Source organism: Paenibacillus polysaccharolyticus, from assembly GCF_023714295.1.
GTDB lineage: Bacteria > Bacillota > Bacilli > Paenibacillales > Paenibacillaceae > Paenibacillus > Paenibacillus polysaccharolyticus_A.
Window position 1 is genome coordinate 922,745 of sequence record NZ_JAMAUN010000001.1, and the last position, 57,671, is coordinate 980,415.

The 57,671-nt window shown below is 46.3% G+C and carries 55 protein-coding genes and 1 other annotated feature (2 of these 56 running past the window's edge); of the genes, 49 read left to right on the top strand and 6 right to left on the bottom strand.

What is annotated here, in order from left to right; genetic code table 11:
• The 41 genes from M3629_RS04490 to M3629_RS04690 all read left to right on the top strand — a co-directional run.
• A protein-coding gene (locus M3629_RS04490; protein WP_435368173.1) for a bifunctional riboflavin kinase/FAD synthetase crosses the window boundary here: on the top strand, nt 1–928 show its 3' portion. 11 nt of this gene lie to the left of the window's left edge; only the last 928 of its 939 coding nucleotides appear in the window; the start codon falls outside the window, past its left edge; the stop codon is at nt 926–928.
• Between the two features lie 158 nt (nt 929–1,086).
• Nucleotides 1,087–1,356 carry a 30S ribosomal protein S15 gene (gene rpsO / locus M3629_RS04495; RefSeq protein WP_056700672.1) on the top strand — a complete coding sequence of 90 codons (270 nt, stop codon included), beginning with the start codon at nt 1,087–1,089 and terminating at the stop codon, nt 1,354–1,356.
• Between the two features lie 259 nt (nt 1,357–1,615).
• Nucleotides 1,616–3,718, top strand: coding sequence for a polyribonucleotide nucleotidyltransferase (gene pnp / locus M3629_RS04500; RefSeq protein WP_251503057.1), 2,103 nt, complete (start codon nt 1,616–1,618; stop codon nt 3,716–3,718).
• A 179-nt stretch (nt 3,719–3,897) separates the two neighbouring features.
• A complete protein-coding gene (locus M3629_RS04505; RefSeq protein ID WP_251503058.1) occupies nt 3,898–4,893 on the top strand; it encodes a polysaccharide deacetylase family protein in 996 nt (331 codons plus the stop codon).
• A 102-nt stretch (nt 4,894–4,995) separates the two neighbouring features.
• Nucleotides 4,996–6,276, top strand: coding sequence for a M16 family metallopeptidase (locus tag M3629_RS04510; protein WP_251503059.1), 1,281 nt, complete (start codon nt 4,996–4,998; stop codon nt 6,274–6,276).
• On the top strand, nt 6,233–6,685 hold the full coding sequence (gene dut / locus M3629_RS04515; protein WP_251503060.1) for a dUTP diphosphatase: 453 nt from the start codon (nt 6,233–6,235) through the stop codon (nt 6,683–6,685). Before M3629_RS04510 ends, dut begins: the two co-directional genes overlap by 44 nt.
• 190 nt (nt 6,686–6,875) lie before the next feature.
• On the top strand, nt 6,876–7,775 hold the full coding sequence (gene dpsA / locus M3629_RS04520; RefSeq protein WP_251503061.1) for a dipicolinate synthase subunit DpsA: 900 nt from the start codon (nt 6,876–6,878) through the stop codon (nt 7,773–7,775).
• Nucleotides 7,772–8,368: a dipicolinate synthase subunit B gene (locus tag M3629_RS04525; protein ID WP_251503062.1), complete on the top strand. Its 597-nt coding sequence runs from the start codon at nt 7,772–7,774 to the stop codon at nt 8,366–8,368. Before dpsA ends, M3629_RS04525 begins: the two co-directional genes overlap by 4 nt.
• A 304-nt stretch (nt 8,369–8,672) precedes the next feature.
• Complete coding sequence (dapG, locus tag M3629_RS04530) at nt 8,673–9,890, top strand: aspartate kinase (RefSeq protein WP_090923822.1); 1,218 nt, start codon at nt 8,673–8,675, stop codon at nt 9,888–9,890.
• A gap of 47 nt (nt 9,891–9,937) precedes the next feature.
• Nucleotides 9,938–10,816, top strand: a complete 879-nt coding sequence (gene dapA / locus M3629_RS04535; RefSeq protein WP_090923821.1) for a 4-hydroxy-tetrahydrodipicolinate synthase — start codon at nt 9,938–9,940, stop codon at nt 10,814–10,816.
• 478 nt (nt 10,817–11,294) lie between these two features.
• Entirely contained in the window at nt 11,295–12,980 is a 1,686-nt protein-coding gene (locus tag M3629_RS04540) for a ribonuclease J (RefSeq protein WP_251503063.1), read from the top strand.
• A gap of 256 nt (nt 12,981–13,236) precedes the next feature.
• Nucleotides 13,237–14,001, top strand: coding sequence for a ClpP family protease (locus M3629_RS04545; RefSeq protein WP_285888395.1), 765 nt, complete (start codon nt 13,237–13,239; stop codon nt 13,999–14,001).
• The gene (locus M3629_RS04550; protein WP_251503064.1) at nt 13,998–14,231 is read left to right on the top strand and encodes a YlzJ-like family protein; all 234 of its coding nucleotides are present in this window, start codon (nt 13,998–14,000) and stop codon (nt 14,229–14,231) included. The genes M3629_RS04545 and M3629_RS04550 overlap by 4 nt, the downstream gene beginning before the upstream one ends.
• A gap of 90 nt (nt 14,232–14,321) precedes the next feature.
• On the top strand, nt 14,322–17,087 hold the full coding sequence (locus tag M3629_RS04555) for an FtsK/SpoIIIE family DNA translocase (RefSeq protein ID WP_251503065.1): 2,766 nt from the start codon (nt 14,322–14,324) through the stop codon (nt 17,085–17,087).
• A gap of 179 nt (nt 17,088–17,266) precedes the next feature.
• A complete protein-coding gene (gene sleB, locus M3629_RS04560) occupies nt 17,267–18,100 on the top strand; it encodes a spore cortex-lytic enzyme (RefSeq protein ID WP_251503066.1) in 834 nt (277 codons plus the stop codon).
• Nucleotides 18,101–18,226: 126 nt separating this feature from the next.
• Nucleotides 18,227–19,510 carry an EF-P 5-aminopentanol modification-associated protein YfmF gene (gene yfmF, locus M3629_RS04565; protein WP_251503067.1) on the top strand — a complete coding sequence of 428 codons (1,284 nt, stop codon included), beginning with the start codon at nt 18,227–18,229 and terminating at the stop codon, nt 19,508–19,510.
• Nucleotides 19,511–19,512: 2 nt separating this feature from the next.
• Nucleotides 19,513–20,793: an EF-P 5-aminopentanol modification-associated protein YfmH gene (gene yfmH / locus M3629_RS04570; RefSeq protein ID WP_251503068.1), complete on the top strand. Its 1,281-nt coding sequence runs from the start codon at nt 19,513–19,515 to the stop codon at nt 20,791–20,793.
• 56 nt (nt 20,794–20,849) lie between these two features.
• Nucleotides 20,850–21,614 carry an elongation factor P 5-aminopentanone reductase gene (gene ymfI, locus M3629_RS04575; RefSeq protein ID WP_251504552.1) on the top strand — a complete coding sequence of 255 codons (765 nt, stop codon included), beginning with the start codon at nt 20,850–20,852 and terminating at the stop codon, nt 21,612–21,614.
• Nucleotides 21,615–21,791: 177 nt separating this feature from the next.
• Nucleotides 21,792–22,055: a DUF3243 domain-containing protein gene (locus tag M3629_RS04580; RefSeq protein WP_145329845.1), complete on the top strand. Its 264-nt coding sequence runs from the start codon at nt 21,792–21,794 to the stop codon at nt 22,053–22,055.
• Between the two features lie 197 nt (nt 22,056–22,252).
• Nucleotides 22,253–23,020, top strand: coding sequence for a DUF3388 domain-containing protein (locus tag M3629_RS04585; RefSeq protein WP_090923944.1), 768 nt, complete (start codon nt 22,253–22,255; stop codon nt 23,018–23,020).
• Between the two features lie 66 nt (nt 23,021–23,086).
• Entirely contained in the window at nt 23,087–24,169 is a 1,083-nt protein-coding gene (locus M3629_RS04590) for a helix-turn-helix domain-containing protein (protein WP_251503069.1), read from the top strand.
• A 73-nt stretch (nt 24,170–24,242) separates the two neighbouring features.
• Nucleotides 24,243–24,407, top strand: coding sequence for a hypothetical protein (locus tag M3629_RS04595; protein ID WP_251503070.1), 165 nt, complete (start codon nt 24,243–24,245; stop codon nt 24,405–24,407).
• 149 nt (nt 24,408–24,556) lie between these two features.
• Nucleotides 24,557–25,048: a YajQ family cyclic di-GMP-binding protein gene (locus M3629_RS04600; protein ID WP_251503071.1), complete on the top strand. Its 492-nt coding sequence runs from the start codon at nt 24,557–24,559 to the stop codon at nt 25,046–25,048.
• A 316-nt stretch (nt 25,049–25,364) separates the two neighbouring features.
• Entirely contained in the window at nt 25,365–25,952 is a 588-nt protein-coding gene (pgsA, locus tag M3629_RS04605; protein ID WP_251503072.1) for a CDP-diacylglycerol--glycerol-3-phosphate 3-phosphatidyltransferase, read from the top strand.
• Nucleotides 25,953–26,061: 109 nt separating this feature from the next.
• On the top strand, nt 26,062–27,318 hold the full coding sequence (locus M3629_RS04610) for a competence/damage-inducible protein A (RefSeq protein WP_251503073.1): 1,257 nt from the start codon (nt 26,062–26,064) through the stop codon (nt 27,316–27,318).
• Nucleotides 27,319–27,559: 241 nt separating this feature from the next.
• Nucleotides 27,560–28,624, top strand: a complete 1,065-nt coding sequence (gene recA, locus M3629_RS04615) for a recombinase RecA (RefSeq protein WP_285888165.1) — start codon at nt 27,560–27,562, stop codon at nt 28,622–28,624.
• Between the two features lie 202 nt (nt 28,625–28,826).
• Nucleotides 28,827–29,627, top strand: coding sequence for a regulatory protein RecX (locus M3629_RS04620; RefSeq protein ID WP_251503074.1), 801 nt, complete (start codon nt 28,827–28,829; stop codon nt 29,625–29,627).
• A 311-nt stretch (nt 29,628–29,938) separates the two neighbouring features.
• Nucleotides 29,939–31,480 (top strand): ribonuclease Y, encoded by a 1,542-nt coding sequence (gene rny / locus M3629_RS04625; RefSeq protein WP_145329856.1) that lies wholly within the window; start codon nt 29,939–29,941, stop codon nt 31,478–31,480.
• Nucleotides 31,481–31,560: 80 nt separating this feature from the next.
• Nucleotides 31,561–32,355: a TIGR00282 family metallophosphoesterase gene (locus M3629_RS04630; RefSeq protein WP_251503075.1), complete on the top strand. Its 795-nt coding sequence runs from the start codon at nt 31,561–31,563 to the stop codon at nt 32,353–32,355.
• A gap of 117 nt (nt 32,356–32,472) precedes the next feature.
• Nucleotides 32,473–32,733, top strand: coding sequence for a stage V sporulation protein S (locus tag M3629_RS04635; protein ID WP_007430104.1), 261 nt, complete (start codon nt 32,473–32,475; stop codon nt 32,731–32,733).
• A 119-nt stretch (nt 32,734–32,852) separates the two neighbouring features.
• Complete coding sequence (locus M3629_RS04640) at nt 32,853–33,854, top strand: dipeptidase (RefSeq protein ID WP_251503076.1); 1,002 nt, start codon at nt 32,853–32,855, stop codon at nt 33,852–33,854.
• 227 nt (nt 33,855–34,081) lie between these two features.
• Entirely contained in the window at nt 34,082–34,654 is a 573-nt protein-coding gene (gene pduL, locus M3629_RS04645; RefSeq protein WP_251503077.1) for a phosphate propanoyltransferase, read from the top strand.
• 308 nt (nt 34,655–34,962) lie between these two features.
• A complete protein-coding gene (miaB, locus tag M3629_RS04650) occupies nt 34,963–36,519 on the top strand; it encodes a tRNA (N6-isopentenyl adenosine(37)-C2)-methylthiotransferase MiaB (RefSeq protein WP_251503078.1) in 1,557 nt (518 codons plus the stop codon).
• Between the two features lie 459 nt (nt 36,520–36,978).
• Nucleotides 36,979–37,392 carry a RicAFT regulatory complex protein RicA family protein gene (locus M3629_RS04655; protein ID WP_251504558.1) on the top strand — a complete coding sequence of 138 codons (414 nt, stop codon included), beginning with the start codon at nt 36,979–36,981 and terminating at the stop codon, nt 37,390–37,392.
• Nucleotides 37,393–37,523: 131 nt separating this feature from the next.
• Nucleotides 37,524–37,928, top strand: a complete 405-nt coding sequence (locus tag M3629_RS04660; protein WP_251503079.1) for a PaaI family thioesterase — start codon at nt 37,524–37,526, stop codon at nt 37,926–37,928.
• Between the two features lie 84 nt (nt 37,929–38,012).
• Nucleotides 38,013–38,822, top strand: coding sequence for an NUDIX hydrolase (locus M3629_RS04665; RefSeq protein WP_251503080.1), 810 nt, complete (start codon nt 38,013–38,015; stop codon nt 38,820–38,822).
• Between the two features lie 47 nt (nt 38,823–38,869).
• Nucleotides 38,870–39,427, top strand: a complete 558-nt coding sequence (locus M3629_RS04670; RefSeq protein ID WP_251503081.1) for a cysteine hydrolase family protein — start codon at nt 38,870–38,872, stop codon at nt 39,425–39,427.
• A gap of 92 nt (nt 39,428–39,519) precedes the next feature.
• Nucleotides 39,520–40,974, top strand: a complete 1,455-nt coding sequence (locus M3629_RS04675; RefSeq protein WP_251503082.1) for a nicotinate phosphoribosyltransferase — start codon at nt 39,520–39,522, stop codon at nt 40,972–40,974.
• Between the two features lie 399 nt (nt 40,975–41,373).
• On the top strand, nt 41,374–42,018 hold the full coding sequence (locus M3629_RS04680) for a hypothetical protein (protein ID WP_251503083.1): 645 nt from the start codon (nt 41,374–41,376) through the stop codon (nt 42,016–42,018).
• Between the two features lie 13 nt (nt 42,019–42,031).
• Nucleotides 42,032–43,039, top strand: a complete 1,008-nt coding sequence (locus M3629_RS04685; RefSeq protein WP_251503084.1) for an oxidoreductase — start codon at nt 42,032–42,034, stop codon at nt 43,037–43,039.
• Between the two features lie 92 nt (nt 43,040–43,131).
• Entirely contained in the window at nt 43,132–43,695 is a 564-nt protein-coding gene (locus M3629_RS04690) for a hypothetical protein (RefSeq protein ID WP_251503085.1), read from the top strand.
• A gap of 43 nt (nt 43,696–43,738) precedes the next feature.
• On the opposite strand, the gene M3629_RS04695 is transcribed toward M3629_RS04690, so the two are convergent.
• Nucleotides 43,739–44,257 carry a MogA/MoaB family molybdenum cofactor biosynthesis protein gene (locus M3629_RS04695; RefSeq protein ID WP_285888169.1) on the bottom strand — a complete coding sequence of 173 codons (519 nt, stop codon included), beginning with the start codon at nt 44,255–44,257 and terminating at the stop codon, nt 43,739–43,741.
• Between the two features lie 170 nt (nt 44,258–44,427).
• On the opposite strand from M3629_RS04695, the gene M3629_RS04700 reads away from it, so the two are divergent.
• The 5 genes from M3629_RS04700 to M3629_RS04720 all read left to right on the top strand — a co-directional run bounded on the left by M3629_RS04700 (nt 44,428) and on the right by M3629_RS04720 (nt 49,402).
• Nucleotides 44,428–45,525, top strand: coding sequence for a CobW family GTP-binding protein (locus M3629_RS04700; RefSeq protein ID WP_435368175.1), 1,098 nt, complete (start codon nt 44,428–44,430; stop codon nt 45,523–45,525).
• A 72-nt stretch (nt 45,526–45,597) separates the two neighbouring features.
• Nucleotides 45,598–45,933, top strand: coding sequence for a four-helix bundle copper-binding protein (locus tag M3629_RS04705; RefSeq protein ID WP_251503086.1), 336 nt, complete (start codon nt 45,598–45,600; stop codon nt 45,931–45,933).
• A gap of 81 nt (nt 45,934–46,014) precedes the next feature.
• Nucleotides 46,015–46,305: a binding site (T-box leader), on the top strand.
• A 67-nt stretch (nt 46,306–46,372) separates the two neighbouring features.
• Nucleotides 46,373–48,085 carry an arginine--tRNA ligase gene (gene argS, locus M3629_RS04710; protein WP_251503087.1) on the top strand — a complete coding sequence of 571 codons (1,713 nt, stop codon included), beginning with the start codon at nt 46,373–46,375 and terminating at the stop codon, nt 48,083–48,085.
• A gap of 141 nt (nt 48,086–48,226) precedes the next feature.
• Nucleotides 48,227–48,772 carry a hypothetical protein gene (locus M3629_RS04715; RefSeq protein ID WP_154958924.1) on the top strand — a complete coding sequence of 182 codons (546 nt, stop codon included), beginning with the start codon at nt 48,227–48,229 and terminating at the stop codon, nt 48,770–48,772.
• A gap of 57 nt (nt 48,773–48,829) precedes the next feature.
• Entirely contained in the window at nt 48,830–49,402 is a 573-nt protein-coding gene (locus M3629_RS04720; RefSeq protein ID WP_251503088.1) for a YdcF family protein, read from the top strand.
• Between the two features lie 194 nt (nt 49,403–49,596).
• Here M3629_RS04720 and M3629_RS04725 read toward each other — a convergent pair whose 3' ends face one another.
• Both M3629_RS04725 and M3629_RS04730 read right to left on the bottom strand, forming a co-directional pair.
• Nucleotides 49,597–51,690: an ABC transporter ATP-binding protein gene (locus M3629_RS04725; RefSeq protein ID WP_251503089.1), complete on the bottom strand. Its 2,094-nt coding sequence runs from the start codon at nt 51,688–51,690 to the stop codon at nt 49,597–49,599.
• A 12-nt stretch (nt 51,691–51,702) separates the two neighbouring features.
• Nucleotides 51,703–53,448 (bottom strand): ABC transporter ATP-binding protein, encoded by a 1,746-nt coding sequence (locus tag M3629_RS04730; protein WP_090921082.1) that lies wholly within the window; start codon nt 53,446–53,448, stop codon nt 51,703–51,705.
• Between the two features lie 526 nt (nt 53,449–53,974).
• On the opposite strand from M3629_RS04730, the gene M3629_RS04735 reads away from it, so the two are divergent.
• On the top strand, nt 53,975–54,274 hold the full coding sequence (locus M3629_RS04735) for a HesB/YadR/YfhF family protein (RefSeq protein ID WP_123067104.1): 300 nt from the start codon (nt 53,975–53,977) through the stop codon (nt 54,272–54,274).
• 56 nt (nt 54,275–54,330) lie between these two features.
• On the top strand, nt 54,331–54,780 hold the full coding sequence (locus M3629_RS04740) for an NUDIX domain-containing protein (RefSeq protein WP_251503090.1): 450 nt from the start codon (nt 54,331–54,333) through the stop codon (nt 54,778–54,780).
• Between the two features lie 184 nt (nt 54,781–54,964).
• Here the strand turns inward: M3629_RS04740 and M3629_RS04745 are convergent, their stop codons facing one another.
• The 3 genes from M3629_RS04745 to M3629_RS04755 form a co-directional block, all read right to left on the bottom strand.
• Nucleotides 54,965–55,477, bottom strand: a complete 513-nt coding sequence (locus M3629_RS04745; RefSeq protein ID WP_145329891.1) for an ADP-heptose synthase — start codon at nt 55,475–55,477, stop codon at nt 54,965–54,967.
• A 189-nt stretch (nt 55,478–55,666) separates the two neighbouring features.
• Nucleotides 55,667–56,110: a DUF441 domain-containing protein gene (locus M3629_RS04750; RefSeq protein ID WP_251503091.1), complete on the bottom strand. Its 444-nt coding sequence runs from the start codon at nt 56,108–56,110 to the stop codon at nt 55,667–55,669.
• A gap of 5 nt (nt 56,111–56,115) precedes the next feature.
• The gene (locus M3629_RS04755; protein WP_251503092.1) at nt 56,116–57,135 is read right to left on the bottom strand and encodes a YpdA family putative bacillithiol disulfide reductase; all 1,020 of its coding nucleotides are present in this window, start codon (nt 57,133–57,135) and stop codon (nt 56,116–56,118) included.
• Between the two features lie 179 nt (nt 57,136–57,314).
• Here M3629_RS04755 and M3629_RS04760 point away from each other — a divergent pair, with 179 nt between their 5' ends.
• Nucleotides 57,315–57,671, top strand: partial view of a metalloregulator ArsR/SmtB family transcription factor gene (locus M3629_RS04760; RefSeq protein WP_251503093.1) — the 5' portion only. It continues 237 nt past the right edge of the window; only the first 357 of its 594 coding nucleotides appear in the window; the start codon lies at nt 57,315–57,317; its stop codon lies off the right edge, out of view.

Sequence of the window (57,671 nt, forward strand, 5' to 3'; positions counted from 1 at the left end):
AATGCTAACCTATCCGCAAACATTGCAATCGGCGGAACTGAGTACACATCCCCAAGTGCTGGCTATCGGTCAATTTGACGGGCTGCATCTCGGACATGCAAGCGTTATTCTATCCGCTGTTCGCATCGCTAGGGAATCGGATATGAAGGCGGCCGTCATGACCTTCCACCCACACCCGAAGGAAGTTATGCGCAAAGGGGATTACGAGGGTTATCTGACGCCTCTTAGAGACAAAGAAGAAATTTTGGCTGGCATGGGCGTAGACATACTCTATGTTGTCGAGTTCAATGAATCATTTTCCCAGCTCTCGCCAGGGCAATTCGTTCACGAACTGTTACTCCCCCTCCAAACGCGTGCAGCTGTTGTTGGATTTGATTTCCGGTTCGGGCACAAGGGTGCAGGGGATGAGCAAATGCTTCGTACGCTCGGGGATGGAGAAATGACAGTAGAGACCGTGCCTCCGTTCTTGCTTGGCGGAGAGAAAGTAAGTAGCTCGCTGATCCGTGCTTTGTTGAAGCGTGGTGAGATGGATGAGGCAAGCCAGTGGCTTGGACGGCCTTATAGTGTCAGAGGCACTGTGATTCACGGAGAGAAAAGAGGACGGACTATCGGTTTTCCTACCGCTAATCTTGAACTTACCGATCACTATGTTACACCAGCCAAAGGTGTATATGCTGTACGAGTGAATGTTGGTGAGCAAGAATTGACAGGTGTGATGAACCTGGGCGTCAAACCTACCTTTCATGAAAATGGAATGAGACCGACGTACGAAGTGCATCTGCTTGATTTTGACGGCCAAATCTATGACCAGGAACTGAAAGTGGAACTGGTGCACTACATTCGAAATGAACGAAAATTCGATTCCATTGATGCTCTGATTGCTCAGATCCGTGAAGATGCACGGACCGCTGCTCGCTTACTGTCCTAAAAACTTTATTAAAATGGATGTTTACATTTACTTTGTCCGGGCAAGTATGGTATAATGTACTACGTTGTCGAATGAGACAATATTAACCTTAGCTTGGTTACACGCTCTCACCGGCGGTGACGAGGCTAATGGCGATTATAATGAAGGAGGTGAATAGGATGGCATTGACTCAAGAACGTAAACAACAACTGATCGACGAGCACAAAACTCATGAGTCCGATACTGGATCACCTGAGGTGCAAGTTGCTATCCTTACGGAAAACATCAGAAGTTTGACAGACCACTTGCGTACGCACAAGAAAGACCACCACTCACGTCGTGGACTTTTGAAAATGGTAGGTCAACGTCGTAAGCTTTTGGCTTACGTGAAAAACAAAGATGTTAAACGTTACAGCGCACTGATCGAAAAACTCGGATTGCGTCGTTAATTATCGTACATGTTTTCAAAATCAACCTGGCTGTTATCCGCTTTTCTTTTGTCTAAAAGGACAAGCGGAGCTTACAGCCGGGTTGTTTTGTAGATGAACATGTTGCCATATATTTGTAGCTGAGGGCTCCGCAAGGAGCTTTTGTTTTGCAAGTCAGCCTGCACTTTGTCCAACCATAGCTAATGAACGCGGGACAAGCAGGAAATACTGTGAATATGCAGAATCCATTGTGATAGGAACGAATTAAAGGAGGGATTTCATGGAACAGCGTGTTGAAATGCAGCTTGGTGGAAGAAAGCTTACGCTTGAAACCGGGCGTTTGGCCAAGCAGGCAAATGCTGCCGTAAAGGTAACGTACGGGGATACCGTCGTATTGTGTACCGTGACAGCATCCAGTGAGCCGAAAGATTTGGACTTTTTCCCATTAACGGTGAACTATGAGGAACGATTGTACGCTGTAGGTAAAATCCCAGGTGGATTTATCAAGCGTGAAGGCAGACCATCCGAGAAAGCAATTCTGGCAAGTCGTCTGACAGACCGTCCGATTCGCCCATTGTTCCCGGAAGGTTTCCGTAATGACGTACAGGTTCTGAACATTGTAATGAGTGTGGATCAGGATTGTGAACCGCAAATCGCAGCAATGATTGGTACTTCAGCAGCACTGAGCATTTCCGATGTACCTTTCAGTGGCCCGATTGGCGGTGTGAAGGTGGGGCGTATTGATGGAGAGTTCATCATTAACCCAACGATTGCACAGCTTGAAGTCAGCGAACTTGAACTCGTGGTTGCAGGAACTCGAGATGCGATCATGATGGTTGAAGCTGAAGCGAATGAGTTATCAGAAGAAGTGATGCTTGAAGCAATCATGTTTGGACATGACGAGATCAAAAACATCGTAACGGTGATTGAGCAACTTGTACAAGTTGCTGGTAAAGAAAAAATGGAAGTGAAACTGCATGCTGTGAATGCAGAAGTGAACAACAGCGTTCGTGAATTTGCAAGCGCACGTCTAGTGGAAGCTGTTAAAATTGCAGAGAAACATGCACGTCAGGATGCCATCGATGCTGTGAACGACGAAACCGTTGCTCACTTCGAAGAGAAGTATCTCGAAACACCTGAATTGCTCAAAGATGTGAAAGAAGTGCTGCACGATATCGTCAAAGAAGAAGTGCGCCGTCTGATCACTCACGATAAAGTTCGTCCAGATGGACGTGGCCTCGCCGAGATTCGTGCAATTGAATGTGATACTTCCCTGCTTCCGCGTACACATGGTTCAGGTCTGTTCACACGTGGACAAACGCAAGCGCTGAGCATCTGTACACTAGGTGCACTGGGTGATGTTCAAATTCTGGATGGCATCAGTTTGGAAGAAACGAAACGTTTCATGCATCATTATAACTTCCCGCCGTTCAGCGTAGGTGAAGCTCGTCCGCTTCGCGCGCCAGGACGTCGCGAAATCGGACATGGTGCCCTTGGTGAGCGTGCATTGTCTAAGGTTATTCCTTCTGAAACGGACTTCCCATACACGATTCGTTTGGTATCTGAAGTATTGGAATCCAACGGTTCTACGTCCCAAGCAAGTATCTGTGCAAGTACACTTGCCATGATGGACGCAGGTGTACCGATCAAAGCACCGGTAGCTGGTGTGGCCATGGGTCTGATCAAAGACGGAGACCATGTATCGATCCTGAGTGATATTCAAGGTATGGAAGATCATCTGGGCGACATGGACTTCAAAGTTGCAGGAACACCTGAAGGCGTAACAGCGATTCAAATGGATATCAAAATTGATGGAATCGATCGTCAAATCTTGTCCGAAGCGCTTGCTCAAGCCAAAGAGGGACGTATGCACATTTTGGGTAAAATGACCGAAGTGATGAAAACACCTCGTGAGCAATTATCCCAATATGCGCCTAAAATTACGACTATGCATATTAATCCGGACAAAATCCGTGATGTCATCGGCGCTGGTGGTAAAATCATCAATAAAATCATCGAAGAAACCGGTGTTAAAATTGATATCGAGCAGGATGGACGTGTCTTTATCGCTTCTTCCAATCAGGAGATGAATGATAAAGCCAAAGCGATCATCGAAGGCATTGTACGCGAAGTCTTGGTTGGCGAGATCTACGTCGGCAAAGTAAAACGCGTTGAGAAATTCGGTGCATTCGTTGAAGTGTTGCCAAACAAAGAAGGTCTGGTTCACATTTCCCAACTGTCCACCGAGCGTGTAGCCAAAGTGGAAGACGTTGTGGCCATCGGTGATTCTATTACTGTAAAAGTAACCGAGATTGACCCGCAAGGTCGAATCAACTTGTCCCGTAAAGCAGTACTAACAGCAGAAGTTCCTGCGCAATCCTAAGTTGCTGACGTTGGTTTGAATAACATATGCATGATTGAATGAAGAGACAGAATGTGAATTTCTGGCTCTTTTTTTAACGTTTGGATGAAAATGCGTCTATTCATCAGATTGCAGTTTTTATTCATATTCTTGCCCTTGTCCTCATATGATGGGGACAAAGACGGCGGGAGGATGGAGCTGTGAGAAACCAATCCAAAAAACTGGCGGTTGTTCTCGCGGGCGTGGCATCGGTCATGCTAATCGGACAAGTCGACAGTGTACGTACATACATTACGGAGATCCGTGATGGTCCGGGAACTCAGAATGCCTTTGATATGTTCAAGGAAGCGACCGGAGAAGAATCATTGTTATCTGCGATCAAGGATAAGGCAGCTGAAACTCGGATTGAACCGGTGAATGCGAGAGTGGATCGGGTATGGAAAGCAATCCCGGGTTATAACGGCCTGGAGATCGACGTAGAAGCTACGTATCGCAAAGCGCTGGGCGGCACGCTGAATACCAAAATTCCATATGTCTATCGTCAAGTGGAGCCGGAAATTCAGTTAAAAGACCTGGGGGCACATCCGATTTATCGAGGCAATGAGAGTAAACCCATGGTTTCTTTTATGATTAATGTGGCTTGGGGCAATGAATTCCTTGTTCCAATGCTGGACACGCTTGACGCGGAGAAGGTGAAGGCTACATTTTTTCTGGATGGAAGTTGGCTGAGCAAAAATGCAGAACTCGCCAAGGAAATTCAGAAGCGTGGACATGAGCTTTCCAACCATGCATATTCACATCCCGACATGAGTCGTTTGAGTGCAGAGCGAGCCCGATTAGAAATTAGCAAAACCCAGGAGTTGTTGCAGCAAACGCTTGGTGTGAAAAATCACTGGTTCGCCCCGCCATCGGGTGATTTTAATCAAAAAACGGTGGATATCGCGGCATCTATGGGGCTAAAAACGGTCCTGTGGACGGTAGATACGGTGGATTGGCGCAAACCCAGCCCAGACTCTGTCATAGCCAAAATTGCCAATAAAACCGAGGCCGGATCGTTAATTCTCATGCATCCAACCGCATCCTCCGCAGGAGCACTAAAAGGCATGATCGATTCCATCCACGCCAAAGGACTGTCGTTAGGAACTGTAAGTGAAACGTTGTCTTCTGAACGCGTGCAAGGCCATACGGTTGAGTGAACGCCGTTTTTTTGTTAATATCAAAAAGTTGGAACCAAATGTCGATTTCAATTTCATCATTATTGAAATCAGGGCAATTATAGAGATGTAGGAGGGCCAACCGTGAAAAAAATTCAGCTGGGCAATGGCCTCAGAGTTGTAATGGAACAAATCCCGACCTGTCGTTCCGTGTCATTTGGAATCTGGGTCAAAACAGGTTCGCGTAATGAGCGAACAGAAAATAACGGGGTATCCCATTTTATTGAACATATGCTTTTTAAGGGGACGGATCGGTTTGATGCGAAGGCGATTGCGGAGCAGTTTGATGCAATCGGTGGTAACGTAAATGCATTTACCTCCAAGGAATATACCTGCTATTACGCAAAAGTATTGGATGAGCATCTTCCCATTGCGGTTGATGTGTTGTCCGATATGTTCTTTCGCTCCAAAATGGACGACGGTGAACTCGTCAAAGAGAAAAATGTGATTTTGGAAGAAATCTCAATGTACGAGGATACGCCTGACGACATGGTTCATGATTTGATGGCGCTCGCTGCATATGGAGAGCATCCGCTGGCATATCCAATTTTGGGAACCGAAGAACGTCTTAAAGCGATGGATTCCAGTCATTTACGTGCATATATGAAGGAGCATTACACCATCGAGAACACCGTGATCAGTATTGCGGGTAACATTGACGATAGTGTGATTGACTTGATGGAAAAGCATTTTGGTGCGTTTGATGTCAAAGGTGTAACCGAGGAAGTGAATGCGCCAGCTTTTCAAAGCGGTCAGCTCTTCCATAAAAAGAAAACGGAGCAGAATCACATCTGTATCTCGTTTCCCGGCTGCAAAATCGGAGACCCGCTGCAATTTGCCATGGTTGTTCTTAACAATGCGATTGGCGGAGGTATGAGCTCAAGATTGTTCCAGGAAATCCGTGAAAAGCGCGGGCTCGCTTACTCCGTCTATTCTTATCATAGCTCTCATGCGGACAGCGGATTGTTCACGATCTATGCGGGTACAGCACCGAAACAGACCAAAGAAGTGCTGGATCTGACTAAAGAAGTATTAAGTGATCTGGCTGTAAATGGATTATCCGACGATGAACTGCGTAAAGGCAAGGAGCAGCTGAAAGGCAGTCTGATCCTGAGTCTGGAGAGCACGGGCAGCCGTATGAACCGACTGGGGAAAAACGAATTGATGCTTGGCAGACATTATACGCTGGACGAAATGATTGCCAAAATTGAGCAAGTTACGATGAAAGACATCGACGCCGTGCTTGATCTGATGTTTGCAGAGCCGTTTGCACTCGCGATGGTAGGTGCTTCAGACAAGACGATTGCTGGACTTAGAAGGGATGATTTGGTTGCATTACGTTCAAATAAAGAAGTTACCGGGTAACGAAGATATTAAACTGCCGCAAAAGATGTCCGAGCTGGCTGCTGGCTTTGATGTGGTGGCAGCATTGGAAGAAGAGGTTGTGCTAGAGCCGGGGGAGCGTACTTTGATCCCGACTGGTCTTGCCATGGCGATGCCAGCTGGGCTGGAAGCTCAGATTCGTCCACGCAGCGGCCTCGCGTTCAAACACGGGATTACCTGCCTGAACACACCGGGAACCATTGATGCGGATTATCGTGGTGAAGTGAAGGTGTTGCTCGTTAATTTGGGTCAGGAACCGTTTACGATTGTGCGCGGTGAACGGATTGCTCAAATTGTGTTTCAGACGGTGCCTGCCATCGAATTGACGGAAGTGGCTGAACTTTCGGAGACCGTGCGGGGCGAAGGTGGATTCGGACACACAGGTAAATAACAATAACGTATGTTATTTTCTTTTTTTCAAGTATATAAGTTGAATAGCATACTAACATTTTGTATCCCAGCCGTCCTGTTCAGGACGGTTTTTTCTGTTGAACATGGGCTCTATTTCCTGATTGTTTTCACCCCCCTGTAGGCCACTGCATACGATAAGGCATACATGTGGTGAAAGGAGTGACGTCCCGATGCTGACCGGAGTCCGGATAGTCGTTCTTGGCGGAGATGCAAGGCAGCTTGAAGTCATTCAAAAATGCGCCGAGCTCGATGCGACGGTAAGTGTAGTAGGCTTCGATCAACTGGAGCAAGTGATTCCGGGCATTGAGCACCGCGAACTTCAGGATGAAGTGTTTGCTTCAGCAGATGTACTGGTACTGCCTGTTGTGAGCTGTGATGATCAAGGAAAAGTGAGCTCTTCGTTTAGTAGTGAACCGATTGTTCTGAAAAAGGAACATATGGCCGCCCTGCCGGAGCACTGCACCGTATTCACTGGCATGGCAAAGCCGTTTTTGCGTGAGCTTTGCGAGGAGAATGGCCTTCGGCTTGTGGAAGTGCTTGACCGTGATGATATTGCACTGTACAACTCTATTCCGACAGCGGAGGGAGCCATCGCCATTGCAATTAAAGAAACAGATTTTACGATTCATGGGTCTGAATGCATCGTGCTTGGCATCGGTCGAACAGGGTTTACGCTAGCCAAAACATTGCAAGGGCTTGGAGCAAATGTACGAGTGGGAATTCGGCGGAATGAGGATGTTGCCAGAGCAACAATCATGGGCTGGAAGCCTTTCATGACAACGGATTTGGCCGCTCAAACCGGGGAAGTTGACTTGCTTTTTAATACGATACCGACTATGATAATCACAGCACAAATCCTGTCCAGAATGCCTCAAAAAGCGGTTATTATTGACCTTGCATCCGCTCCTGGCGGCTGCGATTTTAGATATGCCGACAAACGTGGCATCAAGGCACTGCTCGCACCAGGCCTCCCCGGCATTGTTGCTCCCAAAACGGCTGGCGGCATTATTGCCGACGCGTTAATCCGTTTGCTTTTGGAAGAACAGAACGCACGGGAGGTTAAATCATGAACTGGCAGGGTAAAACGGTAGGTTACGCAATTACGGGGTCTCATTGTACGTTTGAAGAGGTTATGCCAGTCATTAGCCGCTTTGTATCCGAAGGGGCGAATGTCGTTCCGATTATTTCGAACTCGGTACTGACGACGGATACACGTTTCGGAACAGCGCAGAATTGGCAAAAACAATTGAAAGATATAACGGGGAATGAGATCATATCTACAATTGTTGAGGCGGAGCCTTTAGGGCCCTCTAAGCTGCTTGATGTGCTGGTCATCGCTCCATGCACAGGGAATACCACAAGCAAGCTGGCGAACGCGATGACGGATAGTCCGGTGCTTATGGCTGCAAAAGCGCAGATGCGTAATCAGCGTCCGCTTGTGCTGGCGATATCGACGAATGATGGACTTGGTTTGAATGCAGCAAATATAGCTAAATTATTAGTGGCCAAATATGTATATTTTGTACCGTTTGGTCAAGATGATCCAATGAAAAAACCAAATTCGTTAGTTGCCAAAATGGAGCTTATTCCGGAGGCTTGCTGGAGTGCACTTGAAGGAAAACAACTGCAACCAATGATTGTGGAACGCGCTCCACAGGCTTAGGGATGGCATTCGGGGCAATAACGGTTATGCGCTTGGAGAAGTGAAGAAGGGTACGAGAGACAAAGAAATTCATGGGGGACGATAGCTGGTCTATACAGCTACCTCTAACCACGTTCCTGTTCATAAGGGCATTCCTGCTTGCATATGATCTTCATGCAGCAAGCAGGAGAGATGTATTAGAAATACATGTCTTGCATGCCGTATACATTGCTGAGATTATCGCATCGGAACGCTCCCAAGGGTTATGCATTTGTTGATTTGACCCGTGTCCAGTCTTCTTGCGTACACAAATGGAGGAATAAAGATGCGTATTATGGTACAAAAATTCGGAGGTACATCGCTCTCTACTGTGCAAGCGAGAGAGCATGTGCTCCGGCACGTTAAACGTGAGCTCGAAGCGGGTTTTAACCTTGTTATTGTGGTGTCGGCCATGGGCCGCCGCGGTGAGCCTTATGCTACGGATACACTTCTGGACTGGGCTGCGCAGAACGGGAATGCTTTATCTGCTCGCGAAAAAGATTTACTGCTGTGCTGTGGTGAAATTATTTCTGCAACAACACTCAGCAGTTTGCTTGAACATGAAGGCATTCCAACTTCAGTGCTGACCGGCGCACAAGCGGGTTTTGTGACGGACGACAATTTCGGGAATGCCCGGATATTGGATGTCCGTCCTGTTCGTGTGCTGGAACAGCTTCAACTCGGTCGTGTTGTCATTGTAACTGGATTCCAGGGACAAACGGAAAAAGGCGATTTTACCACACTCGGACGCGGAGGCAGTGATACATCCGCTACAGCTCTGGGTGCAGCACTACGAGCTGAGATGGTGGACATCTACACGGACGTTAACGGGATATTAACGGCCGACCCTCGGATTGTTGAAGATGCTCGTCCACTAACCGTAGTAAGCTATGCAGAAATCTGTAACATGGCTCATCATGGGGCAAAGGTTATTCATCCGCGTGCCGTCGAGATTGCGATGCAATCGCAAATTCCCGTGCGGGTAAGATCTACTTTTGCCGATACAGAAGGTACGCTTGTTACCCATCCGGAAGGGTTTCAGGATGTGCAGACAGGCATTATTGACCGCTATGTAACCGGTATTGCTTATGTGAGCAATGTTACGCAGATTACGGTGGATGTTCCTGGTGGGACGGATCGACTGCAATTAAAAGTTTTCAAAACGATGGCTGAAAATTCAATTAGCGTTGATTTTATTAATGTTACCCCCTCGGGAGTCGTCTATACCGTGTTTGATAGTGATTCAGAGAAGGCTATACGCGTATTGCAGGAGATCGGTCTAAAGCCTCAAAGTCTGTCCGGCTGTGCCAAAGTATCTGTTATTGGCGGAGGAATTAACGGTGTGCCTGGAATTATGGCCCGCATTGTGGAGTCACTGACGCTCGCAGACATTCAGATTTTGCAATCAGCGGATTCCAACACGACGATCTGGGTGCTTGTCAAAAAAGAAGATATGGTTCAGGCCCTGAGGGCACTTCATACCTCATTCGAACTTCACTTGTAACTCACCCATGTTAGCGGAGCCAGACTTGTTTTGAGGGAGGAATCGATTTGGACTTTGGAAGATTGATTACAGCAATGGTCACTCCGTTCAATGCACAAGGAGAGATACATTGGGAGGAAACGGCACGTCTCATCGATTATCTGATCGTTGATCAAAAGTCGGAGACTCTCGTGATTTCTGGTACAACAGGGGAGTCGCCAACACTTAGTGATACAGAGAAAGTTCAATTATTCGAATTTGCAGTGAAACATGCGGCTGGAAGGTGCAAGATTATAGCCGGGACGGGCAGCTACAATACAGCGCATTCTATCCATCTGACAGAGGAAGCTGAACGTGTCGGGGTAGACGGGGTATTATTAGTTGTACCGTACTACAACAAGCCTAGCCAAGAAGGTATGTTTAGACATTTTGAAGCGATTGCTGCTGCAACGACATTGCCAGTGATGCTGTACAATGTACCTGGACGTACTGTCGCAAACCTGTCTGCCGCAACCACATTGCGACTGGCACAAATCCCGAATATTGTGGCGACGAAGGAATGTGCATCCATGGAGCAGGTGACTTTAATAGCAGCGGGTGCGCCTGACCATTTCAGAGTCTATACAGGGGATGACGCAGCAGGTCTGCCTGCTATTGCAGTCGGTGCTCACGGTATTGTTAGCGTGGCGAGTCATGTCGTAGGTGCGGAGATGAAAAATATGATCGATGCCTTTTATGGGGGCGACCCTCTACAGGCGAGACGCATTCATCAGAAGCTCTTCCCGCTCTTCAAAGGGCTGTTTGAGTGCCCACAGCCTTTGCCTAATCCGGTAGCGGTAAAATATGCATTAACTCTACGCGGACTGGACGTAGGTTCAGTACGTCTGCCTTTGATTCCGCCTACTACGGAGGAGCAGGATTACATTAAAAATCTGCTTCAATTGTAAATAAAAGTTGGATTCTTTAGACGTTTATTAATGATAAGCACGAACGCTTTGTTTGACGAAAGAACCGCATCTCTCAGGTAGAGGTAGCGGTTCTTTTTTTGACGTGCAATGTAAAGTTTCTTTTTTGCAGGAAGGGGAAACCTACAGGATAACGAGAGAGTGACTTGTTTTTTCTGTTTTTAATCATGTATAATGATGTCAAGTGACTGGGTGCGGTATTTTTTTGAAATTGAAAGCGACATCGTTTCGTTGGTGTGGCTTTGCGGTGAAAAAGGAAGGAACGGCTAAGAGGGGAAATTCGGATCCAATCTGTTGGTGATGGGGTGTAACTTCGAAGAACTTCTTCCAAATATCGTGAATAAAGGTGTTCTTTTGCATTCATCCTTAACTTATGGGGTGTAATGTATGAACTACTTTTCTTAACTTACAATAAATAATAAGGTACGACGTCCAACTACCATAGGAGGTTCAGATTCATTTGTCTAAGAAAAATAATAATAATAACGAGAAGTTGATGATTTTTGCATTGGGCGGCGTAGGCGAGATTGGTAAAAATATGTATGTTATCCAATACGCGAACGACATTGTTGTCGTTGACGCTGGTCTTAAATTCCCGGAAGAAGATATGCTTGGTATTGATATTGTCATCCCTGACATTTCGTATTTGACTGAGAATCGCGATAAAGTACGCGGCATTATTCTGACTCACGGACATGAGGATCACATTGGCGGTTTGCCGTATGTTCTTAAGCACTTAAATGTCCCTGTATACGGAACAAGGCTTACTCTTGGTCTCGTCGAGAACAAATTGAAAGAAGCGAATTTGCTGGGTGAAACGAAACGCATTCTGATCAATGCAGATTCAGAGATCGAGCTGGGTTCGACGCTGAAAGCATCGTTCTTCGCTACTAACCATAGTATTCCGGATTCTGTTGGGGTATGTGTGGAAACTCCAGAAGGAGCAGTTGTTCATACTGGTGACTTCAAATTTGATCATACACCAGTGAATGGTCAATATGCAGATCTTCAACGTATGGCACAAATCGGAACGAACGGCGTACTCGCGTTGTTGTCTGACAGTACCAATGCAGAGAAGCCTGGATTTACACCATCAGAGAAAAATGTGGGCATCGTGCTGGAGGATATTTTCCGCAAAGCGAGCCAGCGTGTCGTTGTTGCCACGTTTGCCTCCAACGTACACCGTATTCAACAAGTCATTAATGCAGCAGAAGTGACTGGACGCAAAGTTGCAGTGATCGGGCGCAGCATGGTGAACGTGGTTGGTATTGCTTCGGATCTGGGCTATCTGGAAATTCCGGACGGCATGATCATTGAACCTGAAGAAGTAGGCAAAATGGCTGCAGATCGTGTAGTTATTCTTTGCACAGGTAGCCAAGGCGAACCGATGTCTGCACTGACACGTATGGCGCGTTCTACGCATCGTAAAGTGGACATCCTTCCAGGAGATACCGTTATCATCGCAGCTACACCTGTACCAGGAAACGAGAAGTATGTGGGCCGTACAATTGACGAACTGTTCCGTCTGGGAGCACACGTACATTACAGCGGTGCCAACAGCGGCGTTCACGTATCCGGTCACGGTAGCCAGGAAGAATTGAAACTGATGCTGAACCTGATGAAACCGAAATACTTCCTGCCAATTCACGGTGAATTCCGTATGCAACGTCGTCACGCGGTTCTTGCTGAATCTGTTGGTATCGATCCGGACAACATTTTCATTACGGATATCGGTGAAGTTGTGGAGATTCAAGGTGGAGCTGCACGCAAAGCAGGTAAAGTAACTGCGGGTAACGTGTTGATCGATGGTCTGGGTGTAGGTGATGTTGGTAACATCGTACTGCGTGATCGCAAGTTGCTGTCTCAGGATGGAATTCTGGTTGTCGTAGTTACACTCAGCAAGCAGGATGGTAAAATCGTCTCTGGTCCGGATATTATCTCCCGCGGATTCGTGTATGTACGTGAATCAGAAGGACTGCTGGATGAGGCTAATCGTATCGTTAGCAGTACTTTGCAGAAGCTGATGAGTGAGAACGTGAACGAGTGGGCTTCACTTAAAACCAATGTTAAAGATGCTTTGGGACGTTTCCTGTATGAGCAAACGCGTCGTAGACCGATGATTTTGCCAATCATTATGGAAGTTTAAAATAGCTTTAATGAAAAACATATAATCAGGCACACAGTCGCCCCTTCTCTACGAGTAATATTGGACGGTTCCTCGTAGAGAAGGGGCTTTTTTTGTTTTTGAAAAGCAGTATGAAAGGTAATCAACAATTACAAAGGTTAATTCGTGGAAATGTTTGTTCAGAGAAAGTATAAGGTTGTTGACAGATTCCCCATACTAAGGAAAAGCATCAATTATATTTTTCAGGAGAAGGAGACAGCATTTCATGAATGAGCAGATGAATGACAACAAACGAATGCCAAAACCCAATCAGTCGGAGGCCGAGGCTCCAGAGATTCCGGTACAGGAGGAGAAGCAACTTTCTCCAGTCACAGAATCCATTCAGCAGTTTGGACAAACACAGTCACCAGCCAGCGAATCTAATATTTTCTGCATGACCATTATCGGTCAGGTAGAGGGGCATTTGATTTTACCTCCACAGAACAAAACAACGAAGTATGAGCATATTATCCCGCAACTGGTAGCGGCAGAACAAAATCCGAAGATAGAAGGCATTCTGATTATTCTTAATACGGTAGGTGGCGATGTGGAAGCTGGCCTTGCTATTGCTGAGATGATTGCCTCTTTGAGCAAACCAACGGTGACCGTTGTTATTGGAGGAGGGCATAGTATTGGTGTACCGATTGCCGTTGCTTCCACGTACTCGCTTATTGCCGGAAGTGCCACAATGACGATTCACCCGATACGTATGAACGGACTTGTCATAGGTGTACCCCAGACGTTTGAATATATGGAGAAGATGCAGGAGCGTGTCGTACGGTTTGTAACTTCTCACTCCAACATTTCCGAAGATATGTTCAAGGAATTGATGTTTAAGACAGGAGAGTTGAACCGGGATATTGGGACAGCTGTAGGAAGTGCAGACGCGGTGAAGTATGGTTTGATGGACGCTGTTGGTGGTATTGGTCAAGCCATTGCACAATTGAACAAACTGATGGGGGATAAGAGACAAACAATGCAGGCGGGAGGATACACGCAATGACAACCATGTATACTGTGATGCCTCCAGAGCAGCTATGGTCGGGCATGTGGGCAGAGGGCGGGGATACGAAAGAGATCCGAATGAATGGTTTGTTAATGCAGGTCAGACCGGTAAACGACACCGAGGCCGTTATTGTGCGTTTACTTGACTGCCCACTTGAAGCGTATCTGGACCCGTCCAATCTGCCGGGCGCAACCGTTCCGCTTTCGGGTAACACAAGTCCAACATAACGCGACGAATTCAGACAAATGGTGCAGAAAAAGAACATATGTACGGAATATATTTGTATGGTATAATATTCTTCTGGGGGTGACCTGATTTTGGCCAGAAGAAAAAAGAGGAAAAAAAAGGGTGCCGGGTTTAGTGGCGTCTTAAAATATGAAATTTATGGCATTGTGCTAATCACGCTGGCAGTTATAGCATTATCGGGTGAAGCCACGGTGGGACGATCGCTTTCCAAGATGTTTGGACTGATGCTTGGCAAGTTTTATTTTGTGATTCCGCTTGTGGGCATATATTACGGTTTGATGGTGATGATTCATCGGAAGTGGCCGAGTGGCTGGACTACACGCAAGACGGGTTTAGTACTCCTAGTCTTTGCGTTAACCCTGATGAGCACCATATCCGCAATGCATCAGAAGCTGCTTCCGGTTGACGCACTTGAACCAGGTGCGGTGCTGACCCAGGTACATAATGATATGCAAACGGAATTATTAACACCTGTTACCTCTGGAGAACGGGATTCCATGCTTGGTAAGGATATTAGCGGCGGATATCTTGGTGCAGGACAGTTTGCTTTATTTTTGTGGTTATTTGGCAGTCTTGGCGCAAGATTGATCATGATCGTGATGTTTGTGATTAGCTTTATGCTTGTTACGGGATTGTCCTATGTTGATTTGATACGCATATTCCGAACAAAGATTTGGGATGCTGGCAGCTCGATGTACAAAAAGCTGGAATCCAGACCAGCAAAACGTTCTGCCTCCAATGTGGCAGGGGCTAAGAAAGGCACCGCGCGTAAATTCGCACCCGTACCCGTTGATGATGAGGAAGAGGATGAAGATTATGATTCTTTAGATTCTCATGAAGGACAGCTGCCCAAACGTAAGGCCCCGATTTTCTTTCAGTTGTTCGGGAAATGGGGAGCGGATCGACAGCTGACGAAACAGGCTGAGGAATCATCAGAAACAGATGTGCTTGAATCGGAACAGGTCGTTTATCGTGCTGGGCAGGAGTTGCCAACCGAGGCATGGTCTGGGGAGCCTGAGTCACCTGTGATCAAAGGTTCTGGTGCAGCAGCGTTATCTACGCAGGTTAAGGCTGATTCGGCACCGATTATTCGTGACTTCTTTGAACATGTTAGATCAGATGGCTCTGACAAAGATGATGATCTGGATGATGCATATCCGTTCCCGGACGATCTGAATCATAAAGACAGTACTCTGGATCAGGTAGACAAAGCGGATATTAAATTTACAGATGAACTCGTAGAAGCAGAGTGGACTGATGCGCATGGCGCAACAGACATGTTTCAAGCGGATCTTGAGCAAGAGATAACGGATGGAGAAGACGCTCCGATTGAAACGTTGAACTCCGGCATGGAGCAGGATGGTGTGGCAGGAGAGAGTGCACAACCTGTCGTGCCGCCACCTCCTCCGCCGAAGCCATACAAGCTTCCTTCATTCCGTCTTTTGTCCAAGCCTAATAATAGCGGAAAAGGCGGCGACCAGAAGGATTATATGCAGACTGCCCGTAAGCTTGAAGCGACGCTAGAAAGTTTCGGAGTGCGGGCCAAAGTTCTGGAAGTTGTCCGAGGACCAGCGGTTACAAGGTATGAAATTCAGCCAGATATCGGGGTCAAGGTTAGCCGTATTGTCAGTCTTACCGATGATATCGCTCTAGCTCTGGCTGCGAAGGATATTCGGATGGAGGCACCCATTCCAGGGAAATCGGCAATTGGTATCGAAGTTCCGAATGGCGAGGTATCCGTTGTGACCATGCGTGAAGTGATGGAGACAGCCACGTTCCAAGATGCTGAATCCAAAGTAACGATTGCGTTTGGACGTGACATATCAGGTCAGACGATCATTGGCAATTTGGCTCGTATGCCCCACTTGTTAGTAGCTGGTGCTACCGGATCAGGAAAGTCAGTATGTATCAACGGCATTATTACCAGCATTCTGTATAAAGCAAAGCCAGATGAGGTCAAGTTTCTAATGGTCGACCCCAAAATGGTCGAGCTGAATGTCTATAACGGAATTCCGCATCTGATGGCACCGGTTGTGACCGATCCGAAAAGAGCATCGCTTGCGCTCAAAAAGATCGTGGTTGAGATGGAGAAACGGTATGAGTTGTTCTCCAAATCAGGTACACGTAACGTTGAGGGATATAACAATTTGATGAAAGATAACCCTGCGGCGGTACTGCCTTACATTGTGGTCATTGTGGACGAGCTTGCTGATTTGATGATGGTAGCTGCGGGTGATGTAGAGGATGCGATTGCACGTCTTGCGCAGATGGCTCGCGCAGCCGGCATTCACCTGATCATTGCGACGCAGCGTCCTTCTGTTGATGTTATTACAGGGGTAATCAAAGCCAATATTCCTTCACGGATTGCATTTGGCGTATCCTCACAAGTCGATTCACGTACAATACTGGATATGGGCGGAGCGGAGAAGTTGCTAGGTCGTGGTGATATGCTATTCATGCCAATGGGGGCTTCCAAGCCGATTCGTGTTCAGGGTGCGTTCATGAGTGATGAAGAGGTTGAAAATATCGTCAATTACGTTCGTGGTCAAGGTGAAGCGCAGTATGACGAATCCCTTGTCCCGGAGGTAGATGACTCCAATCAAGCAACGGAAGAAGTACAGGATGAACTATACGAACAGGCCGTACAGATCATTTTGGAAGCGAAACAGGCCTCGGTGTCACTCTTACAGCGTCGAATGCGGGTAGGTTATACGCGTGCAGCGCGTTTGATTGACTCCATGGAAGCCAGAGGTATAATTGGGCCATATGAAGGAAGCAAACCGCGCGAAGTCCTTGTTTCGCTGGAACAGTATCAACAAAACAAAATAAGCTCGTAGTGGAGCGTAAGAAAACCTTCAACCGTTAATGGTTGGAGGTTATTGTTGTTCCACAGTTTTTGAGGCTTTGCCATTTGATCCAGAGATCGGATGGTTTGGTGCATAGGAAACAAGACGGCTTGTCATAATAACGGTAGAGATTCTGTTAAATCCCACAAAAGAAAGGTAGAGCATAGTCGATGCGAAAAATGAACCTATGGCTTTTCACTGCTATTTTGCTGATAACCGCGCTTGGAATCCGTTATTTGCTTCCTGAGCATACAGCACCTCAAAGTGCTGCTCAAAACAACCTTCCAGTAGAGGAAAAAGCAATGCCGACCTTCAGTAGCAATACCGTGAAATATGGCAGTTACGGTCAGGATGTCTACGAGCTTCAGGGACGATTGAAGTATCTCGGTTTCTACAATGGCAAAATCGATAGCAATTTTGGCAGCAGCACGCTGAAATCAGTGAAATGGTTTCAATCTGAATTTGGCATGAAGGCAGATGGTGTGGTAGGCGCCAAAACCAAGTTAAAGCTATATAACGCCAGCACCAAATGGTCACCTACAGAGCCGCCTTTGCATAAAGGAGGGGCTACTGGCGGAGACACAGGCGGAGGTGGAGATACCTCAAGCAATGAGAAGGACAATATGGGTTCTGCCAATGCGCTGGGACTCTCCGAGAACGAGCTTAAAATTATGGCGAATGCCGTATATGGCGAAGCGCGAGGCGAACCGTTTGAAGGTCAGGTAGCCGTGGCTGCTGTTATTCTAAATCGCGTAAACTCATCCAGTTTCCCTTCTACTCCGTCTGGGGTTATCTTCCAACCGGGAGCCTTTACAGCCGTAGCGGATGGTCAGATTTATCTGGAGCCTAATGCACAGGCGAAAAAAGCTGTAGAGCAGGCGTTGAACGGATGGGATCCTTCCGGTGGATGTTTGTATTATTTTAACCCAAAGACAGCCACATCCAAGTGGATATGGACTCGTCCGCAAGTGAAAACGATCGGGCAGCATATATTCTGCATGTAATCGGGCGGGGAGCAACCAGAAGGCATGACTTCGGTTGCTTCTTGGCTTTTGGATAGTTTAAAATGGTGGTTACGTTTAAGATTGAGGACTGGTTATCTAAATGACGCCGTAAAGGGGTTTTGACATTTGAATACCGCAGTATTTGAACGGGGGAGCCGTAAACAGCTACGTATCCATGTGCTTCCAACCAAACGTTTCAAAACGTTTGCAATTTCACTGTATGCCGGAGTTCCGCTACGCGAGAACACCGTTACTCCTGTGGCACTGACCCCGTTTGTTTTGAGAAGAGGGACGGAGTCCTATCCGGAAACAACGCAGTTTCGAGAGCAATTGGAGCATTTGTATGGAGCGGGATTTGGTTTTGACGTCTATAAACGCGGTGATTATCAGATAGTGCAGTTTCGTTTGGACACCATTAATGATTCGTTTGTCGGAGGTGGGGAGCAGCAGCTTCTGGACCGTTCGTTTGCCTTTCTTGGCGAAGTGTTGACCAAGCCCGCAAGGGAAAATGGACATTTCAAAACGTCGTATGTACAGGCTGAGCGCGAGACGGTTCGTAAAAAGCTGGAGTCCATAGTGAACGATAAAATGCGTTATGCGGCTGAACGGTGTATCGAAGAAATGTGCAAGCATGAGCCTTACCGTCTTCATCCTCTGGGGGAACGAAAAGCACTGCCAGCCATCGAACCTCCTGAATTAACAGCTGCTTATGAAAACTGGCTAAGGGAAGCCAACATGGACTTGTATGTGGTGGGGGATACGACACTTGAAGAAGTAGAGGAACTGGTGCAGCGTCATTTTAACCTTGAACGCAAAAATTCCTCTGACTATCAAGCTCAGAAGGCGCTGCGCGGGGATGAAGAGCCAAATACGGTCATTGAACGGCTGAATATTGGGCAGGGCAAGCTGAACTTGGGGCTTCGCACTTCCATTACCTATGCAGATGATAAATACGCTTCGGCGCTAATGTATAATGGTATTCTGGGTGGATATCCGCATTCGAAACTGTTTGTCAATGTTCGTGAAAAAGAAAGCCTCGCCTACTATGCTTCTTCCAGATATGATGGGCACAAAGGCATTGCCACGATTCAATCCGGGATTGAGATTCCCAATTATGAAAAAGCAGTGACCATCATCAAGCAACAGCTTGAAGAAATGAAACTCGGACATATCACCGATCTGGAGATGTCTCAGACGAAAGCGATGATCCGTAATCTGTTAAAAGAAATGCAAGATGCTGCTTTCGAGATGATTGCTTACGATTTTAACCGTCAGTTGTCTGGTAAGGAAAGAACATCTGAAGAGCTACTTGCACAAATCGAGCAGATTACCAAGCAGGATGTTCGTGAGGCCGCAGAGCAGTTCCGTCTGGATACGATTTATTTCTTGCGGGACGAGAAGGAGGAATAGTCGTGGAGAGCATTCGGTATGAACATTTGCAGGAAACATTATATTACGAAGTAATGGCGAATGGACTGCATGTCTATGTTTTGCCTAAACCCGGTTTCCAGAAAACATATGCCACCTTCGCGACCAAATACGGGTCAGTGGACAATCACTTTCAAGTGGAAGGACAAGCCGAGGTAAAGGTGCCTGACGGTATTGCGCATTTTCTGGAACACAAAATGTTTGAGGAGCCGACGGGGGATATCTTTGCAACGTTTGCTTCTCATGGTGCTTCTGCGAACGCATTTACAAGTTTTGACCAGACCGTTTATTTGTTTTCGGCAACCGAAAATATCAACGAAAATATACAAACATTAGTTGATTTTGTGCAAAATCCGTACTTTACAGATCAAAACGTCAACAAAGAAAAAGGTATCATTGAACAAGAAATTAATATGTATGCGGATAATCCGGATTGGCGAGTTTATTTCGGATTGATTGAAGCAATGTATCAAAAACATCCAGTGCATATTGATATCGCGGGCACGGTTCAATCCATTCATACGATCACCAAAGAAACGTTGTATACGTGTTATAACACATTTTATCATCCAAGCAATATGCTCTTGTTTATTGTCGGCGGTGTTGATCCTGAGCAGGTCATTAGCATGGTTCGTTCCAATCAGGAGCAGAAAAATGTTGACCCGCAGGGACCGATTCACCGCTTCTTTGAACCTGAGCCAGAGCAAGTGGGGGAGGCCAGACGAGAGGTCAAATTATCCGTTTCCCTGCCGAAATGTTTGTTTGGATTCAAAGAAACGGATGTTGGACTTACAGGAGAGGAACTTTTGCGCCGGGACACGACCACGCAGCTGATGATGGATCTATTGTTCGGTTCCAGCACACATCTGTTTCAGAAGCTTTATGATGAAGACCTGATCTCGGACAGTTTTGGACATGACTATATTAGTTCACCGCAATATGCCTTTTCTGCGGTTGGTGGAGATACGAAAGACCCGGATCAATTGTTAAAACGGATACGCGAGGAAGTCGAAGTGATTATGCAAAAAGGATTCGATGCTTCCGATTTTGAACGAGCTCGCAAAAAGAAAATTGGCGGTTATTTGCGCATGCTCAATTCACCAGAAAACATTGCGAATGAATTCACACGTCAGCAATTCCGTGGCGGTGATTTTTTCAATATGCTTTCATTGTATGAAGCGATTACACTCCAAGATGTAAATCAAAGACTGAAAGAACATATTCGTTGGGATCAGCTGGCTGTATCACTCGTTGTTAGTCCTTAACCACGGAGAGGGAATAGGACGAAGTTTGAAGGTTCACTAGATTGAAAGTGAAAGTTATGGGGGGACACATTGTGAAAGCTATAGGGGAAATGACTGTTTTGGTTACCGGGGCAAGCGGTGGCATAGGAGCTGCAATTGCAGAGCGCTTTGCTAGTGTAGGTATGAACGTGGTGTTGCACTACATGAAATCGCATGAAGCAGCCAATGAAGCGGCAAGACGTTGCATGGAGCGGGGTAACGGACGCATTATGACAGTTTCGGCCGATCTTCGCAGCAAAGAACAGATTCAGCGCATGCGGGAAAAATTGGCTTCTCATGAGTTGTTGCCGGATATTCTTGTGAACAACGCAGGTATATCTCATTATGGTTTGCTTGCGGATGTGACAGAGGAAATCTGGGATGAAGTGATGGCGATTAATCTGAAAGGTACTTTTCTGTGCACACAAGAGATGATGCCTCATATGATCTCCCAAAGATACGGTCGAATCATTAATGTGTCTTCCATCTGGGGGTTATCTGGTGCATCTTGTGAAGTGCTGTATTCCACAACCAAAGGCGGGGTAAATGCTTTCACGAAGGCACTTGCGAAAGAGCTTGCCCCCTCCGGCGTTACGGTAAACGCCGTTGCTCCAGGGGCTGTTCAGACGACGATGTTAGACCACTTGGATCAGAGTGAGTTAAAGATGTTGGAAGATGAAATCCCGGCAGGGCGATTGGCGCAGCCGGACGAGATTTCGTCGCTGGTTTACTTTCTGGCACTACCTGAGTCGGGATATATCAATGGACAGATTATCAGCCCTAATGGAGGCTGGCTGACTTAAGCCAGTGTTCAGGTTATAAGATCAGTATATGCTGAGCTTAATATGGGATATAGGGGGTTGAGTTCTGACATACAGCTTAATTTTTTTAATTTCAAAAGCTCGTATATAAAATGTCCGGGAAGCACATATTACAACTGTTGATTTTAAATCTCATGCGTCAGCCAAGGAGGATTTATCATGTCAACAGAAAACACAGTAGTATCCAACTTTGACACTTGGAAGAAGTTCCTGGGTGATCGCGTACTGCAAGCCGAGAAGATGGGGATGAGTGAAGAAACCATCAACAAACTGGCGTACGAGATCGGTGACTTTCTGGATGAGAAAGTTGATCCGGCGAACCATTCCAACCGGGCATTGAAGGAACTATGGGATGTCGGCGATGCGGATGAGCGTCGTACGATTGCGTGCCTGATGGTCAAATTGGCCAAACAAAACGCATAAGGCAAGAGATGAAGAGCTCCCGCAAGGGGGCTTTTCTCTAATGATTACAAACGGATTACAGAGCTGTTCTTGTAATTCATTTTCATTTTATATATCATTAACGTGACCCATTTTTAGAAGATGACCCGAAATAGCGTCCAGTGGACACGTTCGGATGTTGTCGAATAATGTGGAATAATGCATTACGGGGTGTATACATGGAAACTAAACAATGGTATATGGAATATAAAATACATAAGAACAGACCTGGTCTTTTGGGGGATATCGCCTCTATGCTAGGGATGCTTGAAGTCAATATATTGACCATCAACGGTGTGGAAGGCAAAACACGCGGCATGCTGCTTGAGTCAGATGATGATGAAAAGATTCGTCTGCTTGGAGAGATGCTTGGTAAAGTTAACAGCATTACAGTATCGGCACTGCGTCAACCAAAATTAGTGGATATTCTGGCCGTGCGACATGGTAGGTATATTGACCGTGATTCAGATGATCGCAAAACATTTCGTTTCACTCGGGACGAACTTGGGTTACTCGTGGACTTTTTGGGTGAAGTATTTAAAAGAGAAGGAAATCAAGTGATCGGCTTGCGCGGTATGCCGCGAGTTGGTAAAACAGAGTCAATCATCGCGGGCAGTGTATGTGCCATGAAGCGTTGGACTTTTGTATCTTCTACTCTTCTTCGCCAAACGATTCGGAGCCAGATGTCCGAAGATGAGTTGAACCCGAATAATGTATTTATTATCGATGGGATTGTTAGCACGATTCGCTCCAGTGAGCGGCACTATAATCTGTTGCAGGATATTATGTCGATGCCAAGTACGAAAGTGATTGAGCATCCGGATATTTTTGTGCAGGAATCCGAATATGATTATAATGATTTTGATATTATTATTGAATTGCGTAATAATCCTAACGAAGAAATTATTTATGATACGTTCACGGCAAGCTACACAGACGAACTGTAACGCTCCGTGCCGAATCATGGAATAGATCAGCAACTACTGAAGAGATAAACATAAGGAGGAGATGGCATGTCTGAACTGGGTCAGCAGTTAAGAGAGGCCCGGCTGCAAAAAGGGATGAGTCTCGACGATGTACAGGAAATGACGAAAATTCGCAAGAGGTATTTGGAGGCTATAGAAGCAGGGGACTATAAAGTGTTACCAGGCAGCTTCTATGTGCGTGCATTTATAAAAACCTATGCGGAAACGGTGGGACTGAATGCCGATGAGCTGCTGGAAGGACATAAAAAGGACGTGCCTGCAGAAACTGCGGAAGCAACCATGGAACCGGTAATCCAGAAGCGGTCCAGTCGGCCTGCTGAGCGGAGCAACCGCTGGATGTCTGTTGCCCTAATGTGGACGTTTCCTATTCTCATTATCGTGCTTTTGTATGTGTATATGGCAAACAACAAGGGTGATGACACCAATCCCCAAGGGCTAGATGATACAAAAATTACGGATAGTCAAAAGCCTGCTAATGACCAACCTGATCCATCGCCCGATAACGGGCAAGCGGCGACTCCACCTGCTACCGATTCGGGATCGAATGACAACGATAAAGGTGATGCCGGCGGAAACGGCGGCGGTAGTGAAGCGAACGGTCAGACCGACGGAGAAAATAACGGTCAAACCGATGGGCAGACTGACGGACAAACGGATGGACAAACCGGTGAGAATCAAGAGGGAACACCGCCAACTACACCTGGTTCTGTTGCTGTTTCTGAAGACGGAAAATCTGGCAACATTACAAATTTCAAAGTTAGCGGAAGCGCGGGACAGCCTGTAACCGTTACGATCAAGGCAACAGGACATAGTTGGCTTGAAGTGTATAAAGGCGAGAATTCAAGTGGTGAGAAACTAGAGTATGGCAATACGGCCGATGGTGACACATTTACATTTACTTTGGACAGTGCCGGCATGTACATTAAATCCGGTTATGCGGCCGCAACAACCATTGATGTTGGCGGTCAAGTCGTAACGGACGGCAAAGCAACTAACCGTATTCGTCTTAAACTGGACACAGATAGTGCAGCTTCTTCCACGGGAACAGAAGGCATGACAGACACAACGACCAGTGGCTCTTCGGAAAGCGGAAGCTCCAGTAACGAATAACCTTGCTAACTGCAGGGGACAATAATTTTGTCTTCAATTGCAGTTAACTTATGGTGAAGTGAGGTGGAAGGCCGTGACAGTCAGCTGGATCGTAACCGGTTTAGGGATTATTGTCAGCCTCCTGGGTTATTACCTGACTCCAAATGCCTGGGGTTACGGAATATTGGGCTTTGGACTTGCGCATATCGTTCTCGGTGTGCTCGATATGTTCAGACATCCTAACCGTAGCCGGTATTAAGGCAGCTTAATCAGCAAGCATTTTTGGTGACCGAATGGTACTCCAAAAATGCTTTTTTCTATGAGAAAACATGACTAAGATTAGACTTTTGCTTAAAGTTTACACTATAATGTTACAGAACATATGATTAACTGAAAGGGTGACTCGGTTTGAGTTCAGAAAATTCATTCGATATTGTGTCCAAAATGGACTTGCAGGAATTGAACAATGCGGTTACACAAACGGAAAAAGAAATTGGTGCCCGTTATGATTTCAAAGGCAGTAAAAGTAGCTTGAAACTGGATAAGGATGCTCTTACAATTGTGTCTGATGATGAGACCAAATTAAAAGCGGTTATCGAAGTTTTACAATCCAAAATGGCAAAGCGTGGGCTACCGCTGAAAAATATGGATTACGGTAAAGTAGAGCCGGCTTCCTCCGGTACTGTTCGCCAGCGTTTGAATTTTAAACAGGGTATTGATCAGGATGTGGCTAAAAAAATTAATATTCTCATTCGTGATTCCAAACTGAAGGTGAAGAGTCAGATTCAGGGAGACCAGCTTCGGGTGACAGGTAAGAGCAAAAATGATCTGCAAGCCGTAATGCAACTTCTGAATGGAGCTAACTTGCCACTGGATCTGCAATATACCAATTTTAAATAAAGGTCCTTTACAGAAATGTCTTTTTGACACTGTATTGGTACGTATATTATACTGAATGTGCATTGCTGGCAGTCATACATCAAGCCCAGTCTTCATCGTAAGCTGACTTTGTGAAAAGCAGTACACTTCTGGAAGTCACCGGAGCGTTTAAAAGCAGTTTTGCGTTTGAGCGGTAGACTTTATTTTTTGCGTTTCTACATAGGCTTTTATGTAAATATAAGTCGACGTTTCAATCGTTCATTTCTTGCTTCAGATGATGAATACGGAATTAAGATGATTGTTTGAAGTAATGGAGGATACAAAGGGAGGGCGTCTTGTGAATTTACCCAACCGGATTACGCTTGCACGAATTTGCTTAATCCCTTTTTTGATGGTGTTCCTGCTTGTGGATTTTCCATTTTATCCAGAGCCGCTACATCTTGGGAGCCTTACGCTTCCGTATAATCAGTTAATTGCTGCTTTTATTTTTATCGTTGCTGCAAGCACGGATGGAATAGACGGCTATCTTGCAAGGAAAAACAATATGGTCACCAATCTGGGCAAACTGCTTGATCCTCTGGCAGACAAGCTTCTGGTCACCGCTGTATTGATTTCATTGGTTCAAATGGGCAAGCTGGATTCATGGATTGCAGTCGTTATTATCAGCCGTGAATTTGCCGTGACCGGCCTACGTCAGATCGCTTTGTTGGACGGTTCGGTTGTAGCGGCGAGTGCATGGGGCAAACTGAAAACAGTCGTGCAGATTGTAGCGATTGTGTTGTTGCTACTGAACAATTTCCCCTTCTCATACACGGGTATTCATGTCGATGAAATTGCGGTATGGGCAGCGGCCTTGATCACGATCTGGTCTGGAATCGACTACTTTATCAAAAACAAAAACTTGCTTCATTTATCAAAAGCGTAATGATTTATGCTGAAACGGGTAATGATGAAAGACTTATCGGGTCAAAGGGCAATAGGAACTCATCCTATTGCCCTTTGACTACTCCACATGTGTACAGGAGGAAGCCAAAATGAAGGCAGAGATTATTGCAGTTGGTACAGAATTACTGCTGGGACAAATCGTAAATACCAATGCCAGATACCTTTCCCGGGAACTTGCTGCCATGGGGATTGACGTATATTTTCAAACGGTGGTTGGAGATAATCAGAATCGGCTTAGTGAAGCGATACGTATCGCGCAAGGACGTGCAGACATTATTTTATTTTCCGGGGGCATCGGTCCAACACAGGATGATTTGACTAAAGACGCGCTGGCTGCAGTGTTGAATCGGAAATTGCATATTGACCGTATGGCCATGGATAAAATTGAAGGTTTCTTCCGCGATCGAAATGTGGAAATGACGGAAAATAATCGGCGTCAAGCCATTGTTCTCGAGGGTGGAACTCCTCTGGCGAATGAAACCGGACTTGCTGCAGGAAACGCGATTGCGGATAACGATAAATTTTATGTTGTTATGCCTGGGCCGCCTAAAGAATTGATTCCAATGTTCGAGCAGGAAGTCAAACCTTGGTTGCTCCAGCATGCTCTTACAGAAGAAATGCCGATTTATTCACGCATGTTGAAATTCGCAGGCATTGGAGAATCTGCTCTAGAGGATCGGTTGCTTGACTTGATCGACGGACAGACAGACCCTACGATCGCTCCCTACGCGAGTGAGGGAGAAGTGACCGTACGTGTGTCTACCAAGGCTCCGAGCGAAGGAGAAGCCAAGTTAAAGCTGGATGCGATGGAAGTGCAGATTCGCGAGCGTTTGTCTGAGCATCTCTACGCTAACGAGGATGTGCCTATAGAGTACACGATTGTTACAATGATGTCTGATATGGGGCTTACCCTGAGCGCGGCTGAAAGCTGCACAGGAGGGCTTGTGATGCAAAGCTTAACTTCAGTGCCTGGAAGTGCCTCGATGTTAAAAGGTGGCATTGTATGTTACTCTAATGAGATTAAAGAAAAGCTGTTAAATGTGCCTCACAGTTACTTAGAGGGTGAAGATGCACCGGGTGCTGTTAGCCCAGAGGTGGCAAAAGTGCTTGCCGAGCAGATCCGTATGATCGGGGATGCAGATTTTGGGTTGGCTATTACCGGAGTAGCCGGTCCGGGATATTCGGAACGTAAACCACCAGGTCTCGTATTTATCGCTTTGGCTGAGCGTGGGAAGGATACGGAGATTCATGAACTCCGGATTAACGGTAACCGGGAAACGGTTCGCATTCGCTCGGCAAAAGCGATTTTATATCGGTTATGGCAAAAGTTAGTGGCTATTGACTGACGATTACGCAGGCAGATTGCATTTGCATAATTGAGGAAGTATAATGATTAAAGACGGAAGAACCGTAAAATGTGGCTTAACAGCTTCATTTACGGTTCTTTTTCTGTTTTTTATTCAATTTCCATGAGGAAGAGGCGCCTCGGCCTGAACAAAAAAAACGAATGTATGTTCGAAAAAAAGCTTGGCAAACGAGTTAAAACAAGGTATCATTATATTATAAACAGTAAAGGGTGTGAGTTTATTGTCAGACCGTCGTGCCGCGCTTGATATGGCGCTCCGTCAAATAGAGAAGCAATTTGGTAAAGGTTCCATCATGAAATTGGGTGAGTCAACTCACATGAATGTGGAAATCATTCCCAGTGGATCATTGGCTTTGGATATTGCATTAGGAACAGGCGGCTTGCCGAAAGGCCGTATTGTTGAAATATATGGACCTGAATCTTCAGGTAAAACCACTGTGGCATTGCATGCCATTGCTGAAGTTCAACGTGTAGGTGGACAAGCTGCGTTTATCGATGCCGAGCACGCACTTGATCCGAATTATGCAAGCAAACTGGGTGTTAACATTGATGAATTGCTCTTGTCTCAACCGGATACAGGTGAGCAAGGATTGGAAATCGCCGAGGCTCTTGTACGCAGTGGTGCAGTAGACATCATTGTTATTGACTCGGTAGCAGCGCTTGTACCAAAAGCAGAGATTGAAGGAGAGATGGGAGATTCTCACGTTGGTTTGCAGGCTCGTTTGATGTCCCAGGCGCTTCGTAAATTGTCCGGTGCAATCAGTAAATCTAAAACGATTGCCATCTTCATCAATCAGCTTCGTGAGAAAGTTGGGGTTATGTTTGGTAACCCGGAAACGACACCTGGTGGCCGCGCATTAAAGTTCTATTCCACGGTTCGTCTAGATGTACGCCGTATTGAGAGTATCAAATCAGGCAATGACATTACGGGTAACCGTACCCGTATTAAAGTTGTTAAAAACAAAGTGGCACCTCCGTTCAAACAAGCGGAAGTTGACATTATGTATGGTGAAGGTATTTCCAAAGAGGGAAGTATCATCGATATCGGTACAGAGCTGGATATCGTTAACAAAAGCGGTGCTTGGTATTCATATGAAGGTGAACGTTTAGGTCAAGGCCGTGAGAACGCGAAGCAGTTTATGAAAGAACATAAAGAAATTGCTGATGTGATTGAGCAGAAAATTCGTGAAGCCAGCAATTTGACAACGGCTATTCCTGCTCCAACGAGTGAAGAGCAAGAAAAAGAAGCGGCTGAAGAACAGGAATTATTCGAAATTAATGAGTAGTTCTTCTATGAGGGAAGGCTTTGATCTTCTGTCACAGCCTGAACTTTGTATTGAGCGATTGCTAATGCTTATCTAGCTAAATAGGATTGGTTTTTCGCGATGCTAACAGCCTCTGTCCATTCCGGACAGAGGCTGTTAGCATCTATGCCATCCTTAACCTGAGCTGAATCTAGATCGTAAGAGCGACCGAAGAGAATTCATTTTGACCAGAAGTATAAATAAAGGGAGCGTGAAGATCGTAGTGAAACATCGCCAAAAGGAGCAAGAATATGATGATGACGAAGAATTGCAAGAAACAGCGGAATTTAATGGCATCTCTCAATTTCCAGATGATGAAGAACTTATCATTACTCGGGTAGAGCGCACCAAGAGCAGAGAGGCTCGCTACCGGATTTCATTTGGTAACTACTCACTTACGGTTCTAGAAGATGTGATGATTAAGTACAGGATGACACGCGGCAACATTTTTATGAAGAAAGATCTGGAGGAAATCATCATCGCGGATGAACGCCAGCGAACATATGTGCAATCCTTACGCTTTTTGGAGTTTAAGCAACGGACACGTCATGAATTAAAGGAGAAGTTAAAGCAAAAAGAGTTCGCTATGCCAATCATTGATGAGGTCTTGGATCGGCTTGTACAAGAGAAACTCGTTGATGATGATCTATTTGCTAAGGAATGGACAAGGCAGCGTATGGAGGGGCAGCGGAAGGGAAAACTGTGGATAAGACAAGAATTGCGTCAAAAAGGCATTGCAAATGAACTCATTGCTGAAGTACTAGATGACGTGAGCGAAGATGCGGAATACGACACCGCATTAATAGCGGGTCGCAAGAAGTGGAAACAGGTTCGTGGAGATGTGCAGGAGAAGAAACGTAAAACGTTCCCGTTCTTGATGCGACGCGGTTTTAGCACGGATCTGGTGCGCCGGGTCATGAATCGTTTATTGGAAGAGGATGAAGCAGAAGATGCCGAAGATGATGAAGCATTGTTATGGGACTAGACGAGAAGACTAACAATACTGCATTCTCTTGACAATTTCTTTCGTCAAATACTAAAATGGACATGAGTCTGTAAGAAGTAGACAACCCTTTTTCCTTCCAAAAAAGCGGTTTCGGTTTCTTCAGATTTACTCCATTCCTGATTATGGGTTCACTGGAAACAGTGGATAGTACATGTGGTCATGTACATGTGAAATGAAAATCGGCGGGGGATCGCCGTGAGTATTCGTTATTCCCAAACATATGTAAGACATGAAAACAGAAAAGTTGACCCAAGGAGTGCCTTGGAGGAACCAACGAGGAGGTGAACAGTATGAACATTGCTATCACGATCATTCTCGTTGTGGCTGCGCTCGTTATTGGGTTCGGAGTCGGATATTTTATTCGCAAATCTCTTGCAGAGGCTAAAATCTCTAGTGCGGAACAAGCTGCCGTACAAATCGTGGAGAACGCGAAAAAAGAGGCAGAGGCACTGAAGAAAGAAACGGTGCTGGAAGCGAAGGACGAGATTCATCGCATTCGCGCCGAAGCTGAAAAGGACACTCGTGAACGTCGGAACGAAATTCAACGACAAGAGAGACGATTGTTGCAAAAAGAAGAGTCGCTGGATAAAAAATTGGAATCACTCGAACGTAAAGAAGAGCAAGTGGCTAACAAAGAGAAACGTATCGATGAAACACAGCAGCAGATCGAAATGATCTACAAAAACCAGGTGACGGAGCTTGAACGAATCTCCAATCTCACAATGGAAGACGCACGCAGTATCATACTGTCCAACGTAGAACAGGAAGTTCGTCATGAGACGGCTCAAATGATCAAGGACATCGAACAGCAAGCGAAGGAAGAAGCGGACAAAAAGTCCCGCGAGATCATTACACTCGCTATCCAACGCTGTGCGGCTGACCATGTAGCGGAGACAACGGTATCCGTTGTAACGCTGCCTAATGAAGAAATGAAAGGCCGGATTATCGGTCGTGAAGGACGTAACATCCGTGCTCTTGAAACCCTTACTGGGATTGACCTCATTATCGATGATACGCCAGAAGCTGTTATTCTGTCGGGCTTTGACCCGATTCGCCGTGAGATTGCTCGGACGGCACTGGAGAAACTGGTGGCGGATGGACGAATTCACCCGGCGCGTATTGAAGAGATGGTGGAGAAGTCACGTAAAGAAGTGGATGAGCGCATCCGTGAATACGGTGAACAAGCTACCTTTGAAGTGGGCGTGCATGGTCTACACCCAGATCTCATCAAAATTCTGGGCCGCCTGAAGTTCCGTACAAGCTACGGTCAGAACGTCTTGAAACATTCGATGGAAGTTGCTTATTTGGCAGGACTAATGGCTGGAGAACTTGGAGAAGACGTAACTTTGGCAAGACGTGCAGGTTTGTTGCATGACATCGGTAAAGCGCTGGATCACGAAGTGGAAGGATCACACGTTGAAATTGGCGTGGAGCTAGCGAAGAAATACAAGGAACACCCAGTGGTTATCAACAGTATCGCTTCCCATCACGGGGACTGCGAAGCAACTTCGGTTATTGCGATGCTGGTGGGTGCAGCTGATGCGCTGTCCGCAGCTCGTCCGGGTGCACGCCGAGAAACATTGGAGACATACATCAAACGACTGGAGAAGCTGGAAGAAATTTCGGAATCGTTCGAAGGTGTCGAGAAATCGTACGCCATCCAAGCTGGACGTGAAGTTCGTGTCATGGTGCAGCCTGAGAAGATTGATGATGCTGAAGCTTTCCGCCTCGCACGTGACATCACGAAGATGATCGAGAATGAACTTGATTATCCAGGTCATATCAAAGTCACCGTGATCCGGGAAACTCGGGCGGTTGAATACGCAAAATAGAGCATTTTGGAAAAGTGGCCGCTTCAGTGGGCCACTTTTCCTGTTGATAAGCCATGCAGGAATTGAGGAGGCAACAAATCATGAGAGTTTTGTTTATTGGGGACATCGTAGGAAACGTGGGGCGTAAAGCCCTTAAAGACAACTTGCCCTATCTGAAATCGAAATATAAACCACATGTGATCATTGTAAATGGTGAGAATGCTGCAGCAGGACGCGGGATTACAGGCGCGATTGCCAATGAATTTTTTAATTGGGGTGTACATGGCATTACGCTTGGTAACCATACTTGGGACAATAAGGATATTTTTGATTTTATAGATGATGAACCGCGGATGATCAGACCGGCCAACTTTCCACCGGATACACCTGGACGTGGGTATACCGTAGTTCAGGGTGAGGGGAAAGAACTTGCGATCGTGAATCTGCAAGGCAGAACTTTCTTGCCTGCGATTGATTGTCCGTTTCGTGCAGCGGATGAGATTGTGGATGAGCTACGTAGGGAGTATAAGTGCATTCTTGTGGATATGCACGCGGAAGCAACGTCTGAAAAGATCGCTATGGGCTGGCATCTCGATGGGCGCGCATCGTTCGTTGTAGGTACGCATACCCACGTGCAGAGCAACGATGAACGTATTTTGCCTGGAGGTACGGCGTATTTGACCGATGCGGGTATGGTAGGACCGCGTGATGGCATTCTGGGCATGGAACGTGAAGCGGTACTGCGCAAATTTTATACCCAGCTTCCCGTAAGGTTTGTGGTTGACGACGGTAAATGGCATTTTCATGGCGTGGTCGTGGATATCGATGAAGCAACCGGTGCGGCTACCCGGATTGAGAAAGTTCGATTAATGGAAGACGAGTGGCGCATGGAATAGGGGGATTGACCCATTTTGTGGGGAAACCCTGCTAAAAAGAAGGAATTTTTTTTCCTCCCGCGAATAACATCTAGTAAGTGGAAACAAACTTTCAACATTCCCAGGGAGGTACTTACCATGGATGTATTAAAAGTTTCAGCAAAGTCCAATCCTAACTCTGTAGCCGGCGCTCTTGCAGGAGTTCTTCGTGAACGTGGAAATGCTGAACTGCAGGCAATTGGAGCGGGAGCACTGAACCAAGCCATTAAAGCGGTAGCGATTGCCCGGGGATTTGTAGCACCAAGCGGAGTTGACCTGATTTGTATTCCAGCTTTTACAGACATTGTGATTGACGGTGAGGACCGAACGGCCATTAAGCTGATTGTGGAGCCCAGATAATACATGAGTTGAACGTACGCATGAGCCTGTTTACGAATAAAGTAGACAGGTTTTTTTGCGTTATTTTACAAAAGAATCGAACGGAAATGGGTAATTATATGTGATGGGGAGGGCGGACTATGCCGAGAATGGGTGAGCGTATCGCTGATTTTCATTGTGATGCACTAAGCAAGTTGCTGATGAAACCTGAAATTTCTTTTGAGAAGACTTCCGAACTGGATGTTAATTTAGAGCGCATGCAAGAAGGTGGTGTTCATCTGCAGGCGTTTGCGATTTATCTGCCGGAAGTGCTGGGCCGGGGTAAGTTTGAACATGTGATGGGACAACTGGAGTTGTACCGTAAAAAGGTAGAGCATAGCGTACAGCGCCCTGGTGGGGTCAAGACACTGCTTTGGCGTGAACAGGTAGCACGCTTGCATAAGGAAGCGGAAATCGCTCCATGGGGCCTAATCACATTGGAGGGTGTTGAGGGGCTGGAAGGAAACCTGTTTTATCTGGAATTGTGTTTTCAGATGGGGGTACGCGTCATTGGTCTTACATGGAATCATGCGAACTGGGCTGCGGACGGTATTATGGAAAAGCGGGGGGCGGGTCTGACAGAGAGAGGCAAGGAACTGGTGCGTCTTTGCAATCAGAAGGGAATGCTCCTGGATGTGTCTCATTTATCGGAAAAAGGTTTCTGGGAGCTGGCGGATTTGAGCGAACGTCCCTTTATAGCCTCGCATTCCAATAGCTATAGCGTATGTTCGCATATACGTAATTTAAAGGATGACCAGATTCAGGCCATGGTTGCGAGAGATGGACGTATTGGCTTGACGTTTGTACCATGGTTTGTCAAAGACGCGGATGAGGTAGGAATAGAGGATTTGTTGCCACACATCGAACAGATCTGTTCGCTTGGAGGGGCTCATCATCTGATGATGGGATCAGATTTTGACGGGATCTCAACTAAAATTCAGGGTCTGGAGCATGCAGGATGTTATCCAAAGCTGACAGAAATATTGCTGAAGCATTATGACGAAGCATTGGTGCATGGCTGGTTATGGGGGAATGCAATGCGTTATCTCGGGGAACACTTGCCAGAGGGTGGACTAATGCATGTGAGTAAATTTAATTCATAAAGAGACGAAGAAAAATAAAAAAGCAAATAATGTAGTAAGAAAGAGGATGTAATAAATCTCACTTTTTCAAAATAAGTGTCCCGAAATGGAAATGAATTAGCGAAAATAAGTGTATTTCATGAATTTTCATCAGTTTGTTTTCATTTCACAGTAAAAAGGAGTATAATACCACTTGGATTGTTAAGAGCCTGTCTACAGGCCATAGATAAACAAGGAGTGAATTTACGATGAGTAAAACAGTACCTGTGGGCGTATCCGCCCGTCACATTCACGTATCCCAAGAGCACGTTGACATTTTGTTCGGCAAAGGTTATGAACTGACTGAATTTAAACCTCTGTCCCAGCCCGGACAATACGCTGCCAATGAAACCGTAGCGGTCATTGGTTCCAAAGGACAGTTTGATAAAGTACGTATCCTCGGACCTGTTCGTCCGGAAACACAATTGGAAATCTCTATGACGGATTCTTTTGCGATCGGTGTAAAAGCACCTGTGCGTGAATCTGGTAGCATCGAAGGTACACCAGGAATCACGATTAAAGGTCCAGCTGGCGAAGTAACGATTGACAAAGGTGTTATCGTTGCGGCTCGTCACATCCACTTCCACACGTCCGATGCAGCAAAATGGGGCATTGAAGACAAACAAATGTTGAAAGTTCGCATGGGTGGGGATCGTGGCCTAGTACTCGAAAATGTACTGGCTCGTGTATCCGATTCCTTTGCACTGGATATGCACATCGATACAGATGAAGCTAATGCAGCAGGTGCTCGCAATGGCGACACTGCTGAAATCATTGATTAATGAGTTTACACAGCCTTTAGCGTTGCAGTGCAGTATTAAAGGCTGAATATAAGTAAAAATGACCTGAGTACACTGGCAGAGGCGGTTCTTCTTGAACTGTGCGTCAATGTGCTCAGGTTTTTTTGTACAAGGTGGATTAGGGCGGTAAAACCGAGTCATCAGAGCCGTGTTTGCTTGTGGAACTACAGCCCAATTCATGTTATAATTTGCTGTAATGCTCTTTTGAAGCATGAGGAACCAAGTGGTTGTATTTCGTGATGAAAAGAACGCTTTTTATGAATAGAGGCTGTAAGGAGTGACCGAAGGAAATGGCTAAAGACTCAAAAAAGGATTACTCCCAATATTTTGATTTCTCCGATGCCAAAGTAATTTCGCAAGATGAATTCAGCAAAAAGATTAGAATTCGTGGCCGCGAGATTAATATCAAAGCGGAACCGAACCATCGCCAGGAGAAACAAAGGGGCAAAGAGGACATTCAGGTTCTGTATGAAACTGCTGTTCCCGATGAGCTGAAAACGATCGGAAAAGGCAAACATTATATCGTATATACCTACGGATGTCAGATGAATGAACACGACTCTGAGACGATCAAAGGTCTGCTGGAGACAATGGGATATCAAGCTACGGAAGATCGTAAAGTTGCGGATCTCATTTTGCTTAACACGTGTGCGATTCGTGAAAATGCGGAAGACAAAGTGTTTGGCGAACTGGGCCATCTGAAAACACTGAAGCTGGAAAACCCAGGTTTATTGCTTGGGGTATGCGGATGTATGTCTCAAGAAGAAGGTGTCGTTAACCGGATCATGCAGAAGCATGGTTTTGTCGACATGATCTTTGGTACCCACAATGTGCACCGTCTGCCGCACCTGATTCAGGAAGCACTCTTCAGTAAAGAGATGGTTGTTGAAGTATGGTCCAAGGAAGGCGACATCATTGAGAACCTGCCGAAGAAACGTGAAGGCATGCGCGGCTGGGTAAACATTATGTATGGTTGCGACAAGTTCTGTACATATTGCATCGTGCCGTTTACCCGGGGGAAAGAACGTAGCCGTCGTCCAGAGGACGTCATTGCAGAAGTAAGAGAACTGGCTAGACAGGGATTCAAGGAAATTACACTGCTGGGTCAGAATGTGAATGCGTATGGTAAGGATTTTACGGATCTGAAATACACCTTTGGTGACTTGATGGACGATATTCGTAAAATAGATATTCCACGTGTGCGTTTTACAACGAGCCATCCGCGTGACTTTGATGATCACTTGATCGAGGTGCTTGCCAAAGGTGGTAATCTGGTGGAGCACATCCACTTACCGGTGCAATCAGGCAGCACGGAAGTGCTCAAACGGATGAGTCGTAAATATACGCGGGAACACTATTTGAATCTGGCGGCGAAGATCAAAACGGCCATTCCAGACGTTGTTCTGACAACGGATTTCATTGTTGGATTCCCTGGTGAAACGGACGAGCAGTTTGAGGATACACTTTCTCTGGTTCGTGAAGTTGGTTATGATTTTGCCTATACGTACATCTACTCTCCACGCGAAGGTACACCTGCAGCAGTGATGGAAGATAATGTACCGATGGAAGTGAAAAAGGAACGGCTGAAACGCCTGAATGAAACGGTAAACGAGTACAGCCAGCGTAGCAACGAGCAGCAACGTGGCAAGATTGTTGAAGTGCTTGTCGAAGGCGAGAGCAAACGTAATTCAACTGTTCTTGCAGGACGTACACGTAGCAACAAGCTGGTACATTTTGAAGGCTCTAAGGAGCTGATTGGCACTTTTGTACAAGTTGAAATTACCGATCCAATGACATTTTATATTCGTGGCAACTTGCTTACGGAGCCGGTAGCTGCGAACCAGTAGCGGAGGGGTAGGAATCGATTCTGTAGAAGCGAAGCGTTCGCCTTTATCGCCGGATTTTCTCCTTGGAGAAGGGGATCGAAAAAAATCCGGAGATAACAGCGATCGAAAGAACGATCCGAACCCGAAGCGTCCACCCAAGCCTTACTATTACAAAAACTCAACAAGATGAGATTTTCAGGTTCAATATAAGATTTGGACATTGGCTTGAGGTAGCGGAGGGGAAGGAAACGATTCTGTAGAAGCGAAGCGTTCGCCTTTATCTCCGGATTTTCTCCTTGGAGAAGGGGATCGAAAAAATCCGGAGATAACAGCGATCGAAAGAACGATCCGAACCCGGAGCGTCCACCCAAGCCAATGTCCAAACACAATGTTTAACCGCAGTCTCATCCTATATCATCTCATACGAATGGAGCGATCACAGTGGCGCAGGAAGAAGAAGTGCAGTACAACCATTACGGAATGCCAACCTACGATACGCGCAATTTGATCATACGCGACGACATTATGGGAAAGGCCAAAGAACTGGCAGACATGCTCGGAACGAGCGAAGAAGTGAAACAGTTTCAACAGGCGGAAGCCAAAATCAGAGATCATGAGCGTATTCAGCAATTGATCGCAACGATTAAAAAGAAACAGAAAGAAATTGTTGCTTTCGAAAGTTTCAATAACAGTGCGATGGTTAGCAAAATTGAAGCGGAAATTGATGACTTGCAAAACGAACTGGACAGCATTCCGCTAGTAACCGAATTCCAACAGAGTCAAAGTGACATCAATTACCTGCTTCAACTGGTCATCTCGGTGATTCGGGATACAGTATCCGAGAAAGTCAATGTCGAAGCTGGAACGGATTCACCTCCAACCAGCTGCGGTTAAATGAACGGAAGGGTGCGGACGCGGTCCGCGCCTTTTTTGACATCATAGAGATCGCTAAACGCCGAATAGAGCAACGAAAAAGACATCTAGAGTTAGTTAAACAACGTGTAGAATAGAAGGAGAAATGAAACATGAGTATTTTGGACAAAATGGTGGAAGACGGCGATGGCCGATTCTGGGGATTTCTCGGGTGCCGCTATATCAAGGGCAACAAACAAGAAGTCCAAATTGCGCTGACAGCAGGAGAGAATCATACCAACTCCATGGGCATTATTCATGGTGGTGTGTTGACCTCATTGATGGATCAGGCGATGGGCATGGTGGCGACAGCTGCCATGGAGGTCGATAGTTGTGTCACTACAAACCTCAATGTACATTTTCTGGCTCCGATGAGTCAGGGCGAATTAATCGTAACGTCAACCGTGTTGCACCAAGCGGGGCGTAGCATCACGACCCAATCTGAGGTTCGCGATGCCGCAGGCACGCTGGGATGTATGGCTACAGCAACGTTCCGTGTGGCCAAATCGAGAGCCTGAAAAGGGAAAACGGAATCCACTGTTGACAAAAGTTATAATTATGTCATAATGAGATTATCAAAATGAATATAGTCGGTGGTGCCCATGAGCGAAAATAACAAACACGTGAACACTGAATCAGAAAACGATGAACTGGAAGCACGTAATTATAGTTCCAAAAAATATCGTACCCCGGACGGGGTTCCTGCAGATATCGTTATGTTCACCTTGACGAAGCGGGAGCGTAAAACGGTAACGAAAACCCTCCCGATTCGGGAGTTGAAGGTTATGTTAATTAAACGCAAGGGGTGGCCGTTTGCAGGAAGATGGGCATTACCTGGTGGATTTTGCCAAGAAAATGAATCCATTTACGGAGCGGCGAAGCGCGAACTGATGGAGGAGACCGGTGTAGACGGCGGACATCTCGAATATCTAAACGTTTATAGTCAGCCCGGACGTGATCCCAGAGGTTGGATTATCTCTCATGCCTTCTTTGCACTTGTAGAGGAATGGATGCTTGAACACAGGCAGGCAGCAGATGATGCCGAAGATGTAGGGTTGTTTACGATCCAGGAGGCACTGGAAGAACTGGAACTCGCCTTTGATCACAGAACGATCATCGAAGATGCATACAGACGAATTCAGCAACAGATGTTGGAGACCACGATTGCGAGACAGTTTCTGCCGCGCGATTTCACGTTAAGTGAATTATATCAGGTCATCCAGAGTGTTGTACCCGATTTCGAAGAGCCTAATTTTATTCGTAAAATAACATCTACACGCAGCCGTAAAGGGATTGTCGAGGAAGTGCGTGACGATGAGGGCAATCTGGTCAGCTCCAATCAGTACTCCCAGCGTCCGGCACAGCTGTATCGATTCACTGAACTAGTGCCGCGTTTATCGATCTATACGTAAAAAGCGTGTGATGCATTCAACCATATTCAAACAAGGGAGTGTGGACGATGAAAGCATTGATTGTTATCGATTTTACACGAGATTTTGTTACGGGAGCTTTGCCTGTGGGTCAGCCGGCCGTAGAGATTCAGGAAACGGTAGCTGCGATTACCGAGGCGTATCTCGATAATAAAGATGAAGTGATTATGGCAGTAGATTTACATGAAAAAAATGACCCTTATCATCCGGAAACCGTACTTTTCCCGCCTCATAACATCCGTGATACAGAGGGAAGACAGCTATATGGTCGTCTTGCCGAAGTAATGGAGAAGCATGCGAATGAAATTCGGTGGATGGATAAAACGAGATATAGCGCGTTCTGCGGAACAGACCTGGAGCTGAAGCTGCGCGAACGAGGCATAACGGATATTGCTTTAATCGGGGTATGTACAGATATATGTGTATTACATACCGCTGTGGACGCCTATAACAAAGGATTCCATATTACGATCTATGAGGACGCTGTAGCCAGTTTTAACCCTGCAGGGCATGAATGGGCACTTGGACACTTTCGTTCCAGCATGGGGGCGCAGGTGGTTAAGGCAAGTGAAACGATTTTGGCCTGATTCGCCACCGAACATTGCGGTGTAATCAGCTTTAAGCCCGTATTTTCAGGAATGATCTGAGAAACGAGCGGAAGTCAGAGAGGATGAGACAAATGCAGACAACAAGCCTGGCTTTACATACGGATAAATATCAGATCAACATGATGTATGCGCACTGGGTGAATGGTACACACAAACGGAAGGCGGTATTTGAAGCCTACTTCCGTAAGCTTCCTTTTGGCAACGGTTATGCCGTATTTGCCGGATTGGAACGTATTGTGAATTATATCAGCCAGCTTCGCTTCACGATGGAGGACATCAAGTTTTTATCCAAACAACCAGAGAACTATGACCCGGTCTTTCTGGAGGAATTGCTTCAGTTCTCTTTCCAGGGAACGATTCATTCCATGAAGGAGGGTGCAATTGTTTTTCCTGACGAACCGCTCATTCGGGTTGAAGGAACGATTATGGAAACGCAGTTGGTGGAAACAGCGATACTTAATTTCATGAATTATCAGACACTGATTGCAACGAAAGCATCTCGTATTAAGCAGGTGGCACAGCAAGATACATTGCTTGAGTTCGGAACACGCCGTGCACAAGAGGCGGATGCTGCGATTTGGGGGGCTCGTGCTTCATATGTTGCCGGTTTCCATGCGACATCCAATATGCTGGCTGGTGAACAGTTTGGCATTCCGACAGCAGGCACACACGCACATTCCTGGGTGCAGAGCTTTATGACGGAGCAGGAGGCGTTTGATGCGTATGCAAGAGTGCTACCGGATCAGGTGACGCTTCTCGTGGATACGTTTGATACGCTGAATAGCGGTGTACCTCATGCAATCAAAACAGCCAAGTGGCTGGAGAGCCAAGGCAAAAAGATGAATGCTATTCGTCTGGATAGCGGTGACCTTGCATATCTCTCGATTCAGGCCCGTCAGATGTTGGATGAAGCGGGACTGGACTATGTGAAAATCGTAGCTTCGAATGATCTCGATGAGAATACGATCTTTAACTTGAAAGCTCAAGGTGCACGGATTGACACATGGGGTGTCGGTACACAACTGATTACAGCATCGGATCAGCCTTCTTTGGGTGGAGTCTACAAGCTGGTAGAGCGTGAGGTTAACGGTGAAATGTTGCCAACGCTCAAAATATCGGCCAATCCCGAGAAGGTGTCTACACCGGGTAAAAAAGAAGTCTTCCGCATCATTGATCCGAAGCATGGCAAAGCGATTGCGGATTATATCTGCTATCCGGACGAGGAGCAGCCGCTTCAGGGAGGACCGCTCAAGCTGTTCAACCCGCTACATCCTTATCTGAAAAAAACGGTGACCCGTTATGAAGCAGTTAACATGCTGGAGCCGATTTTTGTGAATGGACGTAAAGTGTACGATCTGCCTACGCTGGATGAAATACGTGCGTATCATAAGGAACAGTTGAATCTTTTCTGGCCGGAGTACCAACGGAAGCTGAACCCGGAGATTTACCGCGTGAATATCAGCCCGGCCGCATGGAATATGAAGCAAAAGCTGATTGCCGAACATGTGAAATCAACGGAAGAGTAATATATCATAAGATGGACTTGAAAATCAGGAAGGCATAACCGGTAGGGATTACTGGCTTATGCCTTTTTGATATGATGATACGATGATGATTTTCAATGAATATGTGTGCAGCTTCATAGAAGTATGTTGGAGGAAGAGGTACACTTTTAATAAGCATATATGTGAAGCGACTTTTGCATAGCGTCCTATTGTCATCTATTGCATCACCTATTCCAAGCGTTTACCCAAATAAGATCAAATCAATTATTTCTCGGGAAAGCGCAGGAAACGCCAAATGCCGCCACATTCCGAAGGGACTTCGACAGGAAGGGGCACCTTAGAAAGAGGTGAACTGGAATGAAAATCAGCTCTGTTTCAAACTTGTGTCGGAAGGGGATGAAAGGTAGAGGAGGGTGACTAATGAGATACATGCTTGGACTACTATGGGTTGCATTTATAGCTTATGCGCTTTTTATGGCGCCGGGGAATTCTCCTGGGAATGATCCGATATTCAAGGAATTACTTACATTGCAGAGCAAGGAACCATGGCTATTGACGGTGTTCTCATGGTTGGGCATTTTTCCGGCTGTGTATGCATGTATTCTACTTCGAAAATCAGTGACAGCATCGAAGGGGCAGCGGATACCGGCATGGCCGTTTGTCCTGTTTTCTTTCGGGCTTGGAGCATTTGCGTTATTGCCCTATTTCGCACTGGTTGCACCATCCCGAATAGGCATTCATGAACCAGTACCAACTGTTAAACAGTCGAAGCGAGGTGTTCCGCGACTGGCATCGCATAAGTTGACTCATCTAATCTTGTTGTTACTAACATTAGGTTCAGCACTTTATGCGTTGACCGAAGGCAATCCCGATCGCTTCGTTGATGCATTTTATCAATCCTCGTTTGTACATATCATGACGATTGATTTCGCAGTACTGACGTTGCTGTCTATGTATGCGATCTTTCGGGATGCCAGAGCGAACGGGCGAACAACAAGCTGGGCGTGGGCAGGATTACTGCCGCTTGCTGGGCCATTATTATATCTGCTCACGGAACGAAAATAAGGAGATGAGACCGATGAAAGAGCAATTTCAGGCTTATGTGATCCGTAAGGAGGATCAGAAGGGAGTCACAGCTAATATCGAGCAGTTGAAAAAAGAGGACCTTCCTAACGGGGATGTGATCGTACAGGTACACTATTCCAGTGTAAATTATAAGGATGGATTAGCATCTCTGGAAGTAGGAGGTGTCATACGAAACTATCCGATGATACCTGGAATCGATATGGCCGGGACGGTAGATGAATCCGTGAGTGGACGTTTTGCGCCTGGGGATCGGGTCATTAGTACGGGGTTTGAACCTGGAGTCTCCCATTACGGGGGATATAGTGAATATGCACGTCTTCGAAGCGAGTGGTTAGTGCCTCTTCCGCAAGGGCTGAGTGAAAAAGAAGCGATGGCTATCGGAACGGCAGGTTTCACCGCCGGACTTTCGGTAGACGCTTTGTTACAAGCGGGGGTAACGCCAGCAATGGGCAAAGTGCTAGTTACTGGGGCTACGGGAGGCGTCGGTAGTATGGCGATAGCTATCCTTGCAAAGCTTGGTTTTGAAGTGACGGCAAGCACAGGTAAAAAGCAGCAAGAAGAGGAACTGCTTCGCAATTTGGGAGCTTCCGAAGTCATTTCACGTGAAGAAGCAGATGCCCCGATCAAGGGGGCCATGGGCAGACAGCAATGGGCAGGCATCGTTGATCCAACCGCGGGGCCAGCACTGGCGGAGCGATTGAAGCAAGTTCAGTATGGCGGAGCTATTGCCGTATCCGGTCTAACTGGAGGAAATCAATTTGAATCAACCGTGTTCCCATTTATTTTACGTGGCATCCAGTTAATTGGTATTGATTCAGTGTATTGTCCTATGGAACGTCGAGAACGAATCTGGAACAAGCTGGGCGGTGAATGGAAGCCAGACCGTGCACTTGCGCTAGGGGTTCAGGAGATAACACTAGAGCAATTGCCGCATACATTAGAGAACATACTACAGGGCGGGGCAGTTGGGCGCACCGTTGTGCGTGTCTCCTCTGAATAAAGCTTACTTGGAATAAAATGTGTATCTCTTAGACATGCTAATTCTACCTTAAAGAGTCACAGTACCGTGGCTCATGGAAAGGAAGGATTAGCATGTTGTCAAAGGAGAAAAGACCTTATCTTATAGCGCAAAATGTAAAACGGTATTTGATGTTAAGTAGCGTGGTACTTCTGAGTGCAGTATCTCTAGCGGCTTGCTCCTCTTCATCTATGGAGCAGGAACGGAAGCTTTATACAGGAGAAGCAACAACGGAAGGGAATTTCAGAGCCAAGCAACAAGGTCACGGCTTAAACGGTACGTTAGCGAGAGAAATGACAAACGGTTTTGCTGCCAAACATATTAAGCTGATGAACAATATGTTCGAGGATGATGCTGATGGTGGCATGTCATATATGTATTTATTAAATGGCAGTGCAAGACATATCGTGAAAGTACACATTTATCGTGACGCGAAAATCCGTGCAGCACGAATGGAAGAAATGTATGGAGAATCTAAAGAAAATGCGGTTCTGGAGAATGCACTGGGCAGAACGACAATCCGTAGCAAAGGGCATGTATCTCTTGTCTACACGGCTTCCGGTGGAGAAAAAGATATGTATGAAAAGGACGTTCTGCCAGTATTTGAACATGTGCTGCAACAAATAAAAGAGCAGTGACATACAAACTGTCCAAGTGAAAAAAACAAACCCGTCTGATAATTCAGACGGGTTTATATATTTCGCGCATCACATGGCGCAGTTCAGGCAAAATAATGCGTTCCATGGCAAGTTTAACGGCCCCGCGAGAGCCAGGCATTGAAAATACAGCTGTACGCCCGATGGTTCCGGCAACTGCCCGGCTGAGAATAGCTGCTGAACCAATATCTTCAGTATAACTTAAGTAACGGAATATTTCGCCAAAGCCTGGCAGTTCTTTGTCCAGAAGGGAAGATACAGCTTCATATGTAGTATCCCTTGGAGCAATACCGGTACCTCCACTTAACAGTACGGCTTCGATATCATCCCGGACAACGGCATCTTGCAAAATCGTCTGAATCCGTTCTGTCTCGTCAGGTGTGATGATATAATTGACAACCTGGTAGCCAGCTTGGTGTAACAACTCATGCATAAGTTGACCGCTTGTATCGGTTTCTTTGGTACGTGTGTCCGAAACGGTAACAACCATGCAGGCCACCGTTTGTGGAGCTTCCTGACGATGCTGTTCAACAGAATTGGTCATTGAAATCCTCCTCAAATAAACATGTCCTCATAGCATAGACCATTCAAATGAATCCGGCAATGAAGTTTTCGTCAACAGAACAGGTATATTGCACAACAATTGAAGGATAGTGTACACTCGCTTAATAGAGTCAGACTAAGGGTACAGATGGGCAGAGAGGTGTGTAAATAATGAGTATCATGAATGAACAAAAATCAAGTATTCCTGTATATATTTTGTCCGGTTTTTTGGGCAGCGGTAAAACGACATTGCTTGTAAAGCTCATTGAACACTGGAAACAGCAGCAGCTTCGTCCTGCTGTGGTGATGAATGAACTGGGTGAAGTGAATCTGGATGGCCAGATCGTAGATGAGGAAGTGCCCATGACAGAAATGTTGGGCGGATGCATCTGCTGTACTGTACGAGGAGATCTCGGGCTGCAACTGGCAGACCTCGTTCAAGAAGAGTCACCTGATGTTATTGTGATTGAGGCAACGGGCGCAGCGAATCCGATGGAAATTTTGGATGCGGTGACGGAAACTTCTCTATATATGCGTTTGGAGCTGAAAAGTTTGATCACCGTAGTGGATGCGGCTCATCTGTCGGGTCTGTATCAGGAGCAAAAAGGAAAAACCTTCAAATTGATGCAAGAACAGATTCGTTGTGCTTCGGTGTTGCTTTTGAATAAAACGGATCGGGTTCAAGAACAGCAACTGCAGGACTTGGAAGAGCTTCTGAACAAATGGAATGGCTTCGCCCCCGTAATTCCATCGGTCAAATGTGAGGTTTCCATGGAACAATTGCTTCATAGTGGTTCCGACGTTCACATTCACCCATCCAATATAGCAGGCGATGAATCGAAAAATGAAGGAAAGACTCATGTGCATACAGATGCTTGCCGTACTAATGGATGCAATCATGGACATGATCAAACGGATCAAAGTGACGGTAACCATTCAAGCGACCACCACGAGCATTCTGTCAAGCCACACACATCACATGATCATGTCATGGTATACACACATTATTTCAGTCAACCTGTGAATAGCGAAGCATTCGAACAGTTTGTGGCTAGCTTGCCGCGTGACGTATATCGGGCAAAAGGAATCCTTTCGTTTAGCGATACCGCAAGCAGGTTCTGGTTCCAATATGCTTATCGTGAGTCGGATTACATGAAGATCACACCTCAAGGAGACGTTCCGAATGTAGCTGTGTTTATCGGTGAGCATTTTGATCAAACGGCCATCCGTGAACAATTGCTGGAATTGGAAGCGGTCAACCAAGACTAGGTTAATGGTTCAAAGTTGCTCCCGGATGGGTATTAAGAAGCATAGCAAACTTTGCCTGGGAGGTAACTTTAAATGACACAACAAAAATACCAACAATGTATCGATGCTTGCCTGGAGTGTATGAATGCTTGCAACGTATGTTACATATCGAGTCTGAAAGAATATGATTTGGCAATGCTTCGTGACTGTATTCGTCTGAACCGGGAATGTGCTGATATCTGTGCATTTGCAGCGCAAGCCATGACACGCGGAAGTGATTTCATCGGTGAAATCTGTGAATTGTGTGTCAAAGCTTGTGAAGCCTGTGCGGCAGAATGTGGTAAACATGGACATGATCATTGTCAGGCCTGCGCTGAAGCTTGCCGTAGATGTGCTGAAGCTTGCCGTTTAATGTCTGCGGTTGCTTAAATTATCTATGTTATCACTTTAAAAGAACAGGGTTGCTAATCCATACCAGGATATGTATAATGATCTGAAATGATCGAAACAGCAATATCCGTGATCGGGAGAGTAGCCCAGAATCAACCATGACAGCGAGCCGGGACAGGTGTAAGCCGGTATGTGATGAACTGTGTGAAGCGCACCCGTGAGATGGTTACCCGAAGCCATGTAAAGGCTCCATTTGGAGTTCGTTGTATATGGATTTGAGGGTAATCCGGCATGCAACCGTTATTTGCACCGAGCGGATCGGTTACACCTTCTTGCAGCATGCTGTAATACAGGTTACCGTTCACTTAGAGTGGTACCGCGGGAACTGTAAACACAGCTCTCGTCTCTTATTTGAAGAGACGAGAGCTTTTTTGCGTTTATTTTAAGGCATATATCATGCAGAGAAGGAGTGTTAGATGTGTTATTGAAGCAGGCTGCAACTCAGATTGCCCCGTTAACCGGGCTCACACTAGAAGAAGTATTGAGATTATTGGAAGTCCCGCCGCAGGAGGAGATGGGAGATGCTGCATTTCCCTGTTTTACGTTAGCCAAGTCGTTAAGAAAGGCACCGGTCGTTATTGCTGGAGAAATTGCCGTTGCATTACAGACGGAGGGTATGGATGCTACAGCAGCAGGTCCTTATGTGAACATTCGTTTTGACCGGAATGTCTTGGCGCCCCAATTGCTCGAGGAAGTGGGTAGCGAGACATTTGGTAAACTGCATCTCGGGCAAGGAGCACGTGTTGTTATTGATATGTCCTCACCTAACATCGCGAAACCTTTTGGCATTGGACATTTGCGTTCCACTGTTATTGGTGCAGCGTTGTATCGTTTATATAACGAAGCGGGTTATACCTCGATAAGTGTGAATCACCTAGGGGACTGGGGGACGCAGTTTGGCAAGCAAATCACGGCATATAAGCGGTGGGGAAACGAAGAGATGTTACAAGCAGATCCGATTCGTAATTCTCTCGAACTATACGTTCGTTTTCATGATGAAGCAGAGAAAGATCCATCTCTCGAAACCGAAGCACGGGAATGGTTCCGTAAGCTGGAGCAGGGGGATGAAGAAGCGCAGCGTTTATGGACTTTCTTCGTAAAGGTGAGTATGCAGGAGTTTAACCGGATGTATGAACGCTTAAATGTGGATTTTGACCATACGCTGGGTGAGAGCTTTTATAATGACAAGATGGGTGCAGTTGTGGAGGAACTTCAGGTCAAGGAGTTGCTACAGGAAAGTGACGGTGCTCTCGTTGTACGGCTGGATGAAGAGAACATGCCGCCATGTCTGATTATTAAAAAAGATGGAACGACGATCTACCCAACCCGGGATTTGGCAACAGCAATCTATCGTCATGATGTGATGCAGGCAGATAAGTTGTTGTACGTCGTTGGTGGGGAGCAGAGCCTTCACTTCCGTCAAGTATTTACGGTATTGTCCAAGATGGAGTATGGCTGGGCAGACCATTGTGAGCATATTCCGTTTGGTCTAATGCGTTTCGAGGGGCGGAAGATGTCCACACGCCGGGGAAAGGTTGTTTTTTTACAGGAAGTACTGGATGAAGCCGTCGCTCGTGCCCTGCAAATTATTCAGGAAAAAAATCCGAATCTGGAGCAGGCTGAGCAGGTAGCCGAAGCCGTTGGTGTAGGGGCGATTATCTTTGGTGATCTGCGCAACAATCGCATGAATAACATTGATTTTTCGCTGGAGGATGCGGTAAGTTTTGAAGGGGAAACTGGCCCTTATGTGCAATATACCCATGCCCGAATTCAAAGTGTCCTTGCCAAAGCCGCTAATGTGTCACGTGATGAACAGGAAATGGATTTGGACACGGACCAGATGAATAACCCTCCAACGGCTATTGTGGGCGATACCTCTTGGGCGTTGCTGAAATTGCTGAGTGACTATCCGTCTTATCTGGAAAAAGCTGTGCTTCGCAACGAACCATCCGTGATTGCTAAATACACGATAGACGTTGCCCAAGCCTTCAACCGGTTTTATCATGCTGAACGAATTGCGGATGCACCGTCAGGTGTCAGAGCTTTTCGGGTGGAATTGGCCAAACATACCGCCAAACGGTTGGCGTACAACTTGTCTTTATTGGGCGTACGTGCTCCCGAGCAGATGTGATCTAAGTTCAGATTGCGAAAACAGGAGGGAATCCGAAGTTATGCGCTGGCTTTTACGGCAACTTGAATGTTGTTTGCAGTTTCGTTACGATAGAGACATAATAAACAGCCAAGGTGCACGGATAGAAAGGAGCGCTCGCATATGCATAACACGGATTTCCAGAATGATTTCATGCTGGACAGCGAACACTCCAAGGAATTGTTTGCCTATTACGGCTTGGCCGTATATTATGGACAGGCGCTGGAACAGCAACTGGTTAATCTTATTTTGTTAACTAAAATGTCACAAGGCAAGGTGGTAACTGAGGAGGAACTAGAGGAGCTGTACGAGCGGAAGATGAGTAGTTCACTGGGGCAACTTATTCATGAAGCACGGCATCATTTTACGTTTTCCGAAGAAGAAATAAGCAGTCTGAATGAATTATGGCAGCAACGAAATCGGATTGTGCATCATTATTTCAAAGAGCGCATTCATGAAACCTTCAGTCCGGAAGGTCGGACACGTATGATTAAGGAATTGCAAGATTTTAAAGAACGTGCACAGGAACTGGAGCTCGTACTCCAGCAATATATAGGTGCCTGGATGGCAGCATTGGGACTAAAGGATGAGTCTGCGGCAGCATGGGTTGCTCTGGAACGAATGCATGCGGCGAGATTTCAGGAACGTGGGCCAGATGAGGAATTATGAGTGACAAACATTCAATCAAAACGTAGCTGTAAAGGTATCACAAAACGGAGTGTAGTTATGGGGTTGGCATCGTTGCTCTTATTTATTCTCATCTGGGCAGTGGTCACAGCCGCAAGTATTCTCTCGTATATGCATGAAAGCTCACCAAGAACATCTGATGCAGCGATTGTGTTGGGTGCAGCGGTGCAAGGAGATATTCCCTCGCCGGTATTCCGTGAACGAATTGAACAAGCCATAAGGTTATATAGAGCAGGCACAGTTCGTAACCTCATTTTTACTGGGGGCTCCAGTCAAGAAGGTATTCCTGCTGAAGCTTTGGTCGGACGCCAGTATGCTCTTACGCAAGGCGTGAAACCGGAGCACATTCAGGTGGAGGACAAGTCGGTAATCACCCAAGAGAATCTTATATATGCGCTGGAAATAGGTAAGAGGGAAGGTTATCGTACCTACACTATTGTCAGCGACCCTCTGCATATGAAACGTTCCATGAAAATGGCAGCCGAACTTGGCATGGACGCCGTACCATCTCCTACACAAACGACCGCGTATCACAGCTGGAGTACGCAAATCCCGTTCCTTGTCCGAGAAATAATGATGTATATGGGATATACAGTTAGAGGCTGGACTTAGAGGGCGAACTTAAAAGTGAAGAGACGGTCTTTTATTATAAGGTGAAGATATTGTCGTAGAGCAATAATAAAACCCGTTCTGTCAGTAACCTGAAGGCTACTGTATAGAACGGGTTTTATGTGTTGTTTTAATGCTGGCCGGATGTCCTTGTTGACGAAATATGTTCTGCTAAATGATAGCGAAAGAGAAGAAAATTACACATTTCCTCCGGCGAGTGATGGCGAAGATGTACTAAAAGCATCAGCTGAACGAGTCGAGCCATCGGCCATGGCTTCGCCTTGAGCCCCTTGTTGCAATTGATACATCTGATAGTACCGGCCTTTCAGCTCCATCAACTCATCATGCGCACCTTGCTCTACAATTTTTCCGCGATGCAGCACGAGAATCTGATCTGCAGAGCGAATGGTTGACAGACGATGGGCGATGATGAAAGTAGTACGTCCTTTTTTGAGGACTTCCAGCGCGTTCTGGATCAAAGCTTCCGTCTCCGTATCAATGTTGGCGGTGGCTTCGTCCAGAATCAGGATCGCGGGATCGAAGGCGAGTGCGCGTGCAAAAGAAATCAACTGCCGCTGACCAGCAGACAGTGTGCTCCCTTTCTCAACTACCGGCTCGTCAAAACCTTGTGGCAGATGCGCCAAAATACGTTCTGCACCTACATCACGCAATGCCTGCTCAATGCGCTCCCGGGATATTTTTTCATCACCCAGACTGACATTGGAAGCAATCGTGCCTGTGAAGAGATAGGGGTCTTGCAGTACGATCCCCATGTGCTCACGAATCCACTGCTTCGGCAATTCCTTAACGTTCTGTCCGTCAATCGTGATTTTGCCTTTTTGCGGATCATAAAACCGGAACAGTAGATTAATGATCGAACTTTTACCGGAACCGGTGTGACCCACGAGTGCCACGGTCTGACCTTGTGAAGCTTTGAACGAGATGTTATTCAGCACATAATCCTTTTTATAAGCGAAAGACACATCGTCAAAGACGACATTACCTTTGTATCTCGGCATAGATCCGTCCGTTACCGGTTCTCCTTTTTCGTCCATCAGCTCAAATACACGGCCGGCGGAGACTAGGGAGGAGTCCAGGTTCGCAAGTTGGTTCACCATACCGATGATCGGCTGGAACAACCGACCGAGAACATCAACAAAGGCATACAATACACCGAGTGAAATAATACTTGTGCCCGTTATCGCACCTGCTCCAAAGTACCACAGAACTACGGCAAAGGCGATATTCCGCAACACATTCACCAGGTTATGAGAGGTAAAGGCATTCAGATTGAGCATTTTGTTCTGATGTTTCATATAGTCTTCATTCAGTTCTTCGAATTCCTGGCGAGTTTGCTTCTGGCGACGGAACACACGAATGATGGACATGCCCTGAATGGACTCGTTAATGATTGCATTAATCTCACTCAGTCGCGAGCGAATGATTGTATTGTATCGGGTGGCGAATTTGCGATAGAGCACAATCCATGCAATGAGCATCGGTACAACGAATAGTGAAATCAAACCCAGACGTACATCGAGCAGGAAGAGAGCGATATAAACTCCTGTTATCGTAATAATGCCTGAGAAAAAGTTGGACAGTACCGCCACAAACAGATCTTTGACGGCTTCGGTATCATTAGTGACCCGAGAAACGACCTTACCTGCGGGCAGGTTATCAAAAAAGTTCACGGGCAACCGCTGAATGTGCGCATACACATCGTTCCGCAGCCGTTGAATGACCTTGTTGGCAGAGGATTGCAGCCAGAAGGTTTTACCAAACTCCATAATAACCGAAATGACAAGGAAGATCAGATAATACACAATTAATTGATAGATGCTTGGCATCTCGGGTTTGTAAAAGGCAAATAGTTCACCGGCAGACAGCGGCACAGCCGCGTATTGCCCCGTAACTTCACCTGCGCGAGTTATGGTTAAGGTTCCGTTGGCATAGGAACGATCGCCGTCAGGAGCATTGACCGGCTCGCCGACGAAATAAAAGCTTTTGCCGGCTTGCAGTACGCGTACCTCGGCTCCTTTGGTTTCGTCTGGTGCAAACAAACCTTCACGTTTATAATTTTTCCCTTGATAAACGGCGGCTTCTTCCGAAGCTTCCGTCTCATAAAATGGCTGCTCAATGGCGAGCAGGTGATTATCAATCATGGATTTGGCGATAAAGGGTCCGGCGAGTTCAGCCGCAACTCCAATCGTCAGCATGATTAAGGCAGCGATGAATGTGCCTTTGGCTTTCAAGGCGTAATCCAGCAACCTTTTACCTGTATTGGACTTCAAATGAGTTACCTCCTACGTGGACAGATTGGACTCGACCTGTTGCCGTTCATATTGTTCACGGTACCAGCCATTCTTGGCGAGTAGTTCCTGATGAGTGCCTTCTTCCGTAATTTTACCGTGCTCCAGCACGATGATCCGATCTGCGTGTTCGATAGCTGACAAGCGATGTGTCGAGATCAGTGTTGTTTTGCCAGCGCGTTTGTTGCGAATATTTTCAATGATTTTAGCTTCTGTGCGAGCGTCAACAGCAGACAGGGCATCGTCAAGAATAAGGATATCCGGATCAGCGATAAAAGCCCGAGCCAGAGATACCCGTTGTTTCTGTCCACCGGACAAAGCGATACCTTTTTCACCTACAAGTGTATCGAGACCGTCAGACAACGTTCCGAGATCGCCGTCAAAAGCAGCGGTGCGAATCGCTTCCATAATGACATCATCAGACGCGTTTGGCTTACCAAATTGAATGTTCTGACGAACGGATTTGGAGAACAATACTTGTTCCTGTGGTACGTATCCGATCCAGCTGTGCAGGTCATCCTTCGCAATATCCTCAATGGAATGTCCTGAAATGCTGAGCGTACCTGATCCAGCAGGGTATTCGTGCAGCAATTGTTTGAGCAGGGTGGATTTACCACTTCCCGTGCGTCCTACCACGCCAAGTGTCTGTCCGCGTTGAATAGTAACATTGATATGACTGAGGTTATCCACGGTAGAGGTTGGATAGCGGAATGTCACATCATTCATGACGATCTCATCCGGCTGCGTAATATGAACAGGATGTTCTTTGTCCTGAACAGCAGGCTCTACGGATAACGTTTCGTTCACCCGATCCAGAGAAGCACTGCCCCGTTGCATGAGGTTAATTAGTTCACCGATAGCAAACATCGGCCAGATCATCATCCCCAGGTACATGTTGAACGATACGAGGTCTCCCAGGGTGATTTCATTGTGGAATACAAGATAAATGCCGTAGGCCAGTGCAATGACGTAACTCAGACCTACGAATAGTCGAATGGTTGGTTCGAATAAAGCATCCATCCGGGCAACCGCTAAGTTTTTGCGATATACATCTTCCGTGACATCAGCAAATCGTTTCTCGTCCAGACGTTCCTGAACGTACGCGCGTACAACACGGATACCTGCAATGGACTCTAACACCTGATCGTTCATATCACCAAAGGCATCCTGTGCCAACGTATAACGTTGATGCACTGCTTTACCATAGATCATCATAGCGATGGCGATAAAAGGCAGGGGCAGAATTGCAGCCAAGGTCAGCTTCCAGCTGACGAGGAAACCCATGGCAAACAGTACAGTTAAGAGAAATGCTGTGGAGTCTGTTAACGTGAGCATACCGAAACCTGCGGTTGTAGCAATAGAACGAAGGTCATTGGTGGCGCGAGCCATGAGATCTCCGGTTCTGTTTTTTTCGAAAAAGGGTGGTGTCATTCGCAGCAAGTGATCCATGAAGCGGGAGCGTAGCAACCGTTCTACGAGATTGGCTCCGCCGAATAATTTGTGCATCCATATGTACGTAATCAGATAGATAATAATGACCGTCCCAAGAATAAGTGCGATGTAAAACGTTAATGAGGTGCTTGTGATAGAGCCGCGTACGATCTCGTCGATGGCGTTCCCCAGAAGGCGCGGAGGCAGCAATTCAGCAATCCCCACAAGAATGAGCAAAATGACACCAACCAGGTATCTTTTGCGTTCCAGCCTGAAGAACCAGGCCAGGTTTTTAAGTACAGAGAACAAGTGTTATCCCTTCCTTTCGATGTGCAAGAAGTGCAAAGTTTCGTTCAGAATGACAGCTAAAGCTTGCTAAGGCTCATTCAAGCGCAGTTCAATCCAATAAAAAGCCCACAAAAAAAGACACACCGCACGCAGGCGGTATGTCTTATATCTTCATACGGCAGCATGACTCCAAGAGCAGAGCCGCCGCCGTACATAAGGTATTGTGAGCGAGCTTGACAGGGGTCTGATAAACAAGAGACACCTGAAGCGCTGTCTTATGAACGGAAAAGTGATTTCGGGGATACTCCGGTATTTAATTGTGTGTGAATGTGAACCAACTTATGTGTGTTAAACACCGTAATCACCCTTTCTTGTTAATGGAAATAAATACAATGTAGACCTCGTATGTTTGCATCTTACCACCCGTTTTTACAATCTGTCAAACATTTTTCACAAGATCGTATGCGTGTTTATGATTTGCAGGTTTGTGTTCAAGCCGCTCTAGCGATATGATGTAACATATATATACAAAAGGAGCTGACATCATATGAGTACTATACATGTATCCGACCAAGCAGCCCGCTGGTACAAAGAAGAATTGAACTTGAATGAAGGAGACAGCATTCGCTTTTTTGCTCGTTACAGCTCTGGCGGAGGTCTTCATCCGGGTTTTTCACTGGGAATTGCCGTTGAAAAACCGAGACATCCTGCGGATCAAACGGAAGTTTCCGGTATTCAATTTTTTATGGAAGATCATGATTACTGGTATCTGAAAGGGCATCAGTTGCATGTAGATGTCGTAGAGGATGGCCGGGATATTGAATATCGTTATACTGAAGTGCAGTAAACACTAACCCATAACTGGAAAGTAAATACCGTCTTTTTTAAAAGGAGGGATGAGGAGTGGATCTGCCGGCACGGGATATTGGGCAATATATTGCGAAACGTGCGAATATTGTAGTCAAAGCAGCCATAATGGCTACGAATGAACAAGGTGAGCTGCTGCTCATCCAGCATGCGGAACAGGGGCATTGGCGATTGCCTGTTGGAGAGATGCGTCCTGGTGAATCCATTGAAGAGGCGGCGCATCGTGAACTTTGGGAAGAGACAGGGTGGACTACGGAATCCGTCAACTTTGAGGCGCTATACTCTGGCCCTGAGTTGCGGCAAGTGCATGCGAACGGGGATGAGGAATACTATGTCATTGCCTTATTCAAAGCTCTAATTATTCATGATCACCTTGTGGAAGCACGGGTAAACAGCGATGCGGGATTGAAGTTTTTTGATCCGAATGCACTTCCTCCGATGAACAGCATCAGCCAAACGATATTGGAACAGTCTGGCTTGAAGTAATACGTTTTGCAGGCGGTACGAACGTTTGAAGTAACAGGATAAACTTCAGTGTATACATTGGTGAATCTGTAGTGTATGCAAAGCCAACTTGAAGATGAATCTATAGTGTCTGAACTCAAAAAGACCTCAACTGCCACTGTACAGTGGCAGTTGAGGTCTTTTGCATTTTTTTGTGTTTTTTGGATTATACCTGATCCAGCGGTTCATCATCCATTGCAAAATCGAAATCATCGATATCAAACACCTGAACAGGTGATTCGGACTCAATGATCCGGGCGATTAACTCCACTTGATCGGTCAAAATCGGAATGCCAAGACGTTGGGATGTGAGAATAAGCTCTGTCTCTATCGGATCAAAATATTCTCCATATTGAGCGGTATCCATGGCGTTAATAATCGTAATGGAGGCCTGATCACCAAATAGAATGGCCGGGCTTTTTGCCCATGGTACCGCCAGGGCGCGCTCAATCTTTTTCTTATTTAAGGGCTCCTCAAAGTAGGAGATTAATTCATTGATCTTGGCTTTAACATGCTGATCATCTGTGGGATTATCCATCATGGGGTCAGCACTGCTCTGAAATTCATATAGTTCAAGGATGGTGGTGTAAGGAACGATATATTCCACAGGCGCCGGAGGCGCAAGCAATTGACCGTAAATAGCCACCATCACGGCTTCGGTAACAAAGGGACGTGACATGGTTCCTGAATCCTCCTGAGGACGATAAACGTCGTGAAGTGCTGAATGAGTTCATCTGACAAGGTGAGAAAGATGCCCATTCCCTGTTGCAAAATTCATGTATCGGTTTGCATGAATAGAAGTATAGCACAGAGCGGTGGGAAATACAGCCAGTTTGCAAAAGCATACACGATTACCGTACCGAACGGTTCAGGATTTACCTAAAAGCAGGGACAGGATGCCCGCTGCGATCAAAGGCCCGACAGGTACACCTTTGAACAAGGCAACGCCAAGAACTGTACCGATCAAAAGGCCTGCCACAACTGTTGGCTGTGTGCTCATCAGCGATGCGCCGCGACCGCCCAGATAAGCTACAAGCAAACCAACACCAATGGCGAGTAGTGACTTCCAGTGCAGAAACGATTCACCAATGGTCTGCAAGCTCATTTTACCGCTGGCGAGAGGAGCCATTACACCAACTGTCAGAATGATAATACCTAGTGTGAGCCCGTATTTTTCAAGCCAGGGAAAGGCTTGATTGACATTAAGTACACGAAGCAGTAACAGGAATACCATCGCTACAGTTACAGGTGTATTACTGCTGATGATGCCAAGCGCTGCGAACACGAGCAACAGGAGGGAGGTCATATCCATGGATTTCATTGCTCCTCAGACTGATCATGATTCTTGCTGCCACGATGTTCTGTTTTGCTAATGATATGTTCAGCAATGTAACGTCCATGCCAGCGGCCTGATTCGATGAATACTTCATTGGCATTACGCCCCGAAGCGATAACACCGCCCACATAAACACCTGGTACACTGCTTTCCATTGTTTGCGGATCATACAATGGCTTATCCATATCCTCAGACATCTCTGCTCCAATGGAAGCAAGCAACTGGCGGTCAGGTCTGAAGCCGGTCATGGCAAGCACGAAGTCATTTTCAAGTTCACTTTCCGAGCCATCTGTGTGCACAATTCGAATGGAATCATCCAGAATTTCATTGACACGCGAACCGAGATGAAGCGTAATGCGGTTTTTCTGCACCATACTTTCGAATAACGGTCGAACCCAAGGTTTAATGTGCTCAGACAGACCTGTACCGCGGTATACCATATCAATATGAGCGCCAACCCGGACAAGCTCCATCGCGGCGTCAACCGCTGAGTTACTTCCGCCAATGATAGCCACACGTGTATTGGTATATGGGTGTGCCTCGCGGAAGTAATGCGTGACTTTATCCTTTTCTTCACCTGGAATGCCGAGGTAATTCGGGTGATCGAAATAGCCGGTAGCCACGACGACATGTCGCCCTTGATGTACAATGGTTTCACCACGCCGATTAACCGTATGTACCTCGAAGGTGCCGTCTTCCTTACGCTGGATCTCACGGGCTTCCTCATAATTATGAATACGCAGGCCGAAATGTTCGGCTACTTTGCGATAATAGGCAAGTGCTTCATAACGAAACGGCTTGTCATTGGCCGAACTGAACGGCACGTTCCCGATCTCCAGCAACTCCGCCGTACTGAAAAATTGCATGTGAGTTGGGTAGAGATAGATGGACTGTACGATATTGTGTTTCTCGATAATGACAGCGGACAATCCTACCCGCTCGCATTCAATGGCAGCGGACAGACCGCATGGGCCTCCGCCAATAATAATGACATCTTCCATGTTCTTAATCCTCCTTCATTACAAGCAATATAATCCTACCGTAAATAACACTTCAATGCCAGTTCTGCAAGACAGCACAATGTAATGAACATTCAAAAAATAAATTGAATTGACTTCCAGATGAATAAAGACTAGTATCAAATTAGATGATCATCTAATTAAATGTGAGGTGTACGTTGATGCAGCTTGAAAAAATTGTGGCCTATCATAAAGCCTTGGCTGATCCTACCCGGCTCCGAATGCTTCTGTTGCTTTCCGAAGGAGAACTGCATGGTCAAGCGCTGGCGGAGCGTCTTAACTTGTCTCAGCCGACGGTGACTCATCATGCTGCCAAGCTGAGAGAAGCTGCGCTTATTCAAGAGCGACGGGAGAAAAATACGGTTTATTTTACCCTGAACCCTTCGTTCATTCGCGAACATGCCCAGGCTTCAGTTGATTTTATTTTCAAAAGAAAGGAGCAGTCTGATATGACAGATGTGAACGAAACCCTGAAAACGTCTATCATGAGGAACTTTTTTTCCAAGGATGGCCGGCTT

Coding starts and splice junctions, on each gene's coding strand:
- rpsO (WP_056700672.1), top strand. CDS start 1,087: ATGGCATTGACTCAAGAACGTAAACAACAACTGATCGACGAGCACAAA.
- pnp (WP_251503057.1), top strand. CDS start 1,616: ATGGAACAGCGTGTTGAAATGCAGCTTGGTGGAAGAAAGCTTACGCTT.
- dut (WP_251503060.1), top strand. CDS start 6,233: ATGATTTGGTTGCATTACGTTCAAATAAAGAAGTTACCGGGTAACGAA.
- dpsA (WP_251503061.1), top strand. CDS start 6,876: ATGCTGACCGGAGTCCGGATAGTCGTTCTTGGCGGAGATGCAAGGCAG.
- M3629_RS04525 (WP_251503062.1), top strand. CDS start 7,772: ATGAACTGGCAGGGTAAAACGGTAGGTTACGCAATTACGGGGTCTCAT.
- dapG (WP_090923822.1), top strand. CDS start 8,673: ATGCGTATTATGGTACAAAAATTCGGAGGTACATCGCTCTCTACTGTG.
- M3629_RS04545 (WP_285888395.1), top strand. CDS start 13,237: ATGAATGACAACAAACGAATGCCAAAACCCAATCAGTCGGAGGCCGAG.
- M3629_RS04550 (WP_251503064.1), top strand. CDS start 13,998: ATGACAACCATGTATACTGTGATGCCTCCAGAGCAGCTATGGTCGGGC.
- sleB (WP_251503066.1), top strand. CDS start 17,267: ATGCGAAAAATGAACCTATGGCTTTTCACTGCTATTTTGCTGATAACC.
- ymfI (WP_251504552.1), top strand. CDS start 20,850: ATGGGGGGACACATTGTGAAAGCTATAGGGGAAATGACTGTTTTGGTT.
- M3629_RS04580 (WP_145329845.1), top strand. CDS start 21,792: ATGTCAACAGAAAACACAGTAGTATCCAACTTTGACACTTGGAAGAAG.
- M3629_RS04585 (WP_090923944.1), top strand. CDS start 22,253: ATGGAAACTAAACAATGGTATATGGAATATAAAATACATAAGAACAGA.
- M3629_RS04590 (WP_251503069.1), top strand. CDS start 23,087: ATGTCTGAACTGGGTCAGCAGTTAAGAGAGGCCCGGCTGCAAAAAGGG.
- M3629_RS04610 (WP_251503073.1), top strand. CDS start 26,062: ATGAAGGCAGAGATTATTGCAGTTGGTACAGAATTACTGCTGGGACAA.
- rny (WP_145329856.1), top strand. CDS start 29,939: ATGAACATTGCTATCACGATCATTCTCGTTGTGGCTGCGCTCGTTATT.
- M3629_RS04630 (WP_251503075.1), top strand. CDS start 31,561: ATGAGAGTTTTGTTTATTGGGGACATCGTAGGAAACGTGGGGCGTAAA.
- M3629_RS04635 (WP_007430104.1), top strand. CDS start 32,473: ATGGATGTATTAAAAGTTTCAGCAAAGTCCAATCCTAACTCTGTAGCC.
- M3629_RS04640 (WP_251503076.1), top strand. CDS start 32,853: ATGCCGAGAATGGGTGAGCGTATCGCTGATTTTCATTGTGATGCACTA.
- pduL (WP_251503077.1), top strand. CDS start 34,082: ATGAGTAAAACAGTACCTGTGGGCGTATCCGCCCGTCACATTCACGTA.
- miaB (WP_251503078.1), top strand. CDS start 34,963: ATGGCTAAAGACTCAAAAAAGGATTACTCCCAATATTTTGATTTCTCC.
- M3629_RS04655 (WP_251504558.1), top strand. CDS start 36,979: ATGCCAACCTACGATACGCGCAATTTGATCATACGCGACGACATTATG.
- M3629_RS04660 (WP_251503079.1), top strand. CDS start 37,524: ATGAGTATTTTGGACAAAATGGTGGAAGACGGCGATGGCCGATTCTGG.
- M3629_RS04665 (WP_251503080.1), top strand. CDS start 38,013: ATGAGCGAAAATAACAAACACGTGAACACTGAATCAGAAAACGATGAA.
- M3629_RS04670 (WP_251503081.1), top strand. CDS start 38,870: ATGAAAGCATTGATTGTTATCGATTTTACACGAGATTTTGTTACGGGA.
- M3629_RS04675 (WP_251503082.1), top strand. CDS start 39,520: ATGCAGACAACAAGCCTGGCTTTACATACGGATAAATATCAGATCAAC.
- M3629_RS04680 (WP_251503083.1), top strand. CDS start 41,374: ATGAGATACATGCTTGGACTACTATGGGTTGCATTTATAGCTTATGCG.
- M3629_RS04685 (WP_251503084.1), top strand. CDS start 42,032: ATGAAAGAGCAATTTCAGGCTTATGTGATCCGTAAGGAGGATCAGAAG.
- M3629_RS04690 (WP_251503085.1), top strand. CDS start 43,132: ATGTTGTCAAAGGAGAAAAGACCTTATCTTATAGCGCAAAATGTAAAA.
- M3629_RS04695 (WP_285888169.1), bottom strand. CDS start 44,257: ATGACCAATTCTGTTGAACAGCATCGTCAGGAAGCTCCACAAACGGTG.
- M3629_RS04700 (WP_435368175.1), top strand. CDS start 44,428: ATGAGTATCATGAATGAACAAAAATCAAGTATTCCTGTATATATTTTG.
- M3629_RS04705 (WP_251503086.1), top strand. CDS start 45,598: ATGACACAACAAAAATACCAACAATGTATCGATGCTTGCCTGGAGTGT.
- M3629_RS04715 (WP_154958924.1), top strand. CDS start 48,227: ATGCATAACACGGATTTCCAGAATGATTTCATGCTGGACAGCGAACAC.
- M3629_RS04720 (WP_251503088.1), top strand. CDS start 48,830: ATGGGGTTGGCATCGTTGCTCTTATTTATTCTCATCTGGGCAGTGGTC.
- M3629_RS04735 (WP_123067104.1), top strand. CDS start 53,975: ATGAGTACTATACATGTATCCGACCAAGCAGCCCGCTGGTACAAAGAA.
- M3629_RS04745 (WP_145329891.1), bottom strand. CDS start 55,477: ATGTCACGTCCCTTTGTTACCGAAGCCGTGATGGTGGCTATTTACGGT.
- M3629_RS04750 (WP_251503091.1), bottom strand. CDS start 56,110: ATGGATATGACCTCCCTCCTGTTGCTCGTGTTCGCAGCGCTTGGCATC.
- M3629_RS04755 (WP_251503092.1), bottom strand. CDS start 57,135: ATGGAAGATGTCATTATTATTGGCGGAGGCCCATGCGGTCTGTCCGCT.